At 62.2% G+C, this 57,671-nt stretch carries 42 protein-coding genes, 1 tRNA gene, 2 rRNA genes and 1 pseudogene (2 of these 46 only partly in view); 16 read left to right on the forward strand and 30 right to left on the reverse strand.

Annotated features, from left to right (window positions below):
- From F3Y30_RS07030 to F3Y30_RS07040, 3 genes are all read left to right on the forward strand, one after another.
- Nucleotides 1-2,747, forward strand: a 23S ribosomal RNA gene (locus F3Y30_RS07030) (it extends 53 nt beyond the left edge of the window).
- A 192-nt stretch (nucleotides 2,748-2,939) separates the two neighbouring features.
- Nucleotides 2,940-3,054: ribosomal RNA gene (rrf, locus tag F3Y30_RS07035) — 5S ribosomal RNA — on the forward strand.
- Nucleotides 3,055-3,245: 191 nt separating this feature from the next.
- A tRNA-Met gene (locus F3Y30_RS07040) sits at nucleotides 3,246-3,322 on the forward strand.
- 202 nt (nucleotides 3,323-3,524) lie between these two features.
- Here the strand turns inward: F3Y30_RS07040 and F3Y30_RS07045 are convergent.
- The 5 genes from F3Y30_RS07045 to F3Y30_RS07065 form a co-directional block, all read right to left on the reverse strand.
- On the reverse strand, nucleotides 3,525-4,622 hold the full coding sequence (locus tag F3Y30_RS07045) for an ABC transporter ATP-binding protein (protein WP_203425767.1): 1,098 nt from the start codon (nucleotides 4,620-4,622) through the stop codon (nucleotides 3,525-3,527).
- Nucleotides 4,619-5,446, reverse strand: a complete 828-nt coding sequence (locus F3Y30_RS07050; RefSeq protein ID WP_203425768.1) for an ABC transporter permease — start codon at nucleotides 5,444-5,446, stop codon at nucleotides 4,619-4,621. The genes F3Y30_RS07045 and F3Y30_RS07050 overlap by 4 nt, the downstream gene beginning before the upstream one ends.
- Nucleotides 5,443-6,288, reverse strand: coding sequence for an ABC transporter permease (locus F3Y30_RS07055; protein WP_203425769.1), 846 nt, complete (start codon nucleotides 6,286-6,288; stop codon nucleotides 5,443-5,445). The genes F3Y30_RS07050 and F3Y30_RS07055 overlap by 4 nt, the downstream gene beginning before the upstream one ends.
- Nucleotides 6,289-6,392: 104 nt before the next feature.
- Nucleotides 6,393-7,526: an extracellular solute-binding protein gene (locus F3Y30_RS07060; RefSeq protein ID WP_203425770.1), complete on the reverse strand. Its 1,134-nt coding sequence runs from the start codon at nucleotides 7,524-7,526 to the stop codon at nucleotides 6,393-6,395.
- A 91-nt stretch (nucleotides 7,527-7,617) separates the two neighbouring features.
- Nucleotides 7,618-8,532 (reverse strand): LysR substrate-binding domain-containing protein, encoded by a 915-nt coding sequence (locus F3Y30_RS07065; RefSeq protein WP_203425771.1) that lies wholly within the window; start codon nucleotides 8,530-8,532, stop codon nucleotides 7,618-7,620.
- Nucleotides 8,533-8,630: 98 nt separating this feature from the next.
- Between F3Y30_RS07065 and F3Y30_RS07070 the strand changes: the two genes are divergently transcribed.
- On the forward strand, nucleotides 8,631-9,416 hold the full coding sequence (locus F3Y30_RS07070; protein ID WP_203425772.1) for a creatininase: 786 nt from the start codon (nucleotides 8,631-8,633) through the stop codon (nucleotides 9,414-9,416).
- Between the two features lie 66 nt (nucleotides 9,417-9,482).
- On the opposite strand, the gene F3Y30_RS07075 is transcribed toward F3Y30_RS07070, so the two are convergent.
- From F3Y30_RS07075 to F3Y30_RS07100, 6 genes are all read right to left on the reverse strand, one after another.
- Nucleotides 9,483-10,697 carry a M24 family metallopeptidase gene (locus F3Y30_RS07075; protein ID WP_203425773.1) on the reverse strand — a complete coding sequence of 405 codons (1,215 nt, stop codon included), beginning with the start codon at nucleotides 10,695-10,697 and terminating at the stop codon, nucleotides 9,483-9,485.
- Between the two features lie 147 nt (nucleotides 10,698-10,844).
- A complete protein-coding gene (locus F3Y30_RS07080) occupies nucleotides 10,845-11,684 on the reverse strand; it encodes an aldo/keto reductase (RefSeq protein WP_203425774.1) in 840 nt (279 codons plus the stop codon).
- Nucleotides 11,685-11,801: 117 nt separating this feature from the next.
- The gene (locus F3Y30_RS07085; RefSeq protein ID WP_203425775.1) at nucleotides 11,802-11,939 is read right to left on the reverse strand and encodes a hypothetical protein; all 138 of its coding nucleotides are present in this window, start codon (nucleotides 11,937-11,939) and stop codon (nucleotides 11,802-11,804) included.
- Between the two features lie 94 nt (nucleotides 11,940-12,033).
- Complete coding sequence (locus F3Y30_RS07090; RefSeq protein WP_203425776.1) at nucleotides 12,034-12,753, reverse strand: SDR family oxidoreductase; 720 nt, start codon at nucleotides 12,751-12,753, stop codon at nucleotides 12,034-12,036.
- A gap of 79 nt (nucleotides 12,754-12,832) precedes the next feature.
- Nucleotides 12,833-13,261, reverse strand: coding sequence for a putative quinol monooxygenase (locus tag F3Y30_RS07095; RefSeq protein WP_203425777.1), 429 nt, complete (start codon nucleotides 13,259-13,261; stop codon nucleotides 12,833-12,835).
- Between the two features lie 93 nt (nucleotides 13,262-13,354).
- Entirely contained in the window at nucleotides 13,355-14,209 is an 855-nt protein-coding gene (locus F3Y30_RS07100) for a VOC family protein (RefSeq protein ID WP_203425778.1), read from the reverse strand.
- 204 nt (nucleotides 14,210-14,413) lie between these two features.
- On the opposite strand from F3Y30_RS07100, the gene F3Y30_RS07105 reads away from it, so the two are divergent.
- On the forward strand, nucleotides 14,414-15,616 hold the full coding sequence (locus F3Y30_RS07105; protein ID WP_246752894.1) for an MFS transporter: 1,203 nt from the start codon (nucleotides 14,414-14,416) through the stop codon (nucleotides 15,614-15,616).
- Here F3Y30_RS07105 and F3Y30_RS07110 read toward each other — a convergent pair.
- Entirely contained in the window at nucleotides 15,613-18,441 is a 2,829-nt protein-coding gene (locus F3Y30_RS07110) for a winged helix-turn-helix domain-containing protein (protein ID WP_246752895.1), read from the reverse strand. The two genes, F3Y30_RS07105 and F3Y30_RS07110, sit on opposite strands and share 4 nt — an antisense overlap.
- Before the next feature lie 269 nt (nucleotides 18,442-18,710).
- Nucleotides 18,711-19,424 (reverse strand): GntR family transcriptional regulator, encoded by a 714-nt coding sequence (locus F3Y30_RS07115; RefSeq protein ID WP_203425780.1) that lies wholly within the window; start codon nucleotides 19,422-19,424, stop codon nucleotides 18,711-18,713.
- Between the two features lie 283 nt (nucleotides 19,425-19,707).
- Between F3Y30_RS07115 and F3Y30_RS07120 the strand changes: the two genes are divergently transcribed.
- The 8 genes and pseudogenes from F3Y30_RS07120 to F3Y30_RS07155 all read left to right on the forward strand — a co-directional run bounded on the left by F3Y30_RS07120 (nucleotide 19,708) and on the right by F3Y30_RS07155 (nucleotide 29,222).
- Nucleotides 19,708-20,592, forward strand: a complete 885-nt coding sequence (locus F3Y30_RS07120; RefSeq protein ID WP_203425781.1) for a dihydrodipicolinate synthase family protein — start codon at nucleotides 19,708-19,710, stop codon at nucleotides 20,590-20,592.
- A 4-nt stretch (nucleotides 20,593-20,596) separates the two neighbouring features.
- A complete protein-coding gene (locus F3Y30_RS07125) occupies nucleotides 20,597-21,943 on the forward strand; it encodes an FAD-binding oxidoreductase (RefSeq protein WP_203425782.1) in 1,347 nt (448 codons plus the stop codon).
- A gap of 120 nt (nucleotides 21,944-22,063) precedes the next feature.
- Nucleotides 22,064-23,065 carry an ABC transporter substrate-binding protein gene (locus tag F3Y30_RS07130; RefSeq protein ID WP_203425783.1) on the forward strand — a complete coding sequence of 334 codons (1,002 nt, stop codon included), beginning with the start codon at nucleotides 22,064-22,066 and terminating at the stop codon, nucleotides 23,063-23,065.
- Nucleotides 23,066-23,182: 117 nt separating this feature from the next.
- A complete protein-coding gene (locus F3Y30_RS07135; RefSeq protein ID WP_203425784.1) occupies nucleotides 23,183-24,070 on the forward strand; it encodes a proline/glycine betaine ABC transporter permease in 888 nt (295 codons plus the stop codon).
- The gene (locus F3Y30_RS07140) at nucleotides 24,063-25,100 is read left to right on the forward strand and encodes a glycine betaine/L-proline ABC transporter ATP-binding protein (RefSeq protein WP_203425785.1); all 1,038 of its coding nucleotides are present in this window, start codon (nucleotides 24,063-24,065) and stop codon (nucleotides 25,098-25,100) included. The genes F3Y30_RS07135 and F3Y30_RS07140 overlap by 8 nt, the downstream gene beginning before the upstream one ends.
- A 373-nt stretch (nucleotides 25,101-25,473) precedes the next feature.
- Nucleotides 25,474-26,379 carry a dihydrodipicolinate synthase family protein gene (locus F3Y30_RS07145; RefSeq protein WP_203425786.1) on the forward strand — a complete coding sequence of 302 codons (906 nt, stop codon included), beginning with the start codon at nucleotides 25,474-25,476 and terminating at the stop codon, nucleotides 26,377-26,379.
- Between the two features lies 1 nt (nucleotide 26,380).
- Nucleotides 26,381-27,879: pseudogene (locus F3Y30_RS07150) on the forward strand (aldehyde dehydrogenase).
- Nucleotides 27,876-29,222, forward strand: a complete 1,347-nt coding sequence (locus F3Y30_RS07155; RefSeq protein WP_203425787.1) for an FAD-binding oxidoreductase — start codon at nucleotides 27,876-27,878, stop codon at nucleotides 29,220-29,222. Before F3Y30_RS07150 ends, F3Y30_RS07155 begins: the two are co-directional and overlap by 4 nt.
- A 93-nt stretch (nucleotides 29,223-29,315) precedes the next feature.
- On the opposite strand, the gene F3Y30_RS07160 is transcribed toward F3Y30_RS07155, so the two are convergent.
- Entirely contained in the window at nucleotides 29,316-30,332 is a 1,017-nt protein-coding gene (locus F3Y30_RS07160; protein WP_203425788.1) for a GlxA family transcriptional regulator, read from the reverse strand.
- A gap of 155 nt (nucleotides 30,333-30,487) precedes the next feature.
- On the opposite strand from F3Y30_RS07160, the gene F3Y30_RS07165 reads away from it, so the two are divergent.
- A complete protein-coding gene (locus F3Y30_RS07165) occupies nucleotides 30,488-31,561 on the forward strand; it encodes a GlxA family transcriptional regulator (RefSeq protein WP_203425789.1) in 1,074 nt (357 codons plus the stop codon).
- Between the two features lie 36 nt (nucleotides 31,562-31,597).
- On the opposite strand, the gene F3Y30_RS07170 is transcribed toward F3Y30_RS07165, so the two are convergent.
- The 10 genes from F3Y30_RS07170 to F3Y30_RS07215 form a co-directional block, all read right to left on the reverse strand.
- Nucleotides 31,598-32,917 carry a glucoamylase family protein gene (locus F3Y30_RS07170; RefSeq protein ID WP_203425790.1) on the reverse strand — a complete coding sequence of 440 codons (1,320 nt, stop codon included), beginning with the start codon at nucleotides 32,915-32,917 and terminating at the stop codon, nucleotides 31,598-31,600.
- 214 nt (nucleotides 32,918-33,131) lie between these two features.
- A complete protein-coding gene (locus F3Y30_RS07175; RefSeq protein WP_203425791.1) occupies nucleotides 33,132-33,350 on the reverse strand; it encodes a hypothetical protein in 219 nt (72 codons plus the stop codon).
- 217 nt (nucleotides 33,351-33,567) lie between these two features.
- Nucleotides 33,568-34,356: an ABC transporter ATP-binding protein gene (locus F3Y30_RS07180; protein ID WP_281435457.1), complete on the reverse strand. Its 789-nt coding sequence runs from the start codon at nucleotides 34,354-34,356 to the stop codon at nucleotides 33,568-33,570.
- A 137-nt stretch (nucleotides 34,357-34,493) separates the two neighbouring features.
- Nucleotides 34,494-35,552 (reverse strand): iron chelate uptake ABC transporter family permease subunit, encoded by a 1,059-nt coding sequence (locus tag F3Y30_RS07185; RefSeq protein WP_203425792.1) that lies wholly within the window; start codon nucleotides 35,550-35,552, stop codon nucleotides 34,494-34,496.
- Nucleotides 35,549-36,628, reverse strand: coding sequence for an iron chelate uptake ABC transporter family permease subunit (locus F3Y30_RS07190; protein ID WP_246752896.1), 1,080 nt, complete (start codon nucleotides 36,626-36,628; stop codon nucleotides 35,549-35,551). Before F3Y30_RS07190 ends, F3Y30_RS07185 begins: the two co-directional genes overlap by 4 nt.
- Nucleotides 36,625-37,491 carry a siderophore-interacting protein gene (locus tag F3Y30_RS07195; protein WP_246752897.1) on the reverse strand — a complete coding sequence of 289 codons (867 nt, stop codon included), beginning with the start codon at nucleotides 37,489-37,491 and terminating at the stop codon, nucleotides 36,625-36,627. The genes F3Y30_RS07190 and F3Y30_RS07195 overlap by 4 nt, the downstream gene beginning before the upstream one ends.
- 6 nt (nucleotides 37,492-37,497) lie before the next feature.
- Nucleotides 37,498-38,511, reverse strand: coding sequence for an iron-siderophore ABC transporter substrate-binding protein (locus F3Y30_RS07200; RefSeq protein WP_203425794.1), 1,014 nt, complete (start codon nucleotides 38,509-38,511; stop codon nucleotides 37,498-37,500).
- Nucleotides 38,512-38,605: 94 nt separating this feature from the next.
- Nucleotides 38,606-41,077 (reverse strand): TonB-dependent receptor, encoded by a 2,472-nt coding sequence (locus F3Y30_RS07205; protein ID WP_203425795.1) that lies wholly within the window; start codon nucleotides 41,075-41,077, stop codon nucleotides 38,606-38,608.
- 180 nt (nucleotides 41,078-41,257) lie between these two features.
- Nucleotides 41,258-42,202, reverse strand: coding sequence for a FecR domain-containing protein (locus F3Y30_RS07210; RefSeq protein WP_203425796.1), 945 nt, complete (start codon nucleotides 42,200-42,202; stop codon nucleotides 41,258-41,260).
- A gap of 86 nt (nucleotides 42,203-42,288) precedes the next feature.
- Nucleotides 42,289-42,819 carry an RNA polymerase sigma factor gene (locus F3Y30_RS07215; RefSeq protein WP_203425797.1) on the reverse strand — a complete coding sequence of 177 codons (531 nt, stop codon included), beginning with the start codon at nucleotides 42,817-42,819 and terminating at the stop codon, nucleotides 42,289-42,291.
- A 425-nt stretch (nucleotides 42,820-43,244) separates the two neighbouring features.
- Here F3Y30_RS07215 and F3Y30_RS07220 point away from each other — a divergent pair, with 425 nt between their 5' ends.
- Both F3Y30_RS07220 and F3Y30_RS07225 read left to right on the forward strand, forming a co-directional pair.
- Nucleotides 43,245-44,345, forward strand: a complete 1,101-nt coding sequence (locus tag F3Y30_RS07220) for an efflux RND transporter periplasmic adaptor subunit (protein ID WP_203425798.1) — start codon at nucleotides 43,245-43,247, stop codon at nucleotides 44,343-44,345.
- 10 nt (nucleotides 44,346-44,355) lie between these two features.
- The gene (locus tag F3Y30_RS07225; RefSeq protein WP_203425799.1) at nucleotides 44,356-47,430 is read left to right on the forward strand and encodes an efflux RND transporter permease subunit; all 3,075 of its coding nucleotides are present in this window, start codon (nucleotides 44,356-44,358) and stop codon (nucleotides 47,428-47,430) included.
- A 96-nt stretch (nucleotides 47,431-47,526) separates the two neighbouring features.
- On the opposite strand, the gene F3Y30_RS07230 is transcribed toward F3Y30_RS07225, so the two are convergent.
- The 6 genes from F3Y30_RS07230 to F3Y30_RS07250 form a co-directional block, all read right to left on the reverse strand.
- On the reverse strand, nucleotides 47,527-47,886 hold the full coding sequence (locus F3Y30_RS07230; RefSeq protein WP_203425800.1) for a hypothetical protein: 360 nt from the start codon (nucleotides 47,884-47,886) through the stop codon (nucleotides 47,527-47,529).
- A gap of 10 nt (nucleotides 47,887-47,896) precedes the next feature.
- Nucleotides 47,897-51,136 (reverse strand): DUF6519 domain-containing protein, encoded by a 3,240-nt coding sequence (locus tag F3Y30_RS07235; RefSeq protein ID WP_203425801.1) that lies wholly within the window; start codon nucleotides 51,134-51,136, stop codon nucleotides 47,897-47,899.
- Between the two features lie 272 nt (nucleotides 51,137-51,408).
- Entirely contained in the window at nucleotides 51,409-52,458 is a 1,050-nt protein-coding gene (locus F3Y30_RS26255) for a hypothetical protein (RefSeq protein ID WP_246752898.1), read from the reverse strand.
- Complete coding sequence (locus F3Y30_RS26260) at nucleotides 52,374-53,387, reverse strand: hypothetical protein (protein ID WP_246752899.1); 1,014 nt, start codon at nucleotides 53,385-53,387, stop codon at nucleotides 52,374-52,376. The genes F3Y30_RS26255 and F3Y30_RS26260 overlap by 85 nt, the downstream gene beginning before the upstream one ends.
- Complete coding sequence (locus tag F3Y30_RS07245; RefSeq protein WP_203425802.1) at nucleotides 53,387-56,881, reverse strand: baseplate J/gp47 family protein; 3,495 nt, start codon at nucleotides 56,879-56,881, stop codon at nucleotides 53,387-53,389. The genes F3Y30_RS26260 and F3Y30_RS07245 overlap by 1 nt, the downstream gene beginning before the upstream one ends.
- Nucleotides 56,878-57,671, reverse strand: partial view of a hypothetical protein gene (locus F3Y30_RS07250; RefSeq protein ID WP_203425803.1) — the 3' portion only. 1,630 nt of this gene lie beyond the right edge of the window; only the last 794 of its 2,424 coding nucleotides appear in the window; its start codon lies beyond the right edge, outside the window; its stop codon occupies nucleotides 56,878-56,880. Before F3Y30_RS07250 ends, F3Y30_RS07245 begins: the two co-directional genes overlap by 4 nt.

Here is a 57,671-nt window from a genome sequence, read left to right on the forward strand (position 1 = left end):
AGGACGTGATACGCTGCGATAAGCCGTGGGGAGCTGCGAATGAGCTTTGATCCATGGATCTCCGAATGGGGCAACCCACCTTAAATGCTTGGAAAATCCAGACTGTTCGCAAGGACGGCCTGGGTTTCCAAGCATTGTGATAAGGTATCTTACCTTCGAATACATAGGGGTAAGAAGCGAACGCAGGGAACTGAAACATCTAAGTACCTGCAGGAAAGGACATCAACCGAGACTCCGTAAGTAGTGGCGAGCGAACGCGGACCAGGCCAGTGGCATCAGGCGATGAAGTGGAACGGAATGGAAAGTCCGGCCTTAGCGGGTGATAGCCCCGTACACGTAGAATACCTGATGTCCTTGAGTAGGGCGGGACACGTGAAATCCTGTCTGAACATGGGGAGACCACTCTCCAAGCCTAAGTACTCGTGCATGACCGATAGCGAACAAGTACCGTGAGGGAAAGGTGAAAAGCACCCCGACAAGGGGAGTGAAAGAGAACCTGAAACCGGTTGCCTACAAACAGTCGGAGGGCGCAAGCCTGACGGCGTACCTTTTGTATAATGGGTCAACGACTTAGTGTGACGAGCAAGCTTAAGCCGATAGGTGGAGGCGCAGCGAAAGCGAGTCTGAACAGGGCGTTCAGTTCGTCGCATTAGACCCGAAACCGAGTGATCTAGCCATGAGCAGGTTGAAGGTTGGGTAACACCAACTGGAGGACCGAACCCGCATCTGTTGCAATAGATTGGGATGACTTGTGGCTAGGGGTGAAAGGCCAATCAAACTCGGAAATAGCTGGTTCTCCGCGAAAACTATTTAGGTAGTGCGTCGACCGAATACCCTCGGGGGTAGAGCACTGGATGGGCTATGGGGACTCACCGTCTTACTGATCCTAACCAAACTCCGAATACCGAGGAGTACTAGTCGGCAGACACACGGCGGGTGCTAACGTCCGTCGTGAAGAGGGCAACAACCCTGACCTCCAGCTAAGGTCCCCAAGTCATGGCTAAGTGGGAAAGGATGTGAGGATCCCAAAACAACCAGGATGTTGGCTTAGAAGCAGCCATCATTTAAAGAAAGCGTAACAGCTCACTGGTCTAAATAAGGGTCTTTGCGCCGAAAATGTAACGGGGCTAAAGCCATGCACCGAAGCTGAGGATGTGGTAGCAATACCACGTGGTAGCGGAGCGTTCCGTAAGCCTGTGAAGGGATACCCGTGAGGGGTCCTGGAGGTATCGGAAGTGCGAATGTTGACATGAGTAACGATAAAGAGGGTGAGAGACCCTCTCGCCGAAAGACCAAGGGTTCCTGCTTAAAGTTAATCTGAGCAGGGTTAGCCGGCCCCTAAGACGAGGCGGACACGCGTAGTCGATGGGAACCACGTTAATATTCGTGGGCCTGGTGGTAGTGACGGATCGCACAAGTTGTTCAACCTTATTGGATTGGTTGGGCGGCGGAGCGGTTCCAGGAAATAGCTCCACCATTATAGACCGTACCCGAAACCGACACAGGTGGTCAGGTAGAGTATACCAAGGCGCTTGAGAGAACTGCGTTGAAGGAACTCGGCAAATTGCACGCGTAACTTCGGAAGAAGCGTGACCCCAATCTACGCAAGTATGTTGGGGTGGCACAGACCAGGGGGTAGCGACTGTTTATCAAAAACACAGGGCTCTGCGAAGTCGCAAGACGACGTATAGGGTCTGACGCCTGCCCGGTGCTGGAAGGTTAAGAGGAGAGGTGCAAGCTTTGAATCGAAGCCCCAGTAAACGGCGGCCGTAACTATAACGGTCCTAAGGTAGCGAAATTCCTTGTCGGGTAAGTTCCGACCTGCACGAATGGCGTAACGACTTCCCCGCTGTCTCCAACGCAGACTCAGTGAAATTGAATTCCCCGTGAAGATGCGGGGTTCCTGCGGTCAGACGGAAAGACCCCGTGCACCTTTACTATAGCTTTACACTGGCATTCGTGTCGGCATGTGTAGGATAGGTGGTAGGCTTTGAAGCAGGGACGCCAGTTTCTGTGGAGCCATCCTTGAAATACCACCCTTATCGTCATGGATGTCTAACCGCGGCCCGTCATCCGGGTCCGGGACAGTGTATGGTGGGTAGTTTGACTGGGGCGGTCGCCTCCGAAAGAGTAACGGAGGCGCGCGATGGTGGGCTCAGACCGGTCGGAAATCGGTCGTCGAGTGCAATGGCATAAGCCCGCCTGACTGCGAGACTGACAAGTCGAGCAGAGACGAAAGTCGGTCATAGTGATCCGGTGGTCCCGCGTGGAAGGGCCATCGCTCAACGGATAAAAGGTACGCCGGGGATAACAGGCTGATGACCCCCAAGAGTCCATATCGACGGGGTTGTTTGGCACCTCGATGTCGGCTCATCGCATCCTGGGGCTGGAGCAGGTCCCAAGGGTTTGGCTGTTCGCCAATTAAAGCGGTACGTGAGCTGGGTTCAGAACGTCGTGAGACAGTTCGGTCCCTATCTGCCGTGGGTGTAGGAATATTGACAGGATCTGTCCCTAGTACGAGAGGACCGGGATGGACATATCTCTGGTGGACCTGTTGTCCTGCCAAGGGCATAGCAGGGTAGCTATATATGGAAGGGATAACCGCTGAAGGCATCTAAGCGGGAAACCCACCTGAAAACGAGTATTCCCTTGAGAGCCGTGGAAGACGACCACGTTGATAGGCCGGGTGTGGAAGCGCAGCAATGTGTGAAGCTTACCGGTACTAATCGCTCGATTGGCTTGATCGTTCTCATTGAAAATGCTCATCTCAAGGCCAACGCGTCAGCGTTGGTCCTGATAGAGCCAAGGCGAAAGCCTTTGCGACGGGCCCGGCAAATGCAAGGCATTTGTCCGGTTTGTTGCTCCAAAGACGTGTTCACAAAAGACAAAACATGATCGCAAGATCATTACCAGCTTCTCATCAACTTGCCCTTAGCCGACCTGGTGGTTCTGGCGGGGTGGCTGCACCCGTTCCCATTCCGAACACGGCCGTGAAACGCCCCAGCGCCGATGGTACTTCGTCTTAAGACGCGGGAGAGTAGGTCGCTGCCAGGTCTGCTAAAGGCAAGTTGAAAACATAGATCCCCTTCTCATCACACACTCGGCCCAAGCCGATCAAAAAAAGGGCCGCGCAAAGCGGCCTTTATGCGTTATAATCCTCGACAGCTTCGAGGTCTTCGAACTCAACGGTATTTTGCCCAATGGCAAAAACCGGTCGGTATTTTGCCAAGGCAAAAGCCAGGTAACGCGGGGTGGAGCAGCCCGGTAGCTCGTCAGGCTCATAACCTGAAGGCCGCAGGTTCAAATCCTGCCCCCGCAACCAAACATCACAAAGCCCCGCTCGGAGAAATCCGGCGGGGCTTTCTGCGTTAAAGCGCATCCGAAAACACGACCATGCTGGAAAGCGGCAAGGCTGAGAGGGGAGGGGCGTCAGACCCCAGGGCAGCCTGATCGCGAACAGTTCGCTGCGGGGCAGTGGTCGGCCTGATATTGAGGCTATGGATCGCGCTGAGGCAGGCATTTCATCACTCGCCCGGCAGGATGTGCGATGCGTTCGGCCGCCAGGACACCCAGATGGGAGCGCCAGGCTCGAGATTGAGGCTGTCGAGCTCATCGTGGCTCTTCTGTGCCTTGATCTCGATCTGGGCCGAACCTTCGAGGTGGACCACGGCGGTTGCTCCGACAAACTCTTCGCCGACGACGGAAGCTTCCAGCGAGTTCCAGTCGCGCGATGGGCGGTCCCGGCTGAGGTTGATGCGGTCGCTCGAAATGGCAAAGGTCACCTTGTCGCCGGGGGACAGGTGTTTCGCGCTTTCACCGGGCACATGGAATTCGCCGGCAGGCGTCGCGATCCTCATCGTGCCGGCATCAACGCCGGAGACCTTCCCCGGGAAAATGTTCGACGATCCGAGGAATTCCGCGACAAAGCGCGTCCGCGGTGCGCGGTAGATCTCCTGCGGCGTGCCGATCTGCTCGATCTTGCCACGGCTCATGATCACGACCCGGTCGGCCATGGAGAAGGCCTCCGACTGGCTGTGGGTGACATAGACGAAGGTGATGCCGAGTTCGCGCTGCAGGTTCGAGAGCACGGTCTGCATCCTGACCTTGAGATGGGCGTCGAGTGCGGAGAGCGGCTCGTCGAGCAGCAGGATCTCCGGCTCGGTGACCAGCGAGCGCGCGAGCGCGACGCGCTGGCGCTGGCCGCCGGAGAGATGGGCGACGTTACGCTCGGCGAATTCCGTTATCTGCATGCGGTCGAGCCATTTTTCGACACGTTCCCGACGCTCGGCCTTGGCGACGCCGCGCATGCGCAGGCTGAACTCGACATTCTCGCGGACGGTGAGGAAGGGAAATAGCGCCAGGCTCTGCCAGACCATCGGCGTGTCGCGCTGCCAGGTCGGCAGATCGTTGATGCGCTTTCCGGCGAGGCGGATCTCGCCCTCGCTGGGCGTCTCCAGTCCGGCCAGCATCCTGAGTGTCGTGGTCTTTCCGCAGCCGGACGAACCCATGATCGCGAGGAATTCGCCCTTGCGGATTTCGAGGTTGATCGGGCTGACGGCAGTGAAATTGCCATAGCGCTTGGCGACGCCGTCGAAGGTGACGAGAGGTTGTTGCTGGGTCATGAGCTGCTTGCTCCGTTGTTGGCCGTCACCGGCGCGTTGCTGCGTTTCATGATGAGGATCTGGGCGAGGATCACCAGCGTGATCGAGGCGAGGAAGACGAAGGTGCCGATGACGTTGATGCGCGGGCTCACCTGTCCCTGCAGGAAGCCGAGTACCTTGACCGGCAGCGTCTCGTTGAGGCCCGAGACGAACCAGGAGACGGCAAATTCGTCGAAAGAAACTGCCATGGTGATCATCAGCGAGGCGAAGATGGCCGGTTTGCAGAAGGGAACAATGACGTGGCGCATGGCCATCCATTCCGAGGCGCCGAGGTTCCAGGCCGCGGCTTCCAATGACGGATCCATCTGCGACAGTCGCAGCCGGGTGATTGCCATGGCGAAGGGCGCGCACATCACGACATGGGCGATGATGACGGAATGGATTGCGCCAGAGAGGCTGATGTTGGAGAGGAAGGCCAGCATGGCGAGGCCGAGGATCACGACCGGGATCGTTGGCGGCAGCATCGCGAGCGCGACATAGACCGTCTTGCCGAAGAAGCGGTAGCGAAAGTCTGTGTAGGCGGCGCCGAAGCCGAACAGGGTCGAGAGCACGGAGACCACGACGCCGACGATCAACGTGTTGCGCAGGCCTTCGAAGACCAGCGGATCGTTTGCGACCGCGTCGTACCAGACGGTCGAGAAACCGCCGAGCGGAAGCGAGGGGAAGCGGTCGATATTGAACGAGAAAACGAAGCTCGCGGCAATGGGCGCGAAGATGAAGGCGAGCGCGAGCACGATATAGGCCTTCAGCGCCCAGTCGATTGCGATGTTGCGGTTATGGGTCATTTTCCGCGCTCCCTGTAGGCATAGCGCACGACGGTGAAAGCAACGGCGAGCAGGGTCGCGATCATGACGAGCGCGATGACCGCCGCGCGGGGCCACTGCTGGCCGGACTTGGTCGTGTCGGTGATGAGGATAGACAGCGTCGGAGGATCGCCGCCGCCGAGATAGAGCGGGCTGACGAAATCACCGAAGGTCAGGATGAAGCAGAAGAGGGCCGCGACCACCAGGCCGACCTTGGCGGCGGGGATGATCACCTCGAAGACGGTCCGCAACCGGCCGCAGCGCAGGTTGTGTGCCGCCTCGACCAGGTTCCTGTCGACGAAGACGAGGCTGAAGAGCTGGAGCAGGATGACCAGCGGTAGGCTCAGCGTCAGATACCCGACCATCTGGCCGAAGACGGAGTTCAGCATGCCATAGGGACCGAGGCCGACCTTGGCGAAGAGCGCGTTGAAGATTCCGTTGTCGGAGAGGAAGATCTGCCAGGAATAGATGCGCACGAGATAGCTGGTGAAGAAGGGCAGGACCATCAGGAACACGATCCAGCGCCGTGCCTGTTCCTTGAGTTTGAAGGCGATGGCATAGGCGCAGGGAAAAGCGATGGCGCTGGTGATGACAGCAGTCGCGGCGGCGAGCGACAGGGTCCTGAGATACGCATCCCAGAAGATGCCGCGACCCAGCACATGCGCCCAGTTGGTGAAGACGAAGGCCGGCTCCATGCGGAAGTTCCGTACTGTCCAGAAGCTGAGCGCCACCAGGAAGAGGAGTGGCGCCAGGAAGAAGGCGAGTTGCCAGAGGAGGAGCGGCACCGAGAAGGTCAGGCCGTAAAGCGTGATCGATTTCCGCATTCTGGGGGCTCCCGGGCGAGAGGTGGCCGCCGGCCGCTTCGTGGCGTGGTCTGGCTCGGGAGCGGGCAGCACGCCCGGTCCCAGAGCCGCGGCGAGCGAGGGCCTCATGCGCCCTTGTACTCGGACCAGAAGTCGTTCCATTCCTCCAGGCTCTGCTGGATAGGCAACTGGCGATAGTGGATCCGGCCGGAGCGGATGAGGTCCATGACATTGCTCTGATCGAGCAACATGCCCTGGCGCTTGGCCTCCTCGGGCGTTTCCCTGGCGAGCAGTTCCCAGCCCTTGCGGTTGGGGATCAGCGCCGGATAGGCGGCCATGTTGGCCGACTTCACTTGGCCCTTGGCCGAGGTGATGTACTGGATCCACTTCTGTGCGATGTCCGCCTTGGCCGAGCCCTTGCCGATCGAGAAGGATTCCGTCCATTGCAGGCCGCCTTCCTCGGGGATGACGCTGCGGACCTTGCCGCCGTTCTTTTCCAGCGTGCCGGTGATCCAGTCGCCGATGCCGGCCATGGCCAGCATCTGGCCGTTCTGGAGCGAGGAGAAGGTGCCGCCGTAATCGAAGAATCCGCCAATCTGCGGGCGCAGCGTCGTGGTCTTCTCTTTAAGCTTCTCCCAGGCGCCGGCGTCGATGTCGAAGGGCGACTTGTTGCCGTCAAGCAGGCTGATCTCGCCGAGATTGGGCAGGTGCCAGTCGAAATGGCCGACCTTCCCCTTGAGCTTCTCGTTCCAGAAGACGTTGTAGCTCATGGCCTCCTTTTCAGTGATCGCCTCGGTGTTGTAGGCGACGCCGAGGAAGCCGAAGCGGGCGAAGACCGAGAAGAGCTTGTCGTCCTGCCAGTGTCCGGCGAAATGCTGGAACTCGGGGAAGTAATCGTCGAACGGGTAATCCTTCGGATCGAGCTCCTCTATGTATCCGGCGGCATTGAGCTGCTGCACATATTCGGCATCGGACAGGATGATGTCGAAGGTGCCGGGAGGGGACTGGGCGATCAGGCCCAGCATGTTGTCGCCGCCGGTATAGTATTTCGGCTTGAACTTGACGTTATGCTCGGCCTCGAACTCGGCCACCATGTCAGGCTCGGCATGGCCGTACCAGGCGAGCATGGTGACTTCGGTTGGCGCGGCGAAGGCGCGGCGGTTGATGAGAGGCGTGGCGAGAACCGCACCGCCGAGGGCGGCTGACGTCCTGAGGAACTGGCGTCGAGTTGCGGAAAGTGTCGAGAGATCTTTGGTCATGGCATTCCCCTTTTCCTGTTGTTTTGGGGAAGGCTATGCAGGGTCGACGCATTTGAAAAATTAATTGTCGTAATTTTCGCATTAAGGAAGCTTATTGACGGACGAGCTCGACATGCCGGCGCGTTGGGTCACCGGAAACGCCGGCTTCATCAAGGCGCGCGATGATGTGGTTGACCAGCCCGATACCCGCATCCGACAGGCGCGGATGCTTGTAGAACAGGCCGACACGGATCTCCGCGAGCGGCGGAAAGCCGTCCTCTTCGGTCAGCGCCCGCATGCCGGGAAGCATCGTGTAGCGGGTCAGCGCGCTCACCCCGAGGCCATTGACCACGGCGTTCTGCAGACCGGCAATGCCGGGGCCGGTATAGGCGATGCGCCAGCGGACCTGCGCGCCATCCAGCGCCTGGATCATCCGCGCACGATAGGCGCAGCCCTCGGGGTGGGCGGCAAGCGGCACGCCCTTGGTCGTATCGAGACTGCCATTGTCGGCCGCGGCCCAGATCGGCCGTTCGATCCACGAGCGCGAGAGATACTGCGTGTGCCCACTATTGGCCATGCCGACCACGATATCGAGTTCGTCGGCGTGAAGGCGTTCGAGGATTTCGGCGCTCCAGCCGCAATGCAACTCGAGCGAGATTTCCGGATGCTGGCGGGTGTATTCGGTAATGACGCCCTGCAGGAAGGCGACGGCATAGTCGTTGGGCAGGCCGACGCGCAGTACGCCTGATATCTTCGACCGGTTGAAATAGGACGCTGCCTCGTCGTTGAGCCGCAGGATTTCCCGTGCGTAGCTCAACAGCATCTCGCCTTCCGAGGTCAGGAGCAGCGAACGACCGACCTGCCTGACCAGGGGCGCGCCGACCAGTTCCTCAAGTCTGCGCATCTGCAAGGAGATCGCCGGCTGGGTGCGGCCCAGGGCATCGCCGGCCTTGGTATAGGCGCCGAGATCGATCACCGAGACGAAGGTGCGCAGCAGGTCGGTCTGGAAGTTGATGATGTTCCGCATTGGATTTGCATTCCTTATGCAGTGATGACGAATATAAATTTCCCATATCTTTGGCTTGATATCAAATCAAAGCTCCCGATCCATGAAAGGAGCTTGCCATGCCTGAACAGACTGTCTTTGCCGCCGAGCTTTCCTGGCCCGATTACGATGCCCGCGTGCGCGACGGATCGACGCCGATCCTGCTGCCCGTGGGTTCGATGGAGCAGCACGGGTGCCACATGCCGATGAATGTCGATGTGCTCTTGCCGGTCGAGTTCGCGCGGCGGGTGGCCGGGCGGACGGGCGCGCTGGTGGCGCCGCCTTTCACCTATGGCTACAAATCGCACCAGAAATCCGGCGGCGGCAACCATCTGCCGGGTACGACCAGCCTCGACGGCGCGACGCTGGTCGCGGCGTTGCGCGATGTGATCAAGGAGTTCGCCCGCCACGGCGTGCGCCGGATCTGCCTGGTCAACGGCCATTTCGAGAATTCCTGGTTCATCATCGAAGGCATCGATCTCGCGCTTCGCGAACTCAAATGGGGTGGCATCGACGACATGAAGATCGTCGTCCTTTCCTATTGGGACTTCGTCGACAAGGCGACGATCGCGCGCCTCTATCCCAACGGCTTCACCGGCTGGGATCTCGAACATGGCGGCGTGCTGGAGACTTCGCTGATGCTGGCGCTCTATCCGCATCAGGTCATGCTGGACCGCGCCGTCGACCACGCGCCTGCAAGTTTCCCGCCCTATGACGTCTATCCCGCCAAGCCCGAATGGACGCCCTCCTGCGGCACCCTGTCCTCGCCCAAGGAAGCCTCGGCCGAGAAGGGCGAGATTTTGCTCAAGGTCTGCGTCGACGCCATCGTGCAGGCGCTCGAAACCGAATTTCCTCGCAAGGGCTGACGCGAAAAGGTGGCGGGAGGGCCTTGGCCAACCCCGCCACCAAACGACGCTACAGGGGGTGCCGCGTCAGTTTCTGATGACGTTGTGCTCCGGACCGAAGGGGAAGCCGGTGATGTTCTCGGCGCCGTCCTCCTTGACGATCAGGATGTCATGTTCGCGATAGCCACCCGCACCCGGCATGCCCTCGGGCAGCATGACCATCGGCTCCATCGACACGACCATGCCCGGCTCCAGCACCGTCTCGATATCCTCGCGCAGCTCCACGCCCGCCTCGCGGCCGTAATAGTGGCTGAGCACGCCAAAGGAATGGCCGTAGCCGAAGGAGCGGTATTTCAGCAGATCCCACTCGCGATACATGTCGTTGAGCTCGATCGCGATATCCTTGCAGCGCGCGCCCGGCTTGATCAGTTCAAGGCCGCGACGATGCACGGCGACGTTCTTTTCCCAGATATCGAGGCTCGCTTCGTCGACATGGTCGCAGAACAGGGTGCGTTCGAGCGCGGTGTAGTAGCCGAAGATCATCGGGAAGGTGTTGAGCGAAAGGATATCGCCCGACTGGACTTTTCGATTGGTGACCGGGTTGTGGGCGCCATCGGTATTGATGCCCGACTGGAACCAGGTCCAGGTGTCCATCAGTTCGACATAGGGAAAGGTTTCCGCGATTGCACGGGTCATGGCATTGGTGGTGGCGATCGCGACTTCATGTTCTGGTACACCGGCCTTGACGGCTGCCACACAGGCCGCCCCGCCGAGATCGCAGATGCGGGTTCCGTGGCGGATCAGCGTCTGCTCTTCGAGCGACTTGATCGTGCGCATCCACATCGAGGGCTGGCCGACATCGACGAATTCGACGCCCGGAAGTGCTTCTTCAAGCTGACGGCGGAAGTCGAGATTGACATGATCGAACTCAATGCCGACGCGCTTGGCTCCCTGGGTGAGCTGGCGCGCTGCGCGATAGAAATTGTCGCGGCGCCAGTCGGTATAGGTGATGTTGTCGCCAAAGCTGCGCCGCCAGGGCTGGCCGCCATCGATGCCTGCCGAGATGGTGGTGGCGTTCTCATGGTCGATGACCATGCCGTACTTGCGGCCGAAATAGCAGTAGAGCCAGCCGGAATAGTAGTTGATGCAATGGTAGGAGGTGAGCAATGCGGCATCGACGTCGTTCTTCGCCATCCAGCCGCGCAGGTCATTCTGTCGGCGGCTCATTTCCTCGGCAGAGAAGGGGGAGAACTCCTTCTCGCCATTATGCCATTTCATCACGTGCAACATATCGTCGGTCATCGAGCTTTCCTCCTTGAATGGAATGAGACAGCCCGAAGCTAGCGACGACGCTTGCATTTCAGAAATTTATTCAGCTGATGCAAAAATAAGCAAGACTTATCGCATCCGATGGCGAACTGCGCGGCTCGTAGTGCACACGCCTGCTGCCTAGTCTGCGTTCAGATTGCTCACGTCGATGTCGGCCGAGGCGATGTTTTCCTCGACATGCGCAATATTGCCGCTGCCAGGGATAGGCAGCATCACCGGGCTGCGTTTGAGAAGCCAGGCAAGTGCTACCTGGCTGGGCTTGAGGCTGTTGCGTCGAGCGAAATTGTCCAGAGGGGACTGCGTGCCGGAAAGACCGCCGGATGCAAGGGGATGCCACGGTATGAAGCCAATGGCATTTGCCTCGCAGTACACGAGTACATCTTCACTCTGACGGTTGGCCACATTGTAGAGGTTTTGGACGGTGCTGACCGGAAAGAGTTGCTGCGCGGCCTTTATTTGATCGACCGATACCTGGCTCAGGCCCGCGTGCCGGATGATGCCTTCGTCCAGCAATTGTCTGACGGCTGCAAACTGCTCGCCTGTCGGCACTTGCGGGTCTATCCGGTGCAGGTGCCACAAATCGATCCGGTCCACGCCGAGTTTCAGGAGGCTTCTTTTTGCCTGCGCAATCAGGTGTTCAGGCCGGCCGTCCGGCCGCCACATGTCGGGACCGTCACGCACGAGGCCGGCCTTGGTCGCGACCACCATGCCGTCATAGGGATGCAGCGCTTCGCGTATGAGTTCCTCCGATACGTCAGGGCCGTAGGAATCCGCCGTGTCGATGAAGTTCACGCCGATGCGCGGTAAATGCCGAAGAAGCTTGATCGCGCCGGCAGGATCAGCCGGAGGACCCCAGTTTCCCGGTCCGGTCAGATGCAAGGCTCCATATCCCAATCGCGCCACTTCAAGGTCGCCGCCGATGCGGAAGGTGCCGGCACGGGATGCGTTGACGTTCGACATCAGATCACTCCTGTTTCATCGGATGTTGCGCGGACCACGGACCGATCGGCTGTTCCGGCGTCTTACCCGGGCGGCTGGCACCGACCCGCAGCATCCCCGGTCATCCGGTGGAGAGCCTCATGCCGCTAGCCGTCTCTGGGCCCATGCCTGGTCGATGAAGGCGCTCGCATTCTTGAGCGCCCGCATCCCTTCCGGCAGGATCGCGGCAAGCCTGTGCCAGACATGAAACATGCCCGGCCACACTTCCAGGGACACTCTAACCCGATTTTCCGCAAGGTACGTCGCCAAACGCATCGCATCGTTCAGCATGACTTCGCTCTCGCCGATTGCCGCATTTTCAGCGGCAGAACTATTGGGCGAGATAACCGCCGTCGATGTTCAGCTCGATCCCGGTGACGTAGCTGGCCTCGTCGGAGGCAAGATAGAGGCAGCCATAGGCGATCTCCATCGGTTTTCCGCCACGCTTCATCGGAGTCATGGCGATGACGGCTTCGTTCAGGTCGGCTGCCTGCGCATCGGTGAGCGGTGTGTGTATGAAGCCCGGATGCACCGAGTTGACGCGGATTCCGTCGGAGACATAAGTCATCGCTGCGTTTTTCGACATGTTGCGAACGGCGCTCTTGGCGGCATGATAGGAGTGCGCACCCGCGACAGCCGCACTACCCCAGATCGATGAGATGTTGACGATCGAACCCGCCTGCTGTTTGCGCATGACGCGAACTGCCTCCCGCATGCCGAGGAAGACCCCCGTCTGATCGACGGCGATCATCTGCAGCCACTCCTTCATCTCCAGCTTGTCCAGGGGCTCGTACGCAATAATCCCGGCATTGTTGATCAGCACGTCAAGTCGCCCGTGCTTTTTTACGATCGCGGCGACCACCGTTGCCCATTGTTCTTCGCTGGTGACATCATGCGTGACCGTTTCGATGGCCCCGGGATATGGCGTGGGCGGCGGCTTGATGTCGCTGGCAACGACGATGGCCCCCTCGCGATGGAACAGTTCGGCCGTGGCGAAGCCAATACCGCCTGCGGCACCGGTAACCAATGCAACTTTGCCCTGAAGTCTCATATCGCAACCCCTTTCCGGTCTGATGGATCTGGTGAATCGCGGTTGTTGCTTGTCCCCATGCAGCGATCCGAGGCGTCTGCTAATTGGCTGCAGGGGCAAGAACTTCCATTCGCATCACTTTCACTCCGCCGTCCGCGAGGTCCGGCAGTTTGGCAAACCATTCCTGAACATAGGGCATGGCGTTGTGGGCCTCGAAATCCGCTTCGTTGGCGAAGATTTCGTAGAATATGAAGTGCCCGGGGCTCTCGCGATTTTCCTGGAGAAAATAGACGAGGTTTGCTGGATCGCCGCGGACAAGGTCTATGAGGGGAAGGGTGATGGCGCGCAGTTCCGCTTCCTTGCCGGGCTTGGCACGGACTTCGGCGACGATCGAGTATGTTCCGCCGGCAATCTTCGTGTAGCCTTGACCCGGGCCCTCCTGGGCGAGTGCGCCAGTATGGAGAACCGGGCCTGCGAGCAGGCCCGCGAGGACGACTATCGGAATCTTCAGCCGCAGCGTTGTGAACATGTCGGTTCTCCTTTTCCCGCCGAGCGCGGAGCGCTGGTCCGGCCGCCAAACATGGCTGCCGGCTCTCAGAGTTGATGGTGATGGCTGTTGCGCCTACTTGGCGCTTGCAAGCTGCAGATGCGCCGCCAAGGCATCAGAGAACCGCTTTTTCACGGGTCCAAGCGCCTTGACGAATTCGAGCTGCTCTCCCTCGGGGCCCTTGCAGTAGATCAGCTCCCAGCCATCCGACGGGGCGACCGTCACCTTGTTGGTGTTGGTGTCGAGGGGAGCAGCCTTTCGTTCCTCTTCAGTCGAAACGCGAATGATGCGATTTGCCCGCACCTGCGTCATTCCGCGTCGCGCGGACTCGGCCTCCAGATCGGCGATGAACTGGTTGAAGTCGACGTCGTCCCGGATATGGAAGCAGATGTGCATCATTCGCGGGAAAGCCGGGCTCATGTGCTCGACCGGTTCGGCGAAAGCCTTGGGGCCGCCCATCGGTTGGTCGGCATCGCGATACTGCAAGAGTTCGATCACGACGTTGTCGAACTGGATGAACCGCACGTCGAGACGTTGCGCGCCACCCCGAAGGTCAGGCACGCCGATCGTCCGCGGATTGACACCGAGCTGATTGGCCAGGATCTCCTGGTCGGCGAGAAGGGTGTTCTGGACTGCGTCGCCCTGGAAGTCACCGTGGCGAAAGACTTCTGTCCCACCGAGCACGGCGGTATAGAACTCATATGCGCGGTCCATGTTCTGCACGGTGAGACCAAAATGCTGTACGCCCTGGAGCCGCGCGCCCAGCGAATTCGGATCGCGGGTCACGACGGGCGTTTCCTCAGCGGACGCGGTTGCGTTGACCGAAAGGGCGGCGGCAATTCCACCAATTGCAACGCCTCCGGCTGCGCGCAGGACGGCGCGACGATCTGGATCGTCTAAAGGGGCGGCTGGCTTTTGCTGGTTCGACATGGTTTCTTCCTATCGATCACGTGGTGACTGGCGGAATTCTAGCGCTGCCGCGGTTGCGGGTGTTGTTAAGATCGGTGAAATCTGGTGAACGGAGCCGCGATCCGATCAGTGCTTTCCCGACCGCTGGCCGCGCTTCCGTTCGATGAATTTTTCCGGGCAAGTCGCGCCCCCGCGACGCGACGCTAACAAGGGCATCGTTCGGACATGGAAACGACCGTTGGGCGGACCAGACAGATTGCAATCGTGCTGGGTTCAGGCGCGGGGATGTATCTCAGCATCGGCATCGTACTGATCTACGGCTTCAGCGTTTTCGTCGTGCCGATCGCAAAAGACACCCAGTGGGATCGGACGGTGGTGGCCGCGGTCGTCGCGCCGATCGCCATTGTAAACGGTCTCATGTCTCCCGTTGTGGGGGCGCTGACGGATCGGTTCGGCCCGCGCCGGGTGCTAACCGTATCGTCCATATCGATGGCGATCGGCCTGATCGGGATCGGGATAGTGTCGCACAGCCTGACGGCTTTCATCGCGGCCGTCGTCGTGGCGAGCCTCATGGGCGCCGCGCAGACCGGCGTGCCATACACCTATGTGGTGGTTGGATGGTTTTCCGCACGGCGCGGTCTCGCGCTGGGTGTCATGCTTTCCTTTGTGGGGCTCGGGATTGCGACCGTGCCTCCGTTCCTTGCCTTCCTCATATCCGTGTGGGACTGGCGCTTCGCCTTCATGGCGGCCGGCCTGATATCGATGGCAATCACCCTTCCGGTCGCGCTGTTCGTTATTCGTGACCCGCCGGTGGTCCGGGGACCCGACCGTGCGGGTGTCGAGGGCTACACCGTTCGCCGGGCGGGCGAGACTGCAAGCTTCTGGCTCATGCTCGGCGCGTTTTTTCTCAACTACTTCGCTGCCGCGGCCGGATCCATTTCGCTCCCTGTCCTGCTGGCGGATCGCGGAGCCGATCCGGCAGCGGCGGCTCTGGTCATGAGTCTCGTGGGATTGTCGTTCATTGTAATGCGTCTCGGCTTCGGGGCCTTGCTTGATCGGTTTCCTCCGGTGCCATTGACCAGCCTGGCCTTTCTGTCGCCCGTTGTCGGCCATCTCATTCTGTTGAATTCCGAGGGCCTGATCGCGGCCTATGTCAGTGCCGTCTTCTTCGGCCTCGCCACCGGTGCGGAGGGCGACGCAATCGGCTATCTCCTGTCGAAACGCTTCGGGATGCGAAGCTTCGGAAAACTCTTCGGCATCAACTACATGGCGTTGACCATGGGCGCAGGCCTTGGTCCGGCATTCCTGCACATCGTCGCTGCCGGAGGCACACGCTACGACCAGACTTTCATGATCTTTGCGGGCGTTGCAACGATCGCGCCGGTTCTGCTCATGCTCGATCGCCAGACGCGAACGTTGACACGCTAGGAGCTCGGATGTGCATCCCTGCCGCGACGAGCCTGCCGGACAGTGGCAGTGCTTCCCTTGCCGGTATCTCCGATGGCATCGAGGATTGCGCGCGCCTTCAAGAGGTCACGGGTGGTGAACCCTTCGCTGAAGCGCCGATAAACCGGAGCCAGAAGTTTGCCACCCCTTTCGCCCTGCCCCGATTGAAGGCAATGCGCTGCGAGAGAGGTTGCGGCGCGCAGTTCCCATGACAAGGCTCCCTGCCGGTGCGCGAGATCGAGCGCCTGCTCATAGAGGGCTTCCGCGATTTTCGCTCTTCGGCTGCCATCTTGCTTGAGTGACAGATCAGCCTTGATGCGCAGCAGTTCCGGCATGCACCACATCTCGCCTGTTGATGTTGAAAGCGCGATTGCCTCGTCGATCGCTACCAGTCCCGCGTCAACTTCTCCATGATCCTCAAGCCCGGCAGCGTAAACACCGATGTAGAAGGGGCAACGCATGCGGAAATCCGCCGCCAGAAGCTCATCGAGCGCGCTGCGCAAGATGGTCAGCCCCGAAGCATCGCCGCTCTGCAGGAGCCACTCTCCGCGCAGGTATCGGGCCATGGCACTCCAGATCGTCATGGCGTGCTCCGCCACATGCGCTTCGATGCCGACAAGCAGGCGCTCCGCATCGGCAAGATCGCCGGTCAGCATCGCGATGGGGCAGGTGGTGTGGATGACGGCATTGCAGAGTGCGAGTGCGTGGTGAGCGGCGCGTGCCTCCTCGAGCTGACGCTGCGCCAAGGCAATCGCCTTGTCCGGTTGCCCCTGAAGCCAGACGACGTTTGCAAGAGTTCCCCTTGCGGCGGATCGCGGGTCCAGCTGGAAACGCGCAATGTCCGAGCGGGTGACGGGAGGGACATATCGGGAGATCATGCGTTCGAGGTGACGCCGGGCCTCGGCAAAGTCTCCCAGATAGCGCAGTGCGGTTCCGGTCTGCCTGTCGACATTGCTGCGGGCATCGTGATCGCCGCGATCGGTCGCGAGCCTCCTTATCCTGTCCGCCATCGCCAGGGCCGATTGATGATCGCCCGTCCAGGTGAAGTAGTCACACAATCCCCAAAGGCAGCTCAGCACGAACTCGGTGTCGTTGAGCACCTCGGCGCAGCCAAGGGCTGTCGTCCAGGCGGCTCGGACCTCGGGTCGTGGGCCGCGCGTATGAAGCAGGGTGGTGCCGAGTGCCAGATGCAGCTTCATGTCGTCACGCGTGTCACGGAATGGGGCGAAGGAACTGTGAAGGGCGCCCTCGACCCTGGCACGGCATTCCTCCGCAAGCGATAGATGTTCCCAGAACGGGATTGCAGCAACGGTGAGTGCTACGCCGATGGCAATGCTGCGGTTTCCGGAAAATGCCCAGTCGAGGGCGCTGCGGATATCGTCGACTTTGCCCCCATATTCGGCAAGCCACTGGGTCGTCGGACGGATCTTCCATTCTGCTTCGGCGCGTTTGGCGAGTTCAAGAAGATGCTCGGCGTGGCGCCGGCGCATGCCGTCGCGCTCGCCGCTATCGGCAAGCTTCCCCAGCGCGTATCGGCGAGTCGTATCGAGCAATCTGTAGTGTGTCCCGAGCTCGCCTCGCTCGGTCGAAACGAGCGACTTCGCAACGAGGCTTGCAACACCGTGAATGCATTCGGAACGGGCGCGGCCCTTGTCGACCGCTACAGCGCAGGCCGATTCCAGGCTGAAAGCGCCGGCAAAGATCGAAAGGCGCCGCAGCAGGGCGCGCTCGGGCTCGGCGAGAAGTCCATAGCTCCAGTCCAGCGTCGCGGCCAAGGTCTGGTGACGACGGTCGCCGCATCGCATATCGCTCCAGACCTCAGATTGATCGGTCAGGAGGTCGAGGAGTTCGGATGTGCTGAACGCATCCAGCCGGGGTGCGGCGAGTTCGATGGCGAGGGCCAGGCCGTCAAGCCTGCGGCAGATTTCTGCCACGACCGGCGCATTTGCGTCGTTGAGCGTGAATCCGCAGCGGCTTCCGGCCGCGCGCTCGACGAAGAGTTCGATAGCCGGGAACGCCAGGGCCTGGGTTGCGGTCACCGCACACTCCTTGGGTGGCGTGTCGAGTGGCGGCAGGCGATAGACCTGTTCGCCGACAATCCGTATCGATTCGCGGCTCGTGGCGAGTATTCGCACCTTCCCTGCGGCCGCCAGCAGCGTTTGCGAGCAGGAGGCCACTGCTTCGATCAGGTGCTCGCAATTGTCGAGGACGAGCATGAATGTTCGGTCGGCCGCAAAAGCGGTGATCGCCGCTTCGATGTTCGCTGAATGCACCCTCAGACCGATCGCCGCGGCGATCGCTGCCGGCACGAGAACGGCGTCGTTCACTATTGCCAGATCAACGAACCAGACGCCCTGGTCATAGGCTGTCGCCAGTTGCTCGGCGACCGCGAGGGCCAGCCTGGTCTTTCCGATGCCGCCTGGCCCGACGATTGTTAAAAGACGCGACGCCTCAAAACCGCGCAGCACCGCTTCGACCGCATCGTTTCGCCCCACCAGCCGGGTCGTTGAAACCGGCAGGTTGTGCGTGCGGGCACCCTGGGACTTCAAAGGGACGGGGACGCCATCCTGTCCCGAAACGCGCACGGGCGACACGAACCTGTAGCCCCGGCCGCTCACCGTCGCGATGTATTGCGCGTCGCCCACCGCATCGCCAAGCGCCCGACGCAGAGCCGCAACGTTTACCTTGAGGTTGCTTTCCTCGACGAAGGTATCCGGCCAGGCGCGCGCCACAAGCTCCGCCTTGCTCACCAGTTCACCGGGGCGCTCGACCAGCGACGTCAAGATTTCCAGGGCGCGGCTACCCACGCGAACGGCTGTCCGATCTCGGACAAGCGACTGTCGCTCCGGAACAAAGACAAACGGACCAAAAGTATAGGAACGCACGACCGAAGCTCCAGGCTCCATTGGACACGGTTCAGTGGTCGGTGAACAATGGTTCCCAAAGACCTCAATGGTGCAGGATACTAACCGCTATCAGCCGTTAAACCCAGCGCGATCTGCCGGAGAGGCTTTGCAACGATTCCTTAGTGGATAGCGCGCACGTACTGCCGGGATATGCTTCCGTGAAAGGATGCTCAAATCCCGACCGGAATCTGCAAGCCCTCCGGGGCGGCGTACATCGCCATGTTCTTCCGCGACAGATCCAGATGTGCGCGGATCAGGATTTCCCCGCGATCGGCGTCGTGGTTGGCGATCGCATCGATGATCTCGTCGTGCTGACGGGATGCTTCCTCCAGTTCCTCATGCATCTGGGAGTTGTTGGGACGGTAGAAGATCTTTCCGATCCTCGCGTGATCGATCAGCAGCCGCCGAAGACTGGGCAGCAGGTAGGCATTGTTCGCGATCTCACCGATACGCAAATGGAACTGGTCGTTGTAAAAGACCCGCCCATCGATATTGCCGCTTTGGACGGCGTCCCGAAAGTTGTCCTGGATCTCCCTCAGAGTGGCGATGTCCGCCTTCGTCGCGACCTCTGCGGCAAGCCGCGTGGTTGCCACATAGATGAGCGGCGCGACGAGGAAGAAATCTCTCAAGGACTGGTAGTTCATCGAGGTTACGCGAGCAGGTCGATTGGCCTCGAGCTCGATAAAACCTTCGCCTGCAAGTTGGCGCATCGCCTCTCGCACGGGTGGTCGGGACAGACCGAACTCCTCGCTCAGTGCTACTTCGTCGAGGACCGAGCCCGGCGCGATCTGCATCGTGAGAATTCTTTGCCGCAGACTGCTGCTGAGAGTAGTCTTTCTGTCTGCGCCCGGGCCTGCTTCAGCGGGGAATTGGTTTATCGCCATGTCAAACTCCTAGGCGCCGATATTGTCTACAAAAGATAGACAAGTCAATGCGGGTCGAGGCTAAATTGTCAAAGACACGCTGTACGCTCGTACCAGGATCCATGCAACTTCACCGCTTGTCCGCGGCGCCAAAGGGCATGCCTATTGACAGTCTATCAATTGTCTATCTATTGTAGGCGACAAGTCTACGCAGCGGCTGCCGCTGGCTGAACTTACGCGGCGCGACGGAAAACACGACAAGCCGGCGATCTCTGTGATTGCCCAACCCGGTGGATACTGAGCCATGACGGAATTTCCATTCTCTGGATTGAACCTCGCAATCACGACGCCTTTCGACGGCAACGGCCACATCGACTACGCCAGGCTCGAGGAGAATATCGAGCGCTACCTGTCCCTTGGCGTGCCGGGCTTCGTGCTCAGTTCAGGCACGGGAATGCATGTCTATCTCGCCAAGGAAGAGTCCGAGGAACTCGTCCGGCGTGGCTCGAAGATCATCAATGGTCGGGCGAAGGTCATTGCTCAAACCTCGGCCCTGCTGACGGCGGATGTCGTCGAACGCACAAAGCGAGCGGCCGATGCCGGTGCCGATGGCGTCATGGTTCTTCCGCCCTTCTTCGAAGGCCCGACCGACGACCAGAGCATCATCGATTTCTATACGGAAGTCGCCGGCGCCGGGTTGCCCGTCATCGGCTACAACGTTCCGCAGGCGGTTGGAGTAACCGTCACGCCTTCACTGCTCAGGGAGCTCTGTGACATCCCGAATTTCTGCGCCGTCAAGGACAGCAGCGGCGATCTCGCCATGCAGGCTTCCCTCATTCGCGCCGGGCGGCCCGTCATGAACGGTGCCGACCCGCTGGTGCCCTTTGCTCTCTTCGCAGGGTGCAGCGGACTGATCTGGGGCGGAGCGAATTTCGCCCCGCGCACGTGCCTGTCTCTCGTGAAGGCGGCAACATCCGGACACTGGGACAAAGTCCGTGAAATCTGGTCCGCGCTGGAGCCCGCGATGTCGCTGATCTGGGAGGGCGACTACGTGCAGTCGGTCTATGCGGCAGCGGATCTTACCGGCTTTGGCGCCGGTGCACCGCGCAAGCCGTTGAGAGCTCTGTCTGCTGAGCGGATCGAGGCCCTCCGGGCCGTTCTCGGCGACCTCACAAAACTGGAAGCTTAGGGCCGTGGCTGCATCTTCGAAGAAGATATTCACGGCCTCGAGGCTCCCCCGGAACACGGGGACGTCTGGCTGGGTCGCCATGCTCCCGACACGCCGGGCAGGCCTCCGGCTTCAAGGGCATATCACTTCGGACGTCGTCATCATCGGCGGGGGGTTTGCCGGGCTCTCCGCCGCCCGACGCATTCATGAACTCGATCCCGGCCTCAAGGTGGCGGTGCTTGAAGCTGACGTCGTGGGCGAAGCGGCCGCAGGCCGCAATTCCGGCTTCATCATCGACCTGCCGCACGAGGTTTCGTCCGACGACTACGGCGGCGATTCCGCTGCCAGGAGCAAAGAGGCGATCGTTATCAGCCGGACCGCGATCGCATTGGCGAGTGCGATTGCGGCCGAGCAGGGGTGGAGCAAGGACGTATTTGATCCGTGTGGACGCTACAGCGTTGCAATCAGCGACGAGGGAGACCACCATCTGACAGCGTATGCCGACCAACTCGGCAAGCTGGGGGAGAAGCATCAGCTCCTCTCCGCCCGGGAAATCGCCGAGGTAACCGGCACACGCTCTTACACGTCGGCCCTTTTCACTCCCGGCACGGTGATGGTCCAGCCTGCGGCCTATATCCGGGGCGTTGCGGACTCGCTGGTCGATCCGGTGACGGTGTACGAACAGACGCCGGCCGTTCAGTTCGAGAGCACTGGCGCAGGTTGGCTGGTAAAGACCCCGGAAGGCTCGATCAGCACTGGAAGGATCGTCCTTGCGAACAACGGCCATGCGGAGAGCTTCGGGTTCTTCAAGGGGCAGGTGCTCCATATCTTCACCTTTGCCTCGATGACGCACGAGTTCGATCCGGCGCGCTTGTCCGGACACCGCAAATGGGCCGCCACGCCTGCGCTTCCCATGGGGACGACCGTCCGCCGCGTCCCGGGACAGAACGGCGACCGCATCCTGGTTCGCTCGCGTTACACCTACCACCCAGGTCTGGTGACAGGCGATGGAACGCTTCGGCGTGCAGGTGCCCAGCATGACCGCAAGTTCAAGGCCCGCTTCCCGACATTGACCGACATTCCGATGGAATACCGCTGGGCTGGCGCGATGGCCGTCACCTGGAATTCCGTCCCGGCTTTCGGCGAGATTGAGAAAGGCGTTTTCGCGGCCTGTGGATGCAACGGGGTAGGGGCTTCGAAGGCGACCGCATCCGGGATTGCCGCGGCCGAACTGATGCTCGGCCACAACTCGAGACTGACTGAAATCTACAAGCGCTTCGACGCGCCCAAGTCGCTGCCACCTCAGCCGCTGACGACGATCGGGGCCAAGGCGAACCTCGCATTCCGCGAATGGATGGCGGGGGCGGAATAGACGGAGGAACGAGCACGGGCCGCTACCGACGTCCCGTTTGGAATCGCTGGTAAATTCTTCGGCCGGATAATGCGGCACCCCGGCACGTACCGATAATCGCCGCAAAAAGAGGGAACGAGAATGAAAAGCCTGCTCGCATCGACCTGCCTGCTCCTCGGAACCGTCGCCGGCTCATCGCTGGCGAACGCCGCCGATTGCGGAGACATCACCATCGCCAGCATGAACTGGCAGAGCGCCGAGGTCATCTCCAACCTCGACAAGATCATCCTGAACGAAGGCTACGGCTGCAGTGCCGAGATCACCATCGGCGATACCGTGCCGACCATTACCTCCATGGCCGAGAAGGGCGAACCCGACATCGCGCCGGAAGCCTGGATCGACCTTTTGCCGGATGTCGTCAAGAAGGGTACGGAAGAAGGCCGCATCGTGCAGGTCGGCTCGCCGCTTCCCGACGGCGGCGTGCAGGGCTGGTGGATCCCGAAGTACCTCGCGGACGCCCATCCCGACATCAAGTCCATCCAGGACGTGATGAAGCATCCGGAGCTTTTCCCGGATCCGGAAGATCCGAGCAAGGGCGCGATCTTCAACGGCCCGCAGGGCTGGGGCGGTACGATCGTAACGGCACAGCTCTACAAGGCCTACGAATTTGAGAAGGCCGGCTTCACGCTGGTCGATACCGGCTCTGCGGCGGGCCTCGACGGCTCGATCGCCAAGGCCTACGAGCGCAAAGAAGGATGGGCAGGCTACTACTGGGCGCCCACCGCGCTTCTCGGCAAGTACGCGATGGTGAAGCTCAGCCACGGCGTCCCCTTCGACGAGGCAGAATGGAAGCGGTGCAACACCGTCGCGGACTGCTCCGATCCCAAGACCAACGATTGGCCGGTGGATAGGGTCGTGACCCTCGTCGCGAAGTCCTTCTCGGAAAAGGCCGGCCCCGAAGTGATGGACTATCTGTCGAAGCGCTCCTGGAGCAACGACACCGTCAACAAGCTGATGGCCTGGATGACGGACAACCAGGCAAGCGGTGAAGATGGCGCCAAGCACTTCCTCAAGGAGAACCCGGATCTCTGGAAGACCTGGGTGTCGCCCGACGCCGCCGCCAAGGTCGAGGCCGCGCTGTAGTCGCCGCTCCGGCAAACACGAAAACAAGCTCGTGCGATGTGCCGGATGGCGCGTCGCACCTTTCCTGCCGAACAACAACAAGAACAACGGATCGGCTCTTTGGACCAGGGGAACCGAATGGATTGGTTTTACAAATTCCCGCATATGAACGACGACGCGCTGCGCAACATGAAGAAGGCGATCGACGACGGCTTCCGCGGCTTCACGCGCAACTACGGCGACATGATTGAGAGCATCTTCACGCCGCTGCAGCACTTTCTCATCGCCGCCGAGCGCTTCATGCTGAAGACGCCCTGGCCGATCATCACGCTGCTCATTCTCGCCATCGCCTATGCCGCCACGCGCAGCACCCGCATCACCCTCGGCTGCCTCGTGACGCTGATGCTGATCGGCTACTTCGACATGTGGGACGACACGATGCGGACGATCTCGATGATCTTCGTCTGCACGGTGCTGTCGATTGCCATCGGCATTCCGATCGGCATCCTGATGGCGCGCTCCGACCGCATGCAGCGTATCGTCAATCCGATCCTCGACGTCATGCAGACGATGCCGAGCTTCGTCTACCTGATCCCCGTCGTCATGCTGCTCGGCATCGGCAAGGTGCCGGGGCTGATCGCCGTCGTCATCTATGCCATCCCGCCGATGATCCGCCTCACCGACCTCGGCATCCGCCTCGTCGACAAGGACGTGCTCGAGGCCGCCGATGCGTTCGGCGCCGATCCCAGGCAGAAACTCTTCAAGGTGCAGTTGCCGCTCGCCCTTCCGACGATCATGGCCGGCATCAACCAGACGATCATGATGGCGCTGGCCATGGTGGTCATCGCCTCGATGATCGGCGTGCAGGGACTTGGCCAGCCGGTTCTCAAGGCCATCGCCAACCAGTACTTCACGCTGGGCATCTTCAACGGCCTCGCCATCGTCGGCATTGCCATCATCTTCGACCGGGTCAGCCAGGCGTATGGCAAGCGACTCCAGAAGCACCGGGAGGTCGTCCATGGCTGACCACGTCTTCGGCGGCATCAAGATCCGCCACCTCTACAAGATCTTCGGACCCAACGCCGCCGCGCACATCGATGCCGTCCGCAACGGTCTGACCAAGAGCGAACTGAACGAGAAGCACGGCCACGTGCTCGGGCTTCGCGACATCAACATCGAGATGCCGTCCGGGTCGATCCAGGTGATCATGGGGCTTTCCGGCTCGGGCAAGTCGACGCTGATCCGCCACATCAACCGGCTGATCGATCCGACGGCCGGCGAGGTGCTCGTCGACGGCGTCGATGTCGTCAAGATGTCCGACGCCGAGCTGCAGGAGTTCCGCCGGCACCAGACGGCGATGGTGTTCCAGAAGTTCGCGCTTCTTCCACACCGCAACATCCTGGACAACACGGTCTTCGGGCTGGAACTGCAGGGCATTCCGCGCTCGCAGTGCGTCGAAACGGCGATGCGGTGGCTCGAGCGTGTCGGTCTCAAGGGCTTCGAGCAGAAGTATCCCAACCAGCTGTCGGGCGGCATGCAGCAACGCGTCGGCCTTGCCCGCGCGCTTGCCAACGATGCGCCGGTGCTCTTGATGGACGAGGCCTACTCGGCGCTCGATCCGCTGATCCGCATGGACATGCAGACGGTTCTCCTCGACCTGCAGAAGGAGATCCGCAAGACGATCGTCTTCATCACGCACGACCTCGACGAGGCGCTGCGCCTCGGTGACCAGATCGCCATCCTGCGCGACGGCGAGGTCATCCAGCAGGGCACCAGCCAGGACATCGTCCTCCGTCCCGCGGACGACTATGTCGCCAACTTCGTCAAGGAAGTGAACCGAGGGCGCGTCGTCCATGTCGAGGCCGTGATGACTCCGGACCGTTCAGCCAGATCGGGCGGGCCGATTGTCGTAGCCGGCACAACGGTCGAGGAGACCCTCCGTCTCCTGTCTCGAGAGTCTGTCGAGCAGGGCGCGGTGGTTTCCCCGGCCGGCGAAGTGTTGGGCGTGGTTTCGCTCCGGCAACTTGCCAACGCGATGGTCAATTCGCCCCACTAGAGAACAGGCTTTGATCAAGAGTCAGCACCGGCGCAGAAGCCTGCGCGATGGATGGTACCTGAGAGCGGCCGGCCCAACGTCAGCATCAGCCTGACCGGGTCTGGTCGAGCGTCAGGTGGCTTTTACTCGGGACCCTGTCGTCGAGGTCAGGGCCTTCTCCCGGACATGATAAGCTTCCGTATTTCCTATTCACGTCGGCGCATTGGCGGGGTGCTTTCCGTGCGCTGTGGGGCGTTTCGAGTCGATCGAGCATCATCATTATTTTTATTGTAGACATATTGTCTACTGTTGAGCTACAATATGTCTACTTCGGTTGCTTGCGGCGGGCGAAACCTGGGTCGGGTGCCGAACGGACAAACCTAGGAGGGATTCCATGAATTTTGACGGCATCTACACTCCCGTCATAACTCCGCATGATGCGGACGGAACAATCGACCGGGACGCTTTCGCCCGGATGATCGAATACCTGATCTCGTCTGGTGTTCACGGGATCATCAACGGCGGCTCGACGGGCGAATACTATGCCCAGTCGATGGAAGAACGCATCGAGATGGCCAGGTTTGCCAAGGAGGTCATCGGCGACCGCGTGCCGCTCGTCGTCGGCACCGTTGCCATTCGTCTCGAAGACTCGATCGCGATGGCGGAGGCCGCGGCCAAGATGGGTGCATCCGCCATTCTGGTCGGTTCGCCGCCCTATTCGGTTCCGACCGAAACTGAGAACGCACTCAACGCGCTTGCGATCGACCGCGCCGCCGATCTGCCGATCATGCTCTACAACTATCCCGGCCGCATGGGCATCAACATGGGCGAGGAGTTCCTCGACCGCGTCGGCCGGAGCAGGAATTTCTGCGCCATCAAGGAGAGCTCCGGCGACATCAATCGCGTCCATCTCCTTGCCCGCGACTACCCGCATATCCAGATGTCATGCGGAATGGACGACCAGGCGTTGGAGTTCTTCGCCTGGGGCGCGCGCAGCTGGGTCTGCGGCGGCTCGAACTTTCTGCCCGCAGAGCATATCGCACTCTACAAGGCCTGCGTCGTCGAAGGAAACTTCGCAAAGGGGCGTCGCATCATGTCCGCGATGATGCCGCTCATGCGTGTCCTGGAACAGGGCGGGAAATTCATCCAGTGCATCAAGTACGGCTCCGAAATGAACGGCTTCGTCGCAGGTCCCCCGCGTCCTCCGCTCAAGCCGTTGAACAAGGACGACAAGCGGCAGCTGGAACAGGTGGTGCGCGTTCTCAAGCGCACGATTGCAGAAATCGAAGCGGAGGCATGATATGAGCGATCTTCTGACACACGACGAATACAAGGCAATTGCAGCGGGTCTCGAGTTCCCGACGCAGGCGTTCATCGGCGGCAGCTTCCGGCCGGCGATTTCCCGCAAGACCTTCGAAACGATCAACCCTGCCACCGGAAAGGTTCTTGCCGAGGTCGCCTCATGCGGACCGGAGGATGTCGAGCTGGCGGTTGGAAAGGCGCGCGAGGCCTTTGAGGATGGCCGCTGGTCGCGCCTTCATCCGAGTGCCCGCAAGGAAGTTCTCATCCGCCTGGCCAACCTGCTGAAAAGGAACTCCCGCGAGCTTGCCGTTCTGGAAAGCCTGGACAGCGGAAAGACCATCTACGACTGCGAGAACGTGGATGTGCCGGAAACGATTCATTGCCTGTCCTGGCACGCCGAACTCATCGACAAGATCTATGACCAGGTTTCGCCTGCCTCCGACAACCATATCGCGATGGTCGTCCGTGAGCCGGTTGGCGTTGTCGGGCTGGTTCTGCCCTGGAACTTCCCGCTTCTCATGCTCGCCTGGAAGATCGGCCCGGCGCTTGCGGCAGGTAACTCGGTCATCGTCAAGCCTGCCAAGGAAACGACCCTCACGGCATTGCGCGTGGCGGAACTTGCGATGGAAGCGGGTGTTCCGCCGGGCGTGTTCAATGTCTTGCCGGGCAGCGGCTCCGAAGTCGGCGAGCCTCTTGGCAGACACATGGATGTCGACATGGTGTCCTTCACCGGTTCCACCGAAACGGGACGGCGTTTCCCGAAATATTCCGCGGACTCCAACCTCAAGGAAGTGACGCTGGAAATGGGCGGCAAGAACCCGGCTGTGGTCCTTGACGATGTCGAGAACATCGACCGTGTGGCCGCCCACATCGTCAACGGCGCCTTCTGGAACATGGGCGAGAACTGCTCGGCTTCCTCGCGCCTGATCGTACAGCGCGGGATCAAGGACGAACTCCTGAAAAGGATGATCGCCCATGCCGGGAATGGCCGATGGGCGACCCGCTCAATCCGGAAAACCGCGTCGGAGCTCTGGTCTCGAAGGCGCACTTCGACAAGGTCTGCTCCTACCTTGGCGAGGGCCAGAAGATCTTGCTCGGGGGCAAGGCGAAGGACGGCTTCGTGGAGCCGACGATCATCGATGTGAGCGATCGCGATGCGAAGGTCGTGCGCGAAGAGGTCTTCGGCCCGGTTCTCTCGGTGCTTACGGTTGAAAGCTACGAGGAAGCAATCACGCTCGCAAACGACACGGAGTACGGCCTCGCCGCATCCATCTTCACGGCCAATGCCAAGCGGGCCATCCGCGGTGCACGCGCCATTCGGGCGGGCACCGTCACCGTCAACTGCTTCGGCGAAGGTGACATCACGACACCGTTCGGCGGTTTCAAGTCGTCGGGGTTCGGTGGGCGCGACAACGGCATCCACGCCCATGACCAGTACACGCGCATAAAGACGATCTGGATCGACCTCACGGACGACGCAGGCGAGGCTGTCTCTTGAACACACGCACGGCCATACGGCTGCCGGTCCATCGCGGACCGGCAGCCTGGAGCGCCATCCTCCCGGATGCCGCGGGGCCTGTCGTGCTCGATGGCGATCTGAATGTGGACGTTGCCATCGTGGGGGGAGGATTTGCAGGCCTTTCGGCTGCCCGTCGTCTTCACCAGAACGATCCAACGCTTCGGATCGCCATCCTCGAGGCAGGGAGGCTGGCGGAAGGCGCTTCCGGCCGAAACTCTGGTTTCATGATCGACCTGCCGCATGACCTGTCGTCCGAGGACTATGCCGGCAAGGGACTTGCATCGGACCAGGAGATGATCGCCCTCAATCGAGCGGCCATCGCCTTTGCCCGATCAAACGTCGAGGACTACGGCATCAACCCGGCTTACTTCGATCCGGCCGGAAAGATCAATGGTGCCGCGAGTGTTGCCGGGCATGATCGGAACCGCAGCTATGCGTCCCATCTTTCGCGTCTCGGCGAACCCGGAGAAATGCTCGACGCGAAAGCGATGTTCGAGGTGACCGGAAGTCGCCATTACGTTTCGGGCCTCTATACTCCCGGGACGGTGATGCTGCAGCCTGCTGGCTATATCAGGTCCCTCGGTCAGGGGCTGAGGCGCGATGGAATCCACGTATTCGAGTCCTCGCCGGTCAAGCGTTTCGAGCGGAAGGGCTCGGCGTGGGAGCTGACGACGCCCAAGGGGCGGATCGGTGCGGCCAAGGTTGTCATGGCCAATAACGGGCACCTCGAGAGTTTCGGCTTCAAGCGCAAGAGGCTGATGCACATCTTCCTGTACGCCTCGATGACCGTCGAGCTGGACAATGCAACCATCGCAAAGCTGGGAGGACATTCGCGCTGGGGGATCACGCCCTCGGATCCGATGGGCACGACCATGCGCCGGATCGACAGCGCGCAGGGGGGAAACCGCATCGTTACGCGCACCTGTGCAACTTATCTGCCGGGAATGTTGCCATCAGAGCACGGCCTCGCGCGGGCCGCGCGCATTCACCTCCGAAAGTTTGCGGACCGTTTTCCCGCTATTGCGGACCTTCCCATGGAGTACAGCTGGGCGGGACATCTCTGCCTGAGCCTGAACGGCGTCGCGGTGATGCGGGAACTTGAAAATGGTCTCTATTCCGCATGCTGTGACAACGGCCTCGGGACGGTGAGGAGCACCCTTACCGGGATAGGCGCTGCCGACCTCCTGACAGGTCGTGCGTCCAAGATCTCGGAACATTTCCTCGCCGAGGCGGAGCCAACGAGGCTGGCGCCATCCCCGTTCGACTCGATCGGCGCAAATCTCTTCCTGAGGTGGAGGGAATGGAAGGCACGTCGCGAATGAGAGTCCCAGCCATCATTGGAGATGACTCACAGCCTCCGTGCGCCTCCTTGTGACGGCGCGATGCCGAGTGCACGCAGCGCAGGGCCGGTGGGCCTAATGCGATAAATTCTCCCCGACGCGTGATCCCTGAAGCAATCGATGATCGTGCGGAGTTGTCGCGAAGCGACGTCGGAAATTCCGACTGAGATGGGAAGAATCGCAAAATCCGCACTCTACCGCGATTGCGGCGATCGTCTTGTCGGTCTTCTCCAGGATGTGGCGGGCGAGGAGAAGGCGGATCTCCAGGTAGGCTGCAAGGGGAGAGAGGCCGATTGCATCTCTGAAGTGGCGTTCGAGGCGCCGCTTCCCCGTGTTCAGATGCCGTGCGATGTCAGCCACGGAAAGCGGCGTGTCCATTCGCTGCTGCATGAGCAGAAGCGCTCTTCTGACAAGCGGGTCTTTTGTTTCCAGATCCAGAGTCAGTCCGGGTTGCGGCGCGCGTTCGTCCTCGGCCCCGCTGATCATCATGATGTTCAGGCTCTTCGTCGCTTGCGCCTTGCCGATGTGTCTGTCGACCAGAAAGGCTGCGAGATGCGCTGTACCAGTACCACCGGAACACGTCAGGCGGTCGCGGTCGACCACGAAAATCTGGTCCGATACCGGCTTCAGTCCGTCAAACTGGGAGAGAAAATCCTGGTGATGGAACCAGCTCACGCATCCGCGATAGCCTTCCATCAATCCGGCGCGGTGAAGGGTAAAGGTTCCGGTACAAAGCCCGACCAGCGGAACTCCGGCCGTTGCTGCCTGTTGTAGAAAGGCCTCCAGCTTGCGGTTGGGGTGCTCCATCTCGTCGATGAGGCCGCCCACGACCACGACATAGTCGAACCGCTTTGGATCACCGAAAGGCTCTTGTGGTTGGAGGTAGACACCGCAACTGGCTGCGATCGGCTTCATGTCGGCGGCGATCACGCTCCACCGGCACTGGATCGGCCTGCTTCGGTCACCCTCGTCCGCGGCGAGGCGCAGCACATCGACAAAGTTGGCGAACGCGCACAACGTGAACCGGTGCAACAGAACAATTCCGACAGAGAGTCTGGCTTCGTCTCCACTGCGCCGACGGCCATTTGCCATGCGATTTCCATCCACGCACTATGTCTCAATTCTACTTTCAGAATGACGCATCCATACTTTTCTAATTTCCGGGCTGGGTCAATACTCCAAGGGTACCCGATCACACGAGCGTACAGGCAAACGGCCGTCCGGTTATCATTGGGAGAAGTCTTTCCATGACCATAGTCAGCCCCGTCCAGCGACAGATCGTTTTCTACCTTGTGCCCGACTTTACACTGCTCGCATTTTCGTCCGCGATCGAGGCCCTGCGGCTGGCGAACTCGGTCCTGGGCGTTGAAGCGTATACGTGGCGGGTGACCTCGGCGGTCGAGGGTAAAGTTCGCGCCAGCTGCGGCGTATCGGTTGAAGTCGACAACGCGATTGCGATGGAGCGACAGCACCTCAATTCCTGGCAACGACCCTCGATGGTCGTCGTATGCGCCGGGAAAAACGTCGCGGAACATTCTGACCGGGCGGCCAGTGCATGGTTGCGCGAATGCCGCAACCGCGGCGTCGCATTGGCGGCGCTCTGCAGCGGCGCACACGTGCTGGCAACCGCGGGACTGCTTGATGACAAGGAGTGCGCCATCCACTGGGAACACATGCCCGGATTCGTCGAGCGCTTTGTAGACGCCAGCGTCACGGCTGGCATCTACCATGTCGATAGCAACATCTATACCTGCGCTGGCGGGGCCGCGACCTTCGACATGATGCTGCATATCATTGAACGTGACTATGATGCCCGCGTGGTGAGCGGCATATGCGAACTCGCTCTGGTGGATCGCGTGCGGGAACCGGGAGACCGGCAGCGTCTTCCCTTCTCCAGGCGTGTGAGCGTGCAGGACCCCAAGGTCGTGGCACTGGTTGCGAAAATGGAGCAGAACCTGACAGAGCCACTGGAGACGGATGACCTCACGGCCATCGTGGGGCTCTCGCGTCGACAGATCGAACGGCTGTTCAGAAGTGAGCTGGGTTGTTCTCCCGCGCGCTACTATTTGAAGCTTCGTCTGGAGCGCGCGCATTTGCTGCTGGTTCAGACGACGATCCCGGTGATCGAGATCGCCATAGCCTGCGGCTTCGCCTCAGGCTCCCATTTCTCGAAGTGCTACCGCGAGACGTATGGTTGTACCCCGCTCGAAACGAGAGGCCAGCTCACCAACCGGGAACGGTCCCGAAGCGTCTCTGCAAGAACGCTTGACCCCGGTCGCGACGCCCAACTCGATAGCTTTGCCCACAGGCTTTCCGCCTAGCCTCGGTCGCAGTACGCGCACGAATGCGGCCCGGCTCTAGAGCCATCCGCCGGTGAAACCCGCCCTGCGCAGTCCCGTTACTAGGGGGCGGGACTGGCGCATCGTGTTCCAGAGCAGGCCTGTCCTGTAGTTTTCAATCATCAGCACGACGGGCCCCTGGTCGATGCCGAAATGATATGGACTGACCCACCACTCGGCGGATTGTCCATCGACGGGGAATGACTGGTTGAACGACGGCTTGAAGCCATAGAGGCGGTTCATGCCGAGATCCATCCGCGCGAAGTTCCTGACGGTCGGAACGACGATCTCCGGTGCGTAGGGAAGCGATGCAACGACCACCCATGGCGACACCGTCCCGTCATCGGGTCCGAAGGGTGCGCCGCGAGCGATATAGTCAAAGAACTCCCGTTCCACTCCGTCAACGCTCCGCTTTCCCCAGCCGGGCCCGTCGCTCGCCGTGAAGCCCCAGCAGTGCTCGCCGTAACCGACGAAATTCATGGGATTGCGGATCGCGTACTCCTGCTGGACGTAAGTGGCATGGCGGCTGTTCTGGAAATAGTCGCTGTTGTGCTCACGCATGAACTCGTCATGGATGCCGCGAAAGTCGATCCACATATGGGAGAGCTGGTGAGTGAAGAGGGGACCTGAATAAAGCAGTTCGCGCCCATAGATGTTCCGCCATTCGTAGCTTTCCGTATAGGCGGCATAGGATTCCGGCGGCAATGGATGCGTCGGCGAGCCAAGCCCGAGAAGATACAGCAGCAGCCCCTCGTCATATCCACGCCATCGAAAGGGAATGAAGCCGTTCTCGGGTCTCCAGCCATGCGTCAACGTCAAGCCGTGGTCGCATGCCCAGTTCCAGTCGGCCCGCTCGTAGAGAGCGTTGGCAAGGCGGCGAACTTCGACTTCCTCCGCGCCATCGCCGTCGAAGTAGGCCGCCACCGTCAACGCGCCGGCAAAAAGGAACGCCGAGTCGATTGTGGAGAGTTCGCACTCCCAGACCCTGCGCCCCGTCTCGATGTCGAGGAAATGGTAGAAGAACCCCTTGTAGCCGGAAGCGTCGGGTTCGGGGCCCTGTGGACACGACAGCAGGAACTGAAGCCGTCTTCTGGCAATCTTGGCCGCGAACTTGCGGATGATGATGCCGCGCTCCACCACCACCGGGATTGTCGCGAGCGCCATCCCTACGGCAGCGATGCTCGCAGGGGAATCGTCCGCCGTCTTGTCTCGCACGAGACCGTTGTCCGGATTGGTGCAATGCAGATAGTACAGCAGCGTCGTGAATTGCAGCCGAGCGAGATCCTGGTCGGTCGGCATGCGATGGAGGTCCGGATCGGTCGAAATCAGTTGGGCCATATCGCTATCCAAGGACAATTCGGATGTCGTGGATCGAAAAGGACCGCCTTTGCGCCAGTGAGCTGTTAGCTATCCAGCAGATGCGTGCGCACGCCGCGTCCTTCGTCAGCTTTGTTGTCCACCTGAATGCAATATTTGGACGATACGTGCCTGAAGTCCAGTTCGTATCTCCTCCGTGCTCTGAAATGCATCGATCAGTGCAACGAAGTCGCCATCACGTCACGCGTTTGAAGGTCCATTTGACGGTGTATTCGCCGCTGCGTTTCAGCTTGGTCTTGGTTCGAACACGGACCGGCCCGCCCAGGGCGAGTTCTGCGTCTTCGAAGGCCTGGCGGGCTTCGGCGATGGCCCGATGATACGCGCTATTGTCACGCTTCGGGCTCTCAGCAAGCGCCTTCAGTATCGCGATCGTGTCTACTTTATCGTCGGCCACGAAATGCTTGCTCCTTCGGACTACGCCGCAGCCACATCACAATCCATCCTGCAATGCCGGCAACAGATCGAGTGAATACACCAACCGGCGCGCCTTCCTCAATCCAAACTTCCGGCGCGCACAACCTCGGTATCTTCACGCTGACGTCGCCGCGGCCAGCCGATCGCCCGGGGCCGCCCGGATTCCGAGGATCCGCACGGGGCGGGTGGGTGGTCGGCTACGCGAGATTGCCGGGCCCAGCCTCGGCATTGGCCACCTTCCTTCGGGGCACGATCAACGGAGTGCTCGAGACGGGATCGTCGATGATGACGCAGGGAAGGCCGAAGACGTCTTCCACAAGCTGTTCGGTGACGACGTCGCCCGGCGATCCCTGGTTGGCAATCCGCCCTTGCCGCATGGCGATGAGGTGAGTTGCATAGCGACAGGCCTGGTTGAGGTCGTGCAGCACCGCCACGATCGTGCGGCCCGCCGCATTGAGATCGTGGAGAAGATCGAGAAGTTCGATCTGGTGGGCGATGTCGAGAAACGTCGTCGGCTCGTCGAGCAACAGGATCGGCGTCTGCTGGGCTAGCGCCATCGCCACCCAGACCCGCTGACGCTGCCCGCCCGAGAGCTCGTCTACCGGGCGATCCGACAGGTCGGTGACCCGTGTCGCTTCCATGGCGGCGATCACCGCCTTCTCGTCCGCCCTGGACCATTGCCGGAAGAAAGACTGATGCGGATAGCGCCCCCGCGCCACGAGGTCGACGACGGTGATGCCATCGGGCGCGATGGAGGATTGCGGCAGGAACCCCAGGCGGCGCGCGACCTCTTTTGCCGGAGTGTGGGCAATGCTCTTGCCGTCGAGTATCACCTCGCCGGACGATGGCGCCAGCAGCCGTGACAGCGCACGCAGCAGCGTGGACTTGCCGCAGGCGTTCGGCCCCACGATGACGGTAAAGGATCCATCCGGAATGGAGACGGAAAGGTCCGTGGAAATCGTGTTGCGGTCGTAGCCGATCGTGATGCTGTCGGCATGGAGGCGGCTGGAACCGCCGGATTGATCTGGAACCTTCGGGATTGTGCTGTCTCGCTTATGATTCGTGGTTGGTTCCGCCCCGTGCGGATTGCCGCCGGTCGGAGCATTGATTGCTGGCCGATGGCTCACGTGCGTCCCTCCCGGATCAGCAGCCAGATGAAACAGAGCCCGCCTATGCTGACGGTCATGACGCCCACCGGAAGCTGAACGCTGAACGCGTGCTGCGCGGCCCAGTCCGCTCCGACCAGCAGCAGGCTTCCGGTCAGCGCCGAGGGAAGGAGAACGGTGCCGGGCGTGCGGGCGATACGGCGCGCGATCTGCGGTGCCGTAAGCGCGATGAACGCGATCGGGCCGGCCGCCGCCGTAACGATCGCAGTCAGGGCCACGCCAACCACGATCAGGCCGAGGCGGATCCGATCCGCCGAAACGCCCGAGGCCCTGGCGACATCGTCGCCGAGCTCGAGCTGTCGCATCGGCCGGGAAAGGAGAAGCGCCAATGGCACCAGAACCAAGAGAACCACTAGAACCGGCCGCAGTTGTTCGAAGCCCAGACCGTTGAGCGATCCGGCACCCCAGATGGCGGCACTCATCGCCACCTGCAGGTTTGCCTCGCGGATCATCCATGCGTTGACGGCCGACAGCATAGCCGAGACGCCGATACCGACGATGATCAGCCGGAAACCCTGGACGCCGCGTCTGTAGGCGAGGAGGTAGACTGCGGCGGCGGTAAGCATGCCGCCGGCAAGACCACCTGCCGCAGTCTCGTAGTATCCGCCGGAAAACAGAAGGATGACGGCTAACGCGCCGGTGTAGGAGCCGGTGGAGAAGCCGATGATGTCGGGGGACCCGAGCGGATTGCGTGTCAGCGACTGGAAGATCGCCCCGCTCAGGCCCAGTGCGCCGCCAAGCAGGAATCCCAGCGCCAATCGGGGAAGGCGCCATTCGACCACCACCATGCGGACGTCTCCTTCGGCCTGTCCGAAAAGGGCGGAAACGACATGGGCCAGTGAAAGTGGAAACCGGCCGCTCGTCAGCGCGGCAGCGCCCACGGCGAGGCAGCACGCGATCAGCATCAGAGAAGTGCCAAGCACGCGCATGTCGAAACGCAACGACAGGCGCTCTCCGAACCACCGCAGGACCGGAGCGGGACGCCCGCTGCCGACAGGAGAGGGGGATCCGGTCATAGCGCTCTCGCCCTTGTGCTGCGGACAAGCGCGATCAGCATCGGCGCGCCGAGGAAGGCGGTGACGATGCCCGCCTCCAGTTCGTCAGGAAAGACGACAAGCCGCCCCGCTATGTCTGCGGTGAGCATGAGGATAGGCGAACAGATGAGCGTAAAGGGAATGATCAGGCGCTGGTCCGGGCCCGTGAACCAGCGCACGGCATGCGGCACCATCAACCCGACGAAGCTGATCGGGCCAGCCGCGGCCGTCCCCGCTCCGCAAAGAAGAGTCACGGCGACGATCACGAGCAGTCGCGTTTTCAGCGGATCGGTGCCGAGTGAACGGGAGAGGTCCTCGCCGAGCGCGACTGCATTCAGGGAGCGGGCGGCAAGGAGAGACAATACCAGCCCGAACACGATGAAGGGGGCGACGGCGATCACGTCCGATATGTTGCGGCCGGAAATCGTGCCGATCTGCCAATGGCGCATGGCGTCGAACGCCTGCGGATCGAGCAGGGTGATCGACGAACCGATCCCCGACAGAACGGCCGAGATCGCCACGCCGGACAGCGCCAGCCGGATCGGCGACACCGCTTGCGCACCATGCCGGCCGGACGCGCCGACGAGATAGACGAGGACCGTGACGACGATGGCGCCGAGGAAAGCGAACCAGATCGTCGCGCCGACCGAGGTGAGACCGAGCAGGCCGACGGCAATCGTCACGAAGAAGGCTGCCCCGGCATTGACGCCGAGGATGCCGGGATCTGCCAGCGGGTTCCTCGTTGCCGCCTGGATCAACGCTCCCGACACACCGAAGGCTGCCCCGCAGAGAAGACCGAGCAGGGTGCGGGGTAACCGGTAGTCGCGGACGATGATGTGTTCCGCGACCGAACCGTCATAGGAAAACAACGCGTCGATGGCCGTCGAGACCGCGACCGGACGCGCGCCGACCAGAAGACTTGCCAGGCAGACGCATGGCAACAGCGCGCATCCGAGCACAAGCAGAAGGACGCGACGCGCGTTCGATTTCGGCACGGATATCGGATTGCCGCGCTTTTCCGGCCACGCGTCCGCTGCTTGTTCCGGCTGTGCCCTCACACCCGCGCCTGCCCTTCGATCCAGTAGCCGATGGCGTCGATGCGCTTCTTGTCGAAGCCGAGACCGTCGCGGAAATGCTTGCGGCAGTCGGAAGCGGCCCTGGCTTCGCCCGCGATATAGATATAGCCGTCACCCGGGGGGAGTTCGCCGATGTCAGCTGCGATGCGCGGCAGTTCCGTATAGCCCGGCCGCTCGGCCTTGAGGCCATGGCAGGCATGCCAGGTGACGGAAACATCCGCCGCCGTTTCGAACTCCTGCCGGTCCGCGTCCGATGGCACCTCGATGTGCACGATCGCCTTGAAACCCGCGGGCAGCCCCTCCAGCACCCGCCCGACGGCCGGAAGCCCGGTGATGTCAGTCAGCATCAGCAGCCAATGGCTTCCCTTCGGTATCCACAGGCGTCCCTCCGGATTGCAGAGGCCGACCACGTCGCCAATTTTTGCGCTCATGGCCCAGCCTGCCGCGACACCGCCCTCGTGGACGACGATATCGATCACCATCTCGCAGGTTTTGGGCTCCCAGCGCCGGATCGTGTAAGGACGATTGGGGCAGTGCTGCGACCCGTCGGGCCGGCCCCATTTGCCGTTCTCCATCAGGACCGGCAACGTCACGGGGGTGTCGGAATCCGGCTTCAGGGCGAGTCTTACCCACTCGTCCGGGTGGCCGCTCGGAATGAGGCGCTCGCCGCCATCCACCTTGAGCACCACCCGTATCATCGATGGGCTCAGGCGCGTGACCGCGGTGGTCGTCGCGAAGAAGTAGTCCTCGACATAGGGCTCATGATCGTGGTCGTGGTCATGATCGTGATGGTGGTCATGAGCATGCTCGTGACCGCTGCCGTGGGAATGATTCTCGTCATGCATGCTCATTCACTCCTGCGAACGTCGCGCAGCTTCAACCAGACGCGGCACGAATCGTGGAAAGCCGTAAGGGATGGAAAGAACGCTGAGCGCCGACGTGGACCAGACATCGACCGGATCCTCGAGCGCCACATAGGAGCCGCGCTTCACGGCCCCGAGAGTATTGAATAGAGGCTGTGACTCCGCCGCGGCGCGCGCGCCGGGGCCATACCACATGATCAGGATATCGGCATCGATCGGATCTATCTGCTCGAGACTGACGGAAACGGACGGCACGTCCGGATTGGCGGCGGCGAGTGCCTCGACACCGGGTGAGAGGCGCAGCCCCATGTCGGTCAGCGCCGCTACGCGCGGGTCGGAAGGCAGGTAGACGACGACACCGCCGCTGCCCGGAAAATAGGTTCCGAATGTGAAGGTCCTGCCGCGCAACTGAGGGTTCTCGGACGCGATCTTCCCGAGGAATGCTCTCGTGCCTTCGATCAATTGATCTGCGGCGGAAGACTTCCCCAGTGCCATGCCGACGAGTTGGGTCTGCTCCTTCCAGTCGGCGGCAAAAGGCCCCGATCGATAGGCGACCGTCGGAGCAATCGTCGAAAGCCTGTTCCATGTCAGATCGTCGATATCGGACGAGGTCGCAAGGATGAGGTCGGGCTTCAACGCGGCGACCTGCTCGAAGTCCACGTTTCTGCCGGCCAGCAGAACGGGGGAAGATCCTGAAAGCCGTTCTTCGTTCCAGGGGAATATCCCGCTTTCGAAAAAGCTGTAGCGAGGCATCGCGATGGGAACTTCTCCCAATGCCAGGACGATATCCTCAGCGTTCCAGCCGAGGGTGACGATGCGTTGGGGGGCGGTTTCGATCGTCGTCGATCCAAGGGCGTGCTCAACGGTCACGGGGAACACACCGTCATCCGCCGCGGTCGCGCCGGATGCCCAAAGGCTCACGGCCAGCAGCAAGCCGGAGAACAGGACGACGATGTTCAGGCAACGCGAACCCGCAAGACGGTGCTGAGCATGCAATGGCATTTTCTCCGTGGAAAGCCGCCGATGGACCCCAGGTAGCCGTGGGTCAGAGACAATCGCGGCGGCGCTCCGAACATGATGCGCCGCCGAGAACGGTTTAGAAGCTGTGGCGAAGAGAAAGAACAAACTCGCGCGGGGCTCCGATGAAATGACCATAGGAGGTCAGGCCGGAGATCGAGGAGTAGTACTCCTTGTCGAACATGTTGTTCACATTGAGCTGCAGGACCGTCTTCTCATTGAAGGTGTACCGCGCCATTGCGTCCGCGACCGCATAGGCCGGCTGCTCGATCCTGTAGGTCTCGCCCTGATAGTAGGTCTTGCTTTGGGCGCGCACACCGGCGCCGATCGTCCAGTTCTCATACTCGCCGGGCAGCTGATACGCGGCGCTCAGCTTGAAGAGATGAGCGGGGCTCTTCTCGGTATTGTAGCGCAGGCCCGAATTCTCGCCCTTCACATACTTGGATTCGCTGTAGGTGTAGCCGAAACCGAGGTTCAGGTTTGGAGTGACCGCGCCCGTTACTTCGAGCTCCACACCACGCGTGCGGACCTTGTCGGCCGCCTCGTAGCAGGTATAGGCCGAAGGGTTGCAGTAGATGACGTCGGTGAGCTCGGTCGCCAGACCCGTCTGATTGGTTTCGAACAGCGCGACCGAGGCGTTCAGGCGGCCATCCAGGAACTCGCCCTTGATGCCGACTTCCTTGTTGTCGCCGACGGCCGGATCCAGAAGCGTGCCGTCGATACCGTAGGCCATTTGCGGCAGAAAGATTTCCGTGTAGCTCCCATAGACTGAAAACGTGTCGTTGAGGTCGTAGACCGCACCCACATAGGGAATGAATTGTCCATCGGCGGTGTATTCGTCGTCGCTGTAGACGTCGTTGTTGGAGTACCAGCTCAAACGGCCGCCCAGGATGATCTTGAAAGAGTCCGTGATATCGAGCCGTGTGGAGGCGTAGATCCCGGCTTCCTTCTGGTCGAGGTCCCCGGCAAATGATCCAACCGTGATGTCAGGCTTGGGAACGGAAGTCGGATCCCAGTTTTCCGGATCGATGACATAGAAGGGGCTGCTGCCTCCGACATAGGAGAACTTTTCACGTTGCGCGCTGACGCCGACAACGACGTCGTGCTCCCGGCCGAACAGCTCCACCGGTCCCGACACATGCACATCCAGCGAATGCTGGTCGTCATCGTAGTCATAAAGGCGATCGTTCTTGCGGACGTCACCGGCGAACCGCCAGATGAAGGACGAAAGCATGTCGGAATCGGCCCAAATTCTACGAGCCGAGGCGTTGAGCTTCCAATCGTTGTCGAAGCGATGCTCAACGTCGAGATAGACGGTGCTCTGCGTCTTCTTGAGATATTCCCAGTCGCTGCCGAGATAAGTCTCCGGCGAGAAATTGTAGAACGAGCCGTCCTCTCGCGAAGGCAATCCACCCCAGGTATACCCGTCGGTGTTTTCCTTCTGATAACTCACTCCGAGGCTGACCGTCGTATCCTCGGTTATGTCCGCGTCGATGACTCCGTACAGCGTCACGTTCTTCTGCTCGAAGTAATCCCGGTAGCCGTCGCCCGCGCCGCCTGATGCAACAAACCGACCCCGAAGAGTACCGGCTTCGTTCAGTGGCCCCGAGGCATCCAATGTTGCCTGGGCGTTGCCGAAGGACGAGACGGAGGTTTCTGCCGAATATTGTGGTGTTGCCGTTGCATGCTTTCGAACGAGATTGACCGATGCTGCGGGATTGCCGGAGCCTTCGGTGAGACCGCTCGCGCCGCGTACGATTTCGACACGATCGTAGATCGCCAGATTGTCCTGTACCAACACGTCGCGCGTAAACAGATTGATGGGGCTGCTGACGCCATCATACTGGATGTTGCTGATGAGGCCGCCGCGGGCAAAGTATTCCCATCGCGTATCGCCAAAACCCTGCATCGCGGTTACCCCGGTTGCGTCCTGAAGCGCCTGGTCCAGCGTCTCGTAGTTCTTGTCCTTGATACGCTGCTGGGTCACGACGGAGACGCTCTGCGGTGTCTCGCGAATGGAGAGCGGCAGCTTGGTCCCCGTGCTCATCTGGCCGGTGGTGTAGGAGTTCGTTCCCTCCGTCGATGCACCCAGCCCCTGGACAGTGATTGCCTCCAGCGCGGTTGAGCCGTCGGCGGCTGCTCCGTCAACGGCTTGCTGCGGCCCGCTGATCGTCACCGTATTGCCGCTCGTGAATTTGTAGCTGAGGCCCGACCCGGCCAGCATCTGCGACAAGGCTTGTTCGCGGGAATACGAGCCGGCGACGGCATTGCTTGTCTTGCCGCTTACCAGTTGTGATGGGAACAGAAGTTTGAGGCCGGTGCGATCCGCCAGCACCGTCAGGGCAGTTCCGAGGTCCTGAGCCGGAATGTTGAGACCGACAGGCGTGCGTTCCGACCGGTTGACCTTCACCTCCTGCGCCACGGACGCTCCGGCCCCCGCCAGCACAAACGCGGCGGCCGTGACGGCGTGCACCGCGACCGAGCCGAGGAGGCCCCGCCGGCGTCGGCGTGTCGTTAAAGTGAAAATCCGGTCCCCTGCTTGCTTGCGCATAAAGTCTCACCCTGTCCGTTTCATTTGCCTGCCCGATCCAAAGGACGCTGGAAAATCGGGCTCATACAGCAAGGACGAAACCTCAACCGGGAACTTGCAGCGGTAGGGTGAAAAAAGTTTCAAAAAATACTCAACTTATTAACCGGGGGATGTCGTGAGGGGCGGCCGTGCGTGCGCCCGTCAACGAATGATGGTGACGAAGGGCAGTCGAGTGACCGTCACGGGAAGTGTTTCGGCGATGGTTTGCAGCACAGCGTCGGGTTCCGAAAGATCGAAGACGCCGGTGACCGCCATCGACCGGATCTGAGACCGGGCGATCACGATTTCGCCGCGACGATAGCGCTCGATTTCCGCGACGACATCTTCGAGCGGGCGCCGGTTGAAGATCAGCTTGCCGCGCTGCCAGGCGGTTTCCATTGTCGGATCGATATCTTCCGGCTCCGAGGGTGCTCCATTCTCCGTGTAGCGGACGCGCTGCTCCGCCTTCGGCTGCACGGAACGGGTAGGCATCCTCTCCGTCGATACCTCCACGACGCCTTCAACGACGCTGACGACTGTCTCGGATGGCCGCAGATCGACGTTGAAGATCGTTCCGATCGCCCGTGTCGTGCCGCTGTTGGCCTCGACGAGGAAAGGCCTTGCGGCGTCCTTCGCAACGGTGAACATGGCCTGGCCTTGCAGCAGCGTGAGCTTACGCAACCGCTCGTCGAAGCCGAGGGAGACCGCGCTGTTTCCGGCAAGAAGCATCTCGGAGCCGTCCGGCAGCGCGAACCGGCGTTGTTCCGCGATCGCCGTTGCGAAATCCGCGGACGGACCCAGCCCGAGGACGCCGGCCTTCCACAGTCCCACGCTCCCGAGACAGAGCACTCCCGCCCCGAGGACCGCCCTTCGGCTTGTGGTGCGGGCGCGTACCTTGCTTCCCGCAAGGCCGATGCCGTTCCAGATCGTTTCCGCTTCCTGTGCGGCGCGCTCGTGCTCCTCGCTGCGGCTGCGCCAGGCGGCGAAACCGTCGAAGTCCTCCTGCGTGGATCGACCAGATTGCAGCCTGACGATCCATTCGATCGCCTCGTCGCTGAGCGTGATGTCGACCGGAGCCTGATTGCCGCGCCTGTTCATCTTCGCCATCTCACTGCGCCGCCTCTAAATCCATGATCATCTTGTGCGCCTCATATGTAGACGAAGGGACGGTGCCGAACTTGCAGCGCGGCGGCTCAGGAAACGGCACGGAAATGGTCACGGCAATGGCGGAGCGACTGCGCGAGGTATTTCGCCACCATGCTTTCGGAAACCTTGAGCCTCGAGGCGATCGAGGCATGGGACATGCCGTCGCAACGGCTCATGAGGAGGGCCAGTCGCGCATTCCTGGGCAGCTCGATCAACGCTCGCACGAGCTGCCGCAGCTGGTCGCGATCGATCGCCACGACCTCCGGGGAGGGGCATTTGTCCTGCACGGCAAGCAGTACGGCCTCGTCGCTGACGCAGCGCGACGTGTGTCTCGTCTCCCGCCTGATGAGGTCGATCGCGATGTTGCCGGCGATGCGGAGTATGAAGGCCTGGCGATCCCTGATCGACGACGGATCGACCTTCGTCGTCGCCAGTCGAATCCAGGTCTCCTGCAGAACATCGTCGGCGAGATCGGCGGAACCTGTTCGCTTTCGCAAGGTTCCGCGAAGCGATTTCCACTGGGCAAGATAGGTGGAGATCAGGTCGTCGTCGTCGATGTCTCTTGCTGTGCGGTTCATCCGTCTGCCTTGCCTGCCGTCCCAGCCCTCATATTGCGATCAAAAAACATTAGCAACGGTAAGGGTTTAGTCGGCCTGACGCGGGGCGACATTATACTTGTGTCTTTTTGTCATGTTTAGTTGTTGTTTTTGTTGGAAGTATGGGATCGCGGGACAGGAATGCCGTGAATGTGTCCCATCAACCATTGCGGCGAAGTGTTGCGAACTGGTCACAAAGAGACGGGGCAGCCGAGCCGCGAGGGCAGCTTTTCGCGTCGGACAGGAACCGATTCCCGCCCGGTTGACGATGGTGCTCAACGTTCGGGCAGGGGATAACGCGAACGTGACCGATCCGTCAGAACATTACGCAGATTTAATTTTTGTTCTCCGGGCGGGTCGCTGATTATGGCCCGATGGTGCGTTGCAACAAGACGAGGCGGAAGACAATGAAATTCGCGGGAGTAGTGCTGGCCGTCGTCCTGGCGGCGGCGGCAGGTGGGGCGGCGGTCCATTGGCGTTGGGTTGATCTCGATGCAATCGCCCCGGCCGCTCCAGCGACTGCCGCCCAGCCCGCGAAAAAGGCCGCCCCGGCCGTTTCGGTCGAGGTGGCCAGAGCGGAGGAAGTGTCCTCGACCAACGACATCGAGGCGATCGGCACGCTGCAATCCGACGAGTCGGTCCAGCTTGCCCCGGAAGTCGCCGGCCGCATTGCCGCGATCCGGTTCAATGAAGGTCAGGCAGTGAAGGCCGGAGAGGTCCTGGTCAGCCTCGACAACGCTCTGGCGAAGGCATCCGAGGAGGAAATAAGGGTTCGTCTCGATCTCGCCGTGGCGAATTACGAGCGGGCACAGCGCATGGCGCAGAACGGTACCGGCACGACGCGCGACCTCGATACGGCACTTGCCGAGCGCAACACGGCGACAACCTTGCTGAATTCTCAGCTCGTCCAGCTGTCCAAGCACGACATCCTGGCGCCATTCGACGGTGTCGTCGGACTGCGCAACGTCTCGACCGGCAGCTACGTTCCGATCGGCACCACGCTCGTCAACCTCGAAAAAATCGACGTTCTCAAGGTCGATTTCAAGGTCCCGGAAGCCAATCTACAGCAGGTTCGCATTGGCCAGAGTGTTGAGGTCACTGTCGATGCGTTCCCCGGTAAGAGGTTCACTGGCACGATCTATGCGATCGACCCCATGGTGGACGTAAACGGCAGGGCCATGAGCGTTCGGGCCCGGTTGCCCAACAGCGATCTGGCGCTTCGCCCCGGCCTTTTCGCGCGCGTCATGGTCAAGGGTCTCGAAGAGCGCAAGGCCGTGGCCGTTCCGGAGAGCGCCGTCGTCGCGCGGGGCCAGGACCGTTTCGTCTGGACCGTTGTCGACGGCAAGGCGCAGGAGGCCAAGATCACGATCGGCGCGCGCAGGGCGGGTGTCGCCGAAGTCGAGGGCCTTCCGGCAGGTTCGACCGTCGTTACGGCTGGCCACACGCGATTGCGCAACGGCGCCGCGGTCGACATCGTCGGCGGCGAGCTGGCGCAGGCGGGAAGCTGAGGAGCGTCAGATGGGACTATCCGAGCTCTGCATCCGCCGGCCGGTCTTTGCGACGGTCCTGAGCCTTCTCATGTTGCTCGTGGGCGTCGTTTCCTACGAGCGCCTGGCCGTTCGCGAATATCCGAACATTGACGAGCCCGTGGTCTCCGTGGTGACCACCTATTCCGGCGCTTCGGCGAGCATCATCGAGAGCCAGGTCACGCAGATCCTCGAAGGATCGATCGCAGGCATCGAGGGCATTGACGTTCTCGAATCGACGAGCCGGGCGGAATCGAGCCGGATCACCGTGCGTTTCCGCCTGGAGGTCGATCCCGACGTCGCGGCGAGCGATGTGCGCGACCGTGTGAGCCGGGTGCGGCAGAGGCTCCCGGACGAGATCACCGAGCCGGTTATTTCCAAGGTCGAGGCTGACGCCCAGCCGGTCGTCTTCGTGGTCTTCCGCAACGACCGGATGAGCCCTCTCGAACTCACTGACTACGTCGACCGGAACATCGTCGACCGCTTCAAGAACGTCACCGGCGTTGCCGACGTGCAGATCTACGGCGAACGACGCTACGCCATGCGGATCTGGATCGATCGCGAACGTTTGGCCGCTCTCGGGCTCACCGTGCAGGAGATCGAGGATTCGCTGCGTGCCCAGAACGTGGAAATCCCCGCCGGGCGCCTGGAAAGCAACGATCGCGAGTTCACTGTTCTCTCCAAGACGGCGCTGAGCAGCGTAGACGATTTCGAGAACATCATCGTCAAGCGTGGCAGCGGTTCGCTCGTCAGGCTCCGTGAAGTCGCCCGGGTGGAGCTCGGAGCGGCCGACGAGCGGCGCGCCAGCCGCTTCAACGGGGAAAGCGCCATCGTCGTCGGCATCGTCAAGCAGGCCGTGGCCAACCCGCTCGACGTCTCGGAGGGGATCCAGGCCATCCTGCCCGAGATCAACGCCAATCTGCCGGACGGCATGACCGGCGCCATCGGCAACGACAATTCGGTGTTCATCGAAAAGGCGATCGACGCCGTCTATCACACCATCGTCGAGGCGATCGTGCTCGTCTTGATCGTCATCGTGCTGTTCCTGCGCTCCGCCCGCGCTTCGATCATCCCGATCGTCACGATCCCGATATCACTGATCACCACCTGCGCGATCATGTATGCCCTCGGCTTCAGCGTGAACACGCTGACGCTGCTGGCCATGGTGCTTGCGATCGGCCTTGTGGTCGATGACGCCATCGTGGTGCTCGAGAATATCTTCAGGCATATCGAAGAGGGGATGAAACCGATCCCGGCGGCCATCAAGGGAACGAGGGAGATAGGCTTTGCCGTCATTGCAATGACGCTGACGCTCGCGGCCGTCTACGCGCCTGTTGCCTTCGCCGCCGGCCGCACGGGCAGGCTGTTCCTCGAATTCTCCCTCACACTTGCCGGGGCGGTGCTTGTCTCAGGCTTTGTCGCGCTCACGCTCACCCCGATGATGTGTTCGCGGCTGTTGCGACACGAGAAATCGCCCGGGCGGGTTTCCGCCTTCATCGAACGCGGGCTCACGGCGCTCGAACGGGGCTATCGCAAGTTGCTGGCCTCGTCGCTCAAGATGCGCCCGGCCGTCGCGCTGCTCGCGTTCGCGGTTGCCGCCGGCAGTGTCTATTTCTATGTGAAGCTGCCCCAGGAGCTCGCGCCGGTCGAAGACCGTGGCGTCATCCGCGTCATGGGAACCGCGCCGGAAGGCTCGACGCTCGCCTATACGGAGCGTTACGCCCGGCAGGTCGAGGAGCTGTTGAAGCCCATCACCGAGCTCGGCAGCATCCAGACCATCAACGGCATGCCCGAGGTCAATCGTTTCCTGATCATGGGTCGGCTGAAGGACTGGGACGAGCGCGGCCGTAGCCAGCAGGAGCTCGTGGCCGGGTTGCTGCCGTCCCTGAGGCGCATTGCCGGCGTCAATGCCTTCGCCAACAATCCGCCGTCGCTGGGCACATCGAACAATGCGCGTCCGATCGAGTTCGTGCTGCAGAGTTCTGGGACCTACGAGGAGCTGGACCAGCTGACGCGGCGCTTCCTCGATCGCATCAGCGACTACCCGGGCATCACGAACGTCGATACGGATCTGAAGCTCAACAAGCCCGAAATGTCCATCGACATCGATCGTGAAAAGGCGTCCGACCTCGGCATCGACGTATCGGTGGTCGGCCGCACTCTGGAGACGCTGCTCGGCGGACGGCAGGTGACCCGCTTCGAGAGCGATGGCGAGCAGTATGATGTCTATGTCCAGCTTGCCGCTTCGGATCGCGCCTCTCCCTCGACCCTGTCGACCATCTTTCTCAAGTCCGCGAGCGGCGAGATGGTCCAGCTGTCGAACCTCGTCAACGTCACCGAGAGTGTCGCACCGCAGGAACTCAAGCGCTTCAACCAGCTGAGATCCGTAACGGTTTCCGCAAACCTCGTTCCGGGAACATCGACGGGCGATGCTCTGGCCTATCTCCAGAGTGCTGCGCGAGACGTGCTGCCGGATACGGTGCACACGGACGTCTCCGGGCCCAGCCGGGAGTTCCGCGCGGCCGGTCAAAGTCTCGCTGTCGTCTTTGTCCTGGCGCTCGGCTTCATCTATCTGGTCCTTGCGGCACAGTTCGAGAGCTTCCGCGATCCTCTGATCATCATGATCTCGGTTCCCCTTTCGATGACAGGGGCCCTGGCGGCTCTCTATTTCTCCGGGGGATCACTGAACGTCTATTCGCAGATCGGCCTCGTAACGCTGGTCGGCCTCATCACGAAGCACGGCATCCTGATTGTCGAGTTTGCCAATCAGCGGCAGGAGGCGGGCGTCGACCGGCTTGCGGCCGTCATCGATTCCGCGGCGCTGCGCCTGCGCCCGATCCTCATGACAACAGGTGCGATGGTGCTCGGGGCCGTTCCCCTGGCACTTGCCACGGGTGCCGGCGCGGAAAGCCGACAGCAGATCGGCTGGGTCATCGTCGGCGGAATGTCTTTCGGCACGCTGCTCACCCTGTTCGTCGTGCCGATGGTCTACGCGACGGTCGGGCGCCGCATCGCCCGGCAAAGCGAAGCGACGAACGTCAAGCATCTCCCAGTGGCGGCGGAGTAGACGCCCGTGGCCATTGCCGCATGATGCGATAGCTGGAGTTCGCGCCTGTTCCTTCGTTCCTGCGCATATCACCCCCGGTAACTGGGGAACTTCCGTCTATTTGCCGCGGGGCTTGCGCTTGGCCGCCGCCGTTTTGGCGGCTACCGGCTTGGCAGCGGCCGTCTTGGTGGACGCCGGCTTGGTGGTTTTCGCCCGAGCGATGGTCGGGTTGTTCGGCTGGTTTTCGGAGAGGGAGCGGCGCGCCGCTTCTATGGCGGCGTCGAACGCCTTCAGTGTCGCCTCCCGTCGTGCCTCGAGCGTCCGGATCCGGGTCTCGATTTCCCGGATCAGGCGGCTCTGCTCGAGGCCAGCCTCTTCAGGCGTGGTGCCGTTCCCGCGCTGCGTGATCTGGAATGCGGTTTCCACGGCGCGGTCTACCCATGCCGATTGCTGCTTCAAGAGTTCCTCGATGTTCATGGCGTTCTCCTCATAGGTCGATATTGGTCGCCAGCATCGCGGCCGGAATAGGAGCGGGACTCATCGGTGCCCGCACGAAATAGTTGCCGACGAAGACCGGGCGGGTGATCTGCTGGAAATCGACGCAGGCCGGTTGCCCCGGAAACGCGCGGAAGGCGTTGGCGGAAACCAGTGCATGCCGTCCCTTGAGCAACAGCGTCACGGCGGTGTCGGTATCGCGGGGCGAGCGATGCATGCAGTCGTTGTTGGCGAAGCTGACACGCTCGAAACGCAGCAACGGGTCGTTCCGGTCGCGCTCCAGAAACTGGACCAGCGCCGAAAATCCCATGCCTTCGAAGCGGTTGCCCTGGACGAGGGCCGGATATCCGGTAACGCCGTCTGTCGGAATGATGCTGGGCAGGCTCATCCCCTGCATCAGGAGCGACCGGTCCTCGACGCCGAAGCCGCGCTTCTCGACAATCCCATCCCAGCCGCCGCTGTAGTTGACGATGTTGTCCCTCACGGCGGCTTCGAGGGAAAGGATGACGGCGATGCCCAGCGCCGAGCCGGGTGACACGTTGAAGTCCGCATCGAAGCCGGTGTCGACGATCTCGTTGCGCTCGACGCTAGCCTGTCCCGTGACCCCGAGGAGGAATACGCCGACCTTTGGGAACTCGTTCGTCGTCGTGCCGGTTCGGGAGACGCGGTTGTCGTGAACGCTCATGCGTCCCCGGCAGTCGAACCCCAGCACGCCGAAGCGCTCCTGCGCGCCGATGACGTTGCCCATGAGCGAGCATCCCGTTTCACGTCCCGTGCCGATCCCGACCTGGCCGCGCTCGATGACATTGCGCTCGAAGCTGTTGCCGTCGCCGAGTGCCGCGGCAATGCCGAACGTCATCCCCGTGATCCGGTTGTCGTCGTATCGCCCGCCGCGGGAGCTCAGGACCAGTAGCCCCACCGTCAGCGCCGCACGTTCCTGGGGCTCGTAGTGCACCGCGTTGCCGGCCACGACACTCGCTTGCGGCGCCTCGGCGAAGAGGCCGACCTCGGCGTCGCGGATGAGGTTGTGCGCGACCACGCCGTCGGTCGTGAGCAGGTTTCCCTGCTCTCCGTTCCAGCCGACATGGATGCCGATGCTCGGCGGTCCGCTGCCGCGGGGAGAGGTGATCCCGGCCTCGTTGTCCTCGACCCTGAGGCCTGCGCCGCCGACGGCGATTGCCGTGACGGGCGCGAACTCGGGCATGCGCTCCATGGTGACCGCGTTGCCGCCGACCATGCCGCCGTCGACCATCACGCCGACGCCCATGTTGCGTTCGGACAGCACCTGTCGGAAGGCCACGCACTCGATCCGGTTGCCGATGATGCTGAGGCCTTCCACCGCGAGGTCTGCTTCCTTCTCGAGGCACACGATGCCGTTGGCCACGCCGCCGATCACGCAGTTCTCGATGCGCCCGAAGTCACCGCCGCGGCCCTGGAGGAGGATGCCGGCGGTGCCCGGCGCGCCGCCTTCCTCCGAGTTCTCGCTCCGGCTTCCGGCAAGGAAGCAGTCGGTGACGGTCGCAAGCCGTGTGCGACCGCCGGCGATATGGATGTTCACGTCCGTGCCAGAAACCGTCGAACGGGCAATGTCGATGCGTTGCGACTCGACAATGCTGATGGCGATGCCCCCGTCTTCGCTTCCGCCGCCCGAGACGGTGCAGTCATCGAAAATGCAATCCTGGGCCCTGACGAAACTGACCATGGCGGGGCCGCCGCGCTGGCGGCGGAACTGCAGCTCGTGGATTCGGTGGCGCCTGCCAGATACCGTCAGCAGCGGGCCTTCGCCGATCTCGAGGATGGCGCCGGTGCTCTCTCCATGCAGGCTGACATCGTTTTTGGCGATGAAGAGCGGTGCCCGCAGAGGGTGGACCCCCGTCTTCAGGCAGACGCATCCGCCGGAAGGCGGCAACTGATCGATGGCCTGCTGGATATCTTCTCCGGGGTTCAGCACGAAGGTGCAGCACCCCTCGCTGGTCACCGGCTGCGGGCGGCAATCCGAAACGTTCGGCCCGTTCACTGCGGCCAGCTGTGCGTAGGCATGGATGATGCCCCTCGGAGGCGCGTCGGTGAACTCCTCCACCGAGGCGTCGGCGGTGCGAGCGGCGAACAGCCAGTAGTCCCCGACATGAAAGCCCTCGGCGCCGACCGTCGAGAAACTGACCTCTATGCCTTCCTCGATGGCGATGGGGCCTGCGGCCGTCAGGATCGTCCCGTCGGCGCCGACCAGCGGATCGGATGACGATTGGTCCCAACGCTGCACGCGTGTATGGCGCGCCAGAAGGTCGGAGGGGGCGGTGGCGAAGGGGCGGCCCGTGGCACCAAGTGCCCGGTCCAGCTTCAGGATGGCGTTCGCCTCGTCGATATCGTCGATGCGGGCCATGTTGCCCGCCTCGCCATGGAGTTCGCGGTGATCGTCGGTGACCGTCACCCAATCGCCGATCGCGAAGCGCGCAACCCGGTCGCGGCCGATGCGGCCCACGCGTACCGACGACTTGCCGGCAGTGGTGGTGATCTCCCCGATGCTGGTGACCAGGGAAGCGTTGTCCCTCGACCACGTGAACGTTGCGGTGCCGAGCGGACCGGGCGTCTGGATTTCCACCCGGTAGAGCCTGTTCTCGAGGCCGCGGTAGCCGGTGAGCGGTGGAACGATGCAGGGATCCTCCGGTGCGGGCGGCGCAATTGCCGCGACGGACATGCGCCCGCCGGAGGCTGGCGTGCCGAACGGCGTGCCGCATGCGGCGGGGCCTTGTGCCGTAAGCTGCGTCCTTACCTGCCACACCTGCTGGATCCGCGTCGCCGTGTCCACGCCGCCGAGTGCCTTATCCAGGAGGTCGTTGTCCTCGATGTAGGTGATTTCGCGTTCCCAGAGGTCGAGATAGACATTGTAGTTCGTGCCCCCGATCGCCGGCGGATCGGGCAGGAAAGGCTGCGACTGATAGGTGACGTTCTCGCCGGGGAAGATCTCGGCCAGGCGTCCGTCGACATAGATCCGGCCGTCGCCGACGGAGAAATCATTGGCGACGGGAGCCGTGATCTTGAAGCCATCGGGTGTGGTGGCATATGGCACGCCCACCGGTCCGAACGTGTCGAGCGCCTGTGTCCGCAGCCTTTCACGCTCGATGTCGGCCGCCTCGTTCCAGTCGGAATCGAGCTGGACGCGGCCCTGCTGGGTAAGCAGGCTGGTGAAGCGCTTTCTGGCATCATGCGTAAACCGCGAATAGTCGCCGGACATCTTCACTCTCCCTCAGGTCACGTAGATGAGGCCGTAGTCGAGGCCGAATGGCAGGTATTCTTCAAGCCGGGTGCGCAGGTTGCGCTCGCGCTGCGGCTGCTTGAGATGGCAGTAGGCGCCCATCTCCGCGCCGTCCTCCGCTCCGGTCGCGATCTCGAGAGGGCCGTCGAGGGCGAGTTGCAGATAGGCGGGCTGACCGTAGGGCTCGGCGGTGTATTCGGGGCGCAGCCGCAGCCGTACGCGATCGCGGATCGCCTGGCGTTGCGTCGTGGTCAGGGGGCTGCCTGCTCGGCCAGCTCGATTTCCAGGGCTTCCGCGAGATCGGGCTCGCAGCGATACCGCCGCGGCACGCGGGAAAGGGGCTGGACGTAGGAAAAGCGCACGCATCCCTCCTGTACGCGCTCGCAGGTGACTCGGCGCTCGAAGATCGAGGCCGAAGCGTATTCGATGCCGCGCAGGCTAGCCTCGCCGCGCACGGTGCAGCGCTCGGCATAAAGCATCGGGCCCGTCGCACCTGTCGTCGTGTCGTCCGGTGCCGGTCCGATCGCGCCGTCGACGATGCTGTCGAGCAGGGTCAGCCTGCGTGCAAGACGGGGAATTGCGATGCCGCCGCTGATCGAGAAGGCGAACTCGAGCGAAAGCCGGTCGTTGAGCGGCGCGGCGGGCGTTCCCGCTGTCGCGACGATGCTCGGTTCGGGCGAGGGGATGGAGCCATCGGTTATGCTGAGCCCCGGCACCAGCGTGCTGTGGATCAGCCTGAGGCGGGAAATGGAAGTCTCGAGCCTGATCTGTCCCTCGATCAGTAAGCCGCCAAGCGTCAGCACGAAATCCGGCCGGTCGCCGGTCACCGTCAACGGCCCGGCGAGTTGCAGGTGGGGCCGCATGCCGTCGGCAGCCTCGATGGCAAGGAAGGAACCGCGCTGCGTCGCCTGGAGATCGATGGCGAGGGTCTCGGGATAGCTGCGGTTGTCGCCGATGCGGATCAGCGCGCGTGGGCGGTCATCGGTCTTCCATTGCTGCAAGGCGTCGCCGACAGTGGCGAAGGTGCCCGGTACGCCGGTGCCGTCGACCACATAGGTGGCGGAAAGCTCCGCGCTCAGAGGATTCGTCAGCCATGCTCTGCGCTGATAGGGACCGCCGCCGAGATCGGCGGGGAACCCATGGTGATAGCTGGCCTCGACCACAGGGTCGGCGGAGAACAGGGCGCCGAGCGCGAGACGGCCCCTCGCCACGTCGATCAGGACGAGAGCGCCGGGCGGCTGCCGCCACGTTGACAGGTCGGCGCAGTGTATCGACGCGGCCGGAACCGGGATGCTGTCCACAGTGAGGAAGATGCTCTGGTCGGGGGCGATCGTTTCGCCCGGCGTGGTATCGAACGATCCGTAGAACTCACTGTGCGCGGGCGGCGGGACCATCGCCGCGGCGTCTGAGAGGTCCTTGTGAAACCGTGCCGGACGGATCGGCTGCGGCACATCCAGTTCCGTGGCAAGCTCGGTCTCGGCCGCCTCGCGCCGGCGGGCGGAAAAGAGCGGTGCCTGGTTGCCGAGCGGGGAGAAGTGATAGCGGAAGTCTCCGACCCGCCGCGGCGTGACCTTTTCGAGAGGATAGGCGCCGAGCCGCCAGAGGAAGAGGCCGATGTTGCGGATGTTGTGCCAACCCTCGGTGCGGGCGGGGGGCGGACATCGATCGTGTGGCTGAAGCCGTCGAAGGCAGTACCGAGGCGCCCGCAGGTCTCGACCCGGCGCACGTCCGGTGTCACCGTTTCCATCCTGAGCCTGTTGCGAATGCACTGCGTCCAGATGAGCCTCTCGAAGAATTCGACGGCATGGGCCGGCCAGCCGGTGATGTCGCGGGCCAGTTCCTCGAGCATCGGCAGGGTTCCCTTGCGCCGCCGATAGTAGATCGTCTTGGCAACGTCGGCTCTGGTGCGCAGAGCGGAGAGCGGTTCGAGCCGCGGTCCGCGCAGATCCGGAAAGATGTCGCGCGCGGCGTTTGGCGTCGCTTCCGCCTCGGTCGATGCCAGCCGCTCGTTGCCGATGAGTTCGCCGATGTAAGGCACCACCCAGGGCTCGCATGTCTCGATGAAGGCATTTGCGTGGAGCTGTCGGATGTCATCCTCGATGTCGTCGGACGCCTGCTGGATGACGTTGAGCAAGGCCTTCAGCGGACCGCCGTTGCGCGCATCTTCCTCGCGCACATAGGCGGGAAGCAGGTTGAAGAGCTTGTCGGCCGGTGCGTTCGAATAAGCCATCACAGGGCCTCCACCGCCGTCAGCGTTATGTCGCGCGGATCCTCGATAAACGCCTGTTCCGCCGCAAGCACTGCCGGCGCGACGCCGTCCTCGAAACCGCGTCTTGCGAAGCGGTCGATCAGCAGCAGATCCTTGGGGAGTGGCCGTGCCAGGAAAAGGCGAATGTGTTTCTGCAAGGGTCCGCTATCGACGGCGCGGACCTTGCGTTCGGTGGGTGTCATCGCCTCGTGCCCCTTCAGATGGAAAACATCGACATCGGCGGCGGTGACCCCTTCGGCGAGCTGCAGGGCGGCATAGACATGGCTCAGATGCACCGGCATGCCGGGCTCCACCCTTTCGGGATCGAATGCCGCGGTCAGGGCGGCATGGGCGCCATCCATGACGGTGTCGCGGTCATATCGCGGATCGACGAGGATCCGTGCCGTAACCGTGACCGGCACCCGCGTGATGCTGGAGAGAAACAGCGGCCAGTTTGGATCCCGGGCCGAGGAGAGGGCGGAGGCAAGCTGTGCCAGAGCGTCGGACGAGAGCCTGGCTCCGCCTTCCCCGAGCACGCTCAGGTGGACGGCCTTCCCGAGCCCGAGCCAGACCCAGGAGACGATGGCGCGCGTGACGAGGCGCGTCGATATAGCCAGCCATTCGAAATCCTGCAGCGAAACGGCGCGGCCGAACGTGCGGACCTGATTGGGGGCGCTCTTGCGCGCTGCGTCCCGCTCCTCCGGGTCCGCGCCGCCGGTCGAGGCCATCGGATTGTTGACCGCGCGAAGGCCCACCGGTCGTTCGAGCGGCAGCGCCAGTTGCCCGGCACGGACACGGCCGACGAGCCCGATGCCCTTGCGGTAGCGCGCGGTAACGGCGAGCGGCCCGGTCGGCAGCCTGCGGCCGGTGCGGCCGTCGCCGAAACCGACCGTCGTGCCACCGCCATCGCTGGTGGTGAGCGTGTAGATCTCGTCCGACGGCTTGCGGCCGAAGAGGCTGGGGACCGGCGACCAGAGCACGCCGTTGACCCTGACTTCGAGATCGGCGCGGCCGACGAGGCTGCCGGGTTCTGGGAGATGTGTGAGAGGCGTGCGCTGGAGCCCGAACGAGGCGAAGATCTTGGATGCGTCGCCATGGCCGAGCTGTTCCTCCGGCTGCGTCTCGCCGTGGCTGGCGTTGGCAATGTTGGCCTTGACGGTAACTGCGGAAAGCGGTCGCGGGAGCGGTGGGAGAAAGGCGACAAGCACATGGTCGGCCGCCTCGCCGGAAACGGCTGAGAGGGGCGTCGCCGAGGAGATCGAGGCAAGGTGTTGCGTTCCGCCGGCCTCGATGAGGATGCGCCGGCCCTTGGCGAGTTGGGCGGCGCCAGGCGTGCTTCGAATGACGAGTTGGCCGCCCGCAAGTTCTGAAGGATAGTCGAAGGCACGCGGGTCGATGGTTTCCGCTCCGACCTGAAGGATACGACTTTGCCGCCGGTCCAGGGTGACCGCGACCGGAGCCTCGCGCCGGGTCCAGTTACCCCATCCGCCGCTCTGCCTCGCGTTCTCCACGATAAGGTCGTCCCTGTTGCGAGCCGCGACGCCGAGGGTTCCGGAGACGACGGTCGCCACCGGGTCCGAGGCGAGATGGCCGTCGACCAGCTGCCACTCGGACCAGGAATTGCCGGTCCTGCCGATATGGCCGAGCGTCCCGTCGGTCCGGCGGACCACGACACCGACCTCATCCGGTCCAAGCGCCACGATTGCGGGCGTGCCTGCGAAATTGCCGCCGAGATTGGTCCAGTCCGTCCAGGCAGTCCCCGTCCAGCGCCGATGGATCAGGCCACCATCATCGCCTCGGGCGACGACGTCGAGCCTGTTGGCGGCTGTCGAGGCGACGGCGGGCGCAGAGGCGAGCTTGCCCTCGAGGCTGGTCCACGGCGACCAGACGGCATCGCGGCTTCGGGTCCATAGCGCACGGTCGCCGCCTCGGGCGACGACGTCGACATGCGCCCCGCCCCAGCTTGTCGCTGACGGTGGCGACGTGATCCATCCGCCGAGCGATGTCCACCCGTGTGCCGGCATGCCGACGCCGATCACCCAGAGGCCGCGGTCGAGGCCCCGGCCGAACACCAGGATCTCGCCGTTTGGAAGGACGGCTGCTGCCGGGTCGCCGGTCAGGATGCCGCCGTGATTGACCGGTGTCCCCCAGAGTACGCCCGAGCGCGTCAGCTCCACCAGCGCTCTCTCGCCATCGCGGGCGAAGAGCTTCATTGCCCCGGGAATGGCCACGAGTGCCGGGTCTCCGGTCAGCGTCAGGTCCTCGATTACCTGCGTTGCCGAACTGAAGCCCGCCGGCGGCAGGAAGGCGATGAAGCCGTTGGCGCCGTCCCGGCTTACGATCTCCGTCTGCGAGCCGACGGCCGCAAGGGTGGGGCGGCCCGCCATGGTGCGGGTGAACCGGGAATGCGTCACCGTCTGTGCCAGCTGAGAGACGTCAAGGCCATCCGTGGTCTCGATACCGGCGAGCCCGTCGCGCGTCGCCTCGACGCTGGCGGTGATCAACTGGCCTCCGGTGCCACCGAGGTCGATCACGACGCGCGTGCCCGGTGCGAGATCCGAGACTTTGGTTTCGAGTGGATAGAAGCCGTCGTCCGAGGGTGGAACAGCGTCGCTGACCGTATGGGTCGACCAGCGTTTGTCCGGCTCCAGCGCCGGGTTTGTCGAATAGAGTTGCACAGTGGTGGGGGCATTGCCGCCGAAAAGCGCCAACCGCCGCTCGAGCCGGCGCACCTGTGTGCGCTCGGCGACGAGACCCTGGCTCTGCACCGGCGGGGCGAAGCGCAGGGAAAGGCCGCCCCACTGTGCCTCGATTGCCTCGACACGCTTCTCCTCAAAGACCTCACCATCGAAAATGGCGAGCACGTCCCCGGTTTTCAGATTGGAGGGCCGAACTGTCAGCGCAAAACCGGTGCGGCCGGCGGAGAAAGCCTCGAGCGCCATGGGCGGCGCAAAGGCGCGCGGGGCGTTGAGGTCGGCATGGGCGATGAGTTCCTCGATCGTCTCGTAGGTCTGCGGTACCTCGTCCTGCCCGGGGATCGACATGACCGGCAGGCCCTTGCGCACACGCACGCGTGCCCCGTCCTCCAGCTCGAACGCGAGCATGGCCGTCGCGGCGAGCCCGGGAGAAAGTTCGTGCCCGATCAGCCGTACGAGGTGCTCCACCGACGCGCGTTCTTTAGCTGTCCCGAGGAAATACTCATTGGCGATCCGCTCACCGTAGAAGGTCAGGACGTCGCCCATCGCCGCAAACATCTCGATCAGCGAGATCGCGTAGTCGTCCGGTTCGCGGGAGGTGAGCTGCGACAGCGCCGGGTCCCTGGCGATCGCTTCGAGCATCGTGAGACGGAAGGCCGAGAAGGTGCCGATGCGATACGAGAGCGCACTGAGGCCGGGTCGGTTGAAGACGTTGAGCGGGGTAAGCGGAGTCTCGCTCCGGCAGCCGCAGAAGGGATCGGAACAGGAACTACCCATCATCGTGCCCCCGCGGTTTCGAGGATGAGCACGCCGAACTCCGGCGCGCTCGGATTGTTGTCCAGTCGCGCGATTTCGAAGGCGTCGATGTCGATGACGCCCCGATCGAGCGAACCTCTGTCGGGTTCCCAGTAGCGCTTGAACGTCGTGACGGTGGCGGATTCGAGACCCTCGATCGGGCGGATCGCCGCATAGATCTGCGACAGATAGACCGGTCTGCCGAAGGCTGCGTGGTCCTGGTCGAAAAAGCCTTCGAGCACGTCTCGAACGGCAGCCATGACGTCGCCGGGAAAATAGCCGCGGGCGACGCACAGCGTGGCTGCAATCTCGATGGGGACGTAGACGGCGCTTCTCGTCGCGAGATCATACCCTGCCAGCTTGAAACGGCGAAGGTGATCGTGGATCCGCCTCGCGAACCCGACCTCGAGCGCGAATCCGCCGCCGGCGGTGGGCAGCAGGTTGCGGGAATCGCGCGGGTGTATGGCAACGAAGATGGTGTGCCAGCTTCCCGTCCAACGGAAGATCGCGCGCGCATCGAGCACCTCGGGATGGCGGAGCGCGGCATTTCGCCAGTCGTCCTCGGTGACGGCGCGGAACTGCTCGGCTCGGAACGCGGCTGGCGCAAGTCTCCTCACCTCGGCAATCGGCTGGGGATCCGTGCCTCCCTTCGCGGCGAGCGGCTGGTAGATGGCGTCGACAAGGCCCGCTGTAGTCGCAATATGCACCAGTGAGCTGCCGCCGATGTTTCCCGCGACCCCGTTGCCGATGCGCATGGTGAGCTGCGCGCGCTCCG

This window comes from Sinorhizobium sp. BG8, assembly GCF_016864555.1.
Taxonomy (GTDB): Bacteria; Pseudomonadota; Alphaproteobacteria; order Rhizobiales; family Rhizobiaceae; genus BG8.

Bases quoted from the DNA above. Each gene is read 5' to 3' on its own strand.
- F3Y30_RS07195 (WP_246752897.1), bottom strand. From the start codon at position 37,491: ATGCATGACGAGAATCATTCCCACGGCAGCGGTCACGAGCATGCTCAT.
- F3Y30_RS07145 (WP_203425786.1), top strand. From the start codon at position 25,474: ATGAATTTTGACGGCATCTACACTCCCGTCATAACTCCGCATGATGCG.
- F3Y30_RS07235 (WP_203425801.1), bottom strand. From the start codon at position 51,136: ATGTCCGGCGACTATTCGCGGTTTACGCATGATGCCAGAAAGCGCTTC.
- F3Y30_RS07210 (WP_203425796.1), bottom strand. From the start codon at position 42,202: ATGGCGAAGATGAACAGGCGCGGCAATCAGGCTCCGGTCGACATCACG.
- F3Y30_RS07090 (WP_203425776.1), bottom strand. From the start codon at position 12,753: ATGAGACTTCAGGGCAAAGTTGCATTGGTTACCGGTGCCGCAGGCGGT.
- F3Y30_RS07245 (WP_203425802.1), bottom strand. From the start codon at position 56,881: ATGATGGGTAGTTCCTGTTCCGATCCCTTCTGCGGCTGCCGGAGCGAG.
- F3Y30_RS07215 (WP_203425797.1), bottom strand. From the start codon at position 42,819: ATGAACCGCACAGCAAGAGACATCGACGACGACGACCTGATCTCCACC.
- F3Y30_RS07225 (WP_203425799.1), top strand. From the start codon at position 44,356: ATGGGACTATCCGAGCTCTGCATCCGCCGGCCGGTCTTTGCGACGGTC.
- F3Y30_RS07075 (WP_203425773.1), bottom strand. From the start codon at position 10,697: ATGACCGACGATATGTTGCACGTGATGAAATGGCATAATGGCGAGAAG.
- F3Y30_RS07060 (WP_203425770.1), bottom strand. From the start codon at position 7,526: ATGACCAAAGATCTCTCGACACTTTCCGCAACTCGACGCCAGTTCCTC.
- F3Y30_RS07120 (WP_203425781.1), top strand. From the start codon at position 19,708: ATGACGGAATTTCCATTCTCTGGATTGAACCTCGCAATCACGACGCCT.
- F3Y30_RS07170 (WP_203425790.1), bottom strand. From the start codon at position 32,917: ATGGCCCAACTGATTTCGACCGATCCGGACCTCCATCGCATGCCGACC.
- F3Y30_RS07160 (WP_203425788.1), bottom strand. From the start codon at position 30,332: ATGGCAAATGGCCGTCGGCGCAGTGGAGACGAAGCCAGACTCTCTGTC.
- F3Y30_RS07080 (WP_203425774.1), bottom strand. From the start codon at position 11,684: ATGTCGAACGTCAACGCATCCCGTGCCGGCACCTTCCGCATCGGCGGC.
- F3Y30_RS07070 (WP_203425772.1), top strand. From the start codon at position 8,631: ATGCCTGAACAGACTGTCTTTGCCGCCGAGCTTTCCTGGCCCGATTAC.
- F3Y30_RS07130 (WP_203425783.1), top strand. From the start codon at position 22,064: ATGAAAAGCCTGCTCGCATCGACCTGCCTGCTCCTCGGAACCGTCGCC.
- F3Y30_RS07045 (WP_203425767.1), bottom strand. From the start codon at position 4,622: ATGACCCAGCAACAACCTCTCGTCACCTTCGACGGCGTCGCCAAGCGC.
- F3Y30_RS07230 (WP_203425800.1), bottom strand. From the start codon at position 47,886: ATGAACATCGAGGAACTCTTGAAGCAGCAATCGGCATGGGTAGACCGC.
- F3Y30_RS26260 (WP_246752899.1), bottom strand. From the start codon at position 53,387: ATGGCTTATTCGAACGCACCGGCCGACAAGCTCTTCAACCTGCTTCCC.
- F3Y30_RS07205 (WP_203425795.1), bottom strand. From the start codon at position 41,077: ATGCGCAAGCAAGCAGGGGACCGGATTTTCACTTTAACGACACGCCGA.
- F3Y30_RS07055 (WP_203425769.1), bottom strand. From the start codon at position 6,288: ATGCGGAAATCGATCACGCTTTACGGCCTGACCTTCTCGGTGCCGCTC.
- F3Y30_RS07185 (WP_203425792.1), bottom strand. From the start codon at position 35,552: ATGACCGGATCCCCCTCTCCTGTCGGCAGCGGGCGTCCCGCTCCGGTC.
- F3Y30_RS07135 (WP_203425784.1), top strand. From the start codon at position 23,183: ATGGATTGGTTTTACAAATTCCCGCATATGAACGACGACGCGCTGCGC.
- F3Y30_RS07095 (WP_203425777.1), bottom strand. From the start codon at position 13,261: ATGTTCACAACGCTGCGGCTGAAGATTCCGATAGTCGTCCTCGCGGGC.
- F3Y30_RS07165 (WP_203425789.1), top strand. From the start codon at position 30,488: ATGACCATAGTCAGCCCCGTCCAGCGACAGATCGTTTTCTACCTTGTG.
- F3Y30_RS07115 (WP_203425780.1), bottom strand. From the start codon at position 19,424: ATGGCGATAAACCAATTCCCCGCTGAAGCAGGCCCGGGCGCAGACAGA.
- F3Y30_RS07065 (WP_203425771.1), bottom strand. From the start codon at position 8,532: ATGCGGAACATCATCAACTTCCAGACCGACCTGCTGCGCACCTTCGTC.
- F3Y30_RS07220 (WP_203425798.1), top strand. From the start codon at position 43,245: ATGAAATTCGCGGGAGTAGTGCTGGCCGTCGTCCTGGCGGCGGCGGCA.
- F3Y30_RS07105 (WP_246752894.1), top strand. From the start codon at position 14,414: ATGGAAACGACCGTTGGGCGGACCAGACAGATTGCAATCGTGCTGGGT.
- F3Y30_RS07050 (WP_203425768.1), bottom strand. From the start codon at position 5,446: ATGACCCATAACCGCAACATCGCAATCGACTGGGCGCTGAAGGCCTAT.
- F3Y30_RS07200 (WP_203425794.1), bottom strand. From the start codon at position 38,511: ATGCCATTGCATGCTCAGCACCGTCTTGCGGGTTCGCGTTGCCTGAAC.
- F3Y30_RS07140 (WP_203425785.1), top strand. From the start codon at position 24,063: ATGGCTGACCACGTCTTCGGCGGCATCAAGATCCGCCACCTCTACAAG.
- F3Y30_RS07100 (WP_203425778.1), bottom strand. From the start codon at position 14,209: ATGTCGAACCAGCAAAAGCCAGCCGCCCCTTTAGACGATCCAGATCGT.